This is a genomic window from Marisediminicola senii, assembly GCF_011057645.1.
GTDB lineage: Bacteria > Actinomycetota > Actinomycetes > Actinomycetales > Microbacteriaceae > Marisediminicola > Marisediminicola senii.
Map to the genome: position 1 here is coordinate 1 of NZ_JAALGE010000004.1, position 55,847 is coordinate 55,847.

Here is a 55,847-nt window from a genome sequence, read left to right on the forward strand (position 1 = left end):
CGTCCTACCTGCTCGCCTCCGACACCGTCGGCGCGTACGCCAAGGACCTCGGCTACGAGACGCCGGCCGACGCGGTCGCGGCGGTCGTCGCATCCATCCCCGGCCGCGACCTCGAGGGGGTCACCTACGACCGCCTCTGGGACTACTACGCCGACACCGAGGTCTGGGGCACCGAGAACGCCTGGCAGATCCTCGTCGCCGACTACGTCGCGACCGGCGAGGGCACCGGCATCGTGCACCAGGCACCCGCGTACGGCGAGGACGACCAGCTGGTCTGCGCCGCCGCCGGCATCCCGGTGATCATCTCCGTCGACGAGGGCGGCAAGTTCCTGCCGATCATCGCCGAGGTCGAGGGCCTGCAGGTCTTCGAGGCGAACAAGACGCTCGTGCAGCTGCTGCGGGCGAGTGGACGGATGCTGCGGCTCGCGAGCTACGAACACAGCTACCCGCACTGCTGGCGATGCCGCAACCCGCTGATCTACAAGGCGGTCTCGAGCTGGTTCGTGCGCGTCACCGAGTTCCGCGACCGGATGGGCGAGCTCAACGAAGACATCACCTGGGTTCCCGAGAACGTCAAGCACGGGCAGTTCGGCAAGTGGATCGGCGGCGCCCGCGACTGGTCGATCTCGCGCAACCGCTATTGGGGTTCGCCCATCCCGGTGTGGAAGAGCGACGACCCGACCTACCCGCGCATCGACGTGTACGGCTCGCTCGACGAGCTCGAGGCCGACTTCGGCGTGCGCCCGACCGACCTGCACCGCCCGTACATCGACGAGCTGACCCGCCCGAACCCCGACGACCCGACCGGAAAGTCCACGATGCGCCGCATCGAAGACGTGCTCGACGTCTGGTTCGACTCCGGGTCGATGCCGTTCGCGCAGGTGCACTACCCGTTCGAGAACCAGGACTGGTTCGAGAACCACAACCCGGCCGACTTCATCGTCGAGTACATCGGGCAGACCCGCGGCTGGTTCTACACGCTGCACACCCTGTCGACCGCGCTGTTCGACCGGCCGGCCTTCAGCAACGTGATCAGCCACGGCATCGTGCTCGGCTCCGACGGGCAGAAGATGTCGAAGAGCCTGCGCAACTACCCCGATGTCAGCGAGGTGTTCGACCGCGACGGTGCAGACGCCATGCGCTGGTTCCTGATGTCGTCGTCGGTGATCCGCGGCGGCAACCTCGTCGTCACCGAAGAGGGCATCCGCGAGGGCGTTCGCCAGTTCCTGCTTCCGCTGTGGAACACGTACTACTTCTTCACCCTGTACGCGAACGCCGCGACCGGCGCCGCCATCGATGGGGTGGATGCTGCGGCCGACGCCCCCTCCGGCACGGTACCTCGCGGCTACGAAGCGCGCTGGCGCACCGACTCGCCCGACGTGCTCGACCGCTACCTGCTCGCCAAGACCCACAGGCTGATCTGCGACGTCACCAGCGAGCTCGAGGCGCTCGACAGCCCGACCGCCGCGTCGCTGCTGCGCGACTTCGCCGACGTGCTCACCAACTGGTACGTGCGCCGCAGCCGCGCCCGCTTCTGGGAGGGCGACGCCGACGCGTTCGACACCCTCTACACCGTGCTCGAGACGGTCACCAGGGTCGCCGCCCCGCTCATCCCGCTCGTCGGCGAGGAGATCTGGCAGGGCCTCACCGGTGGCCGGAGCGTGCACCTCGAGAACTGGCCCGACAAGGACCTGTTCCCCGAGGATGACGGCCTGGTCGCCACCATGGACCGGGTGCGCGAGATCGCGTCATCCACCCTCGGCCTTCGCAAGTCCACCGGCAACCGGGTGCGTCTGCCGCTGGCCGAGCTCACCGTGGTCACGGCGACGACCGACGGGCTGGATGACTTCGCCGACATCCTGCGCGACGAACTCAACGTCAAGCGGCTCACGCTGCGCCCGCTGGGTGACGCGAGCCTCGAGCAGTTCGGTATCCGCCAGCGCCTGACGGTGAACGCCAGGGCGGCGGGACCCCGCATCGGCAAGGCCGTGCAGACGGTCATCCGCGCCGCGAAGTCCGGCGACTGGACGGCCGACGGCGACGGCGCGGTGGTCGGCGGCGTCGCCCTGCAGGCCGGCGAGTTCGAGCTCGAGCTGCAGGCGGCAGACGACGCGCAGGCGATCGCGTTCCTGCCGGGCGGCGGGTTCGTGATCCTCGACACGGCGATGACCCCCGAGCTGGTCGCGGAGGGCCTCGCGCGCGACCTCGTGCGGGCGGTGCAGGATGCCCGCAAGGCCGCGAAGCTCGACGTGAGCGACCGCATCGTCCTGTCGCTGTACTTCGCCTCGGAGGACGAGCACCGCGGGGTGCGCGAATTCGAGCGGGTCATCGCCGACGAGACCCTCGCGGTCAGCCTCACCTCCAGCTGGCACCCGCCGGCTGAACTGCAGACCGCCGTGGCCACCGCCGGGTCGGTCGGCGCACACCGGGCCACCATCCCGGCAGCGGCATACTCGAACCAGAGCGACATCGTCATCGAGATCTCGGTGCAGGGAAGGAGCGTCGATGTCTGACGCACGGAACGACGGCAACGACTACGACAACGACAACGACAACGGGTCGGGCGACGAGCCGGACCGCAACCCGTTCGCCGAACTGGGCACCGACCCGGAACTCGGCGGCGACCCGCTGTTCGCCGACGACCGCGAGGAGTACGCGAACGAGTCGCGGCTCACTGACGATCCCGAGCTCGGCGACGATGCGCTCTTCCAGGTGCAGGCCGACCGGGTGTACGGCGCACTTCTCTCGCGCGTGGGCGAATCGGCGCCCGAGCCGCGGCTCGCCGCGACCCGCCGCGTCGTCGAGCTGCTCGGCGACCCGCAGCGGTCGTACCCGATCATCCACATCACCGGCACCAACGGCAAGACCAGCACCAGCCGCATCGCCGAGAGCATCCTGCGCGCGTACGGACTGCGCACCGGCCTGATGACCAGCCCGCACCTCGTGCGCGTGAACGAGCGCATCGTGATCGACGGCGCCCCGATCAGCAACGAGGCGCTCGTCGCGAACTGGGATGACATCAGCCCCTACCTCGACCTCGTCGACGGCGAGCTCGACACGGCGGGGGAGCCGCGGCTCACCTACTTCGAGGCGCTCACCGCCCTGGCGTTCGCGAGCTTCGCGGATGCCCCGGTCGACGTCGCCGTGGTCGAGGTCGGCATGGGCGGCGAATGGGATTCCACCAACGTCGGCGATGGGCAGGTCGCGGTGTTCACCCCGATCTCGCTCGACCACACCGCGCGGCTCGGCAACACCGTCGTGGAGATCGCCAGGACCAAGTCCGGCATCATCAAGCCGCTCGCCAGCGTCGTGTCCGCCGCCCAGACCCCCGAGGTGCAGGCCGAGCTCACCAGGGCAGCCGGCATGACCGAATCCACCGTCGTCGCGCAGGACACCGACTTTCGCGTACTCGAGAACGTGGTGGCCGTCGGCGGCCAGATGCTCAGCGTGCAGGGGCTCGCCGGAACCTACAGCGACCTGTTCCTGCCGCTGTTCGGCGACCACCAGGCGCAGAACGCGGCCGTCGCGATCGCCGCCGTCGAGGCATTCCTCGGTGGCGGAAGCCAGATGCTCGTCGGCGACGTGCTCGCCGAGGGCCTCGCGACCGCGACGTCCCCCGGCCGCCTGCAGGTGGTGGGAACCGACCCGACCGTGCTCGTCGACGCCGCCCACAACCCGGACGGCGCGCGCGCCCTCACCGCCGCCCTGCGCAGCTACTTCACCTTCGACGAGGTCATGGTCGTCATCGGCGTGCTCGACGAGAAGGACGGCCGCGGCATCGTCGAGGCGATTGCCCCCATCGCGACCAGGTTCGCCGTCACCCGGTCGAGTTCACCGCGCTCGGTCGACGTCGACGCGCTGGCCGACGTGGTCGAGGAGGTCGCGGGCGACGGCATCACGACCCGCTTCGACGAATTGGTCGAGGCCGTGGCATCCGCCCGCGACTGGGCAGCGCAGGGCGAGAAGCGCGCCGTGCTCGTCACCGGCTCCATCACGCTGGTGGGCGACGTGATCGCCCTGGCCGACGCGGAGGGCTGGAAGGGATGAGCGGCAGGGGCCGTTCCGCCTCCCGGCCCGCACCACGGCGGCGGGGAGCCACCGAGTCGCTGCTGTCGGTGGTGCTCGTGCTCGAGTCGCTGCTCGTGTTCTTCGTCACCCTCGTGGTGTTCGCGCTCGACGTTCTCGAGCCCACCCCGGCATTCGTCGGCGGCGGGCTGTTCTTCGTCGCCACCCTCGTGCTCGCCCGCCTGCAGCGCTTCGAATGGGCGATCTGGCTGGGCTGGGTCGTGCAGGCGCTCCTCATCGCGAGCGGATTCCTCGTGCCGATGATGTTCTTCATCGGCGTCGGCTTCGCCGCCCTGTGGACCTACTGCTACATCACCGGGCGCCGCCTCGACATCCGCAACTCGGCCTTCCCGCCGGCAGACCCGCCAGCAGGCCCCACCGGCTGACCCTTCCATCCCGCAGTTCCACCGACGCACCATTCCACCCACGCACCACGTCACCTACGCACCATAAAGGAACCACCATGACCGACATCCAGGAGACCCTGGTCCTCATCAAGCCCGACGGCGTCGTGCGCGGACTCACCGGCGACATCATCAGCCGGCTGGAGGCGAAGGGGTACCGCATCGTCGACCTCAAGCTCGTGCAGGCGAGCCGAGTCCTGCTCGCCCAGCACTACGAGGAGCACGTCGGCAAGCCGTTCTACGAGCCCCTCGTCGAGTTCATGGAGAGCGGACCGGTCGTCGCCGTACGCCTCGCTGGCCACCGCGTGATCGAGGGCTTCCGATCCCTCGCAGGTGCCACCGACCCGACCGTCGCCGCTCCCGGCACCATCCGCGGAGACCTCGGGCGTGACTGGGGCACCGCCGTGCAGCAGAACCTCGTGCACGGCTCCGACTCGCCCGAGTCGGCCGAACGCGAACTGGCCCTCTGGTTCGACTGAGACCGGTGGATGCTGCGGCTCGCCCGATCGCGCCGACTACAGGTAGCTGATCACGTCGAGCCGCAGCTGCGCCACCACGGCGATGGCGAGGTAGCACGCCACGCTGATCAGCGGCACCCACCCGTACGCCGACGCCAGCACGCGGCGAGGGCCACGGGGAAGCCGCAGGTTGCCCGCCGACGCGTTGTACAGCGTCACCGCGAGGAACAGCGGAATGGTCACCGACCACACGACCATGCACCACGGGCACAGGGTGCCGAGCACGAAGATGCTCTGAGTCACCAGCCAGACGACGAACGCCAGCGCCCCGGCCAGCCCGATGTTGAACAACACCCAGAACCACGCGGCGAAGCGCCCGCCGGCGAGCACCGCCATGCCCACCACGATCACGGCCGCGAACCCCGCGATGCCGATCAGCGGGTTGGGAAAGCCGAACACCTCGCCCTGCGCCGACGTGAGGTTGCGGCCGCACTGCACCAGCAGGCTGAAGTCGCAGCCCAGCGCGGCCTGCGGGTCGGCCAGCAGCACGAACTTCTCCAGGGTCAGCGCGAACGCCGCCGTGAAGCCGATCGCCCCGGCGACGACCAGGAAGACGGCGAGCGCGACAGGTCGGCCGGGGGAGCGGGTGCTGGTCATGATCGGATTATCGCACCCGCCCAATGCGGGAATAATCCGCGGTCGTGCGATAATTTGGTGACGTCGACCGGGCCGCGCCCGATGCGACACCAAAGAACTCTCCGGGCACCGAGCCGGACCGCTCGTCACTTGAAGCGTCGGATAGCCAGTTCCGAGAACCACGACCGAAGACGATCGCGACCAGAGCCAACGAAACACGAGTGCCGCGCAATGCGCGCGACATCTCCACCACGGCCGGAAGCGCAACGTGAGAATTCGCGGAGGATCGCGACAGCGAGCCACCGCACGAGAGAGTACCCGGACGAGTAGCGCGGCTGGCCGTCACGGGCAAGGAGTGCACCAGTAATGGTGGATAACAACAACATGGAACAGGCGCCGCGCAGGCGCAAGAGCCTCTTCGGAGCCCGTAAGACCAAGGCAGTCGACGACCCGATCGATGGGGCGCCGCTGATGCCGTCCGGCAGCATCGACACCGGCGCCGGCCAGCCCGAGTCGTTCGAGGCACCGGCCGACGAGACCCCGCCCGACGCCGCGGGTGACGACACCACCGGTGGCGACACCGCCGGTACGGACACCACGGACGTCGACGGCGCCGTCGAGCAGGCCCCCGTCGAGCAGGCCACTGTCGACACCGCGTCACCGCCCGCCAGGGCCCTGCCGTCGACGTCCCTGATCTTCCAGGCCCCCGACCTGCCGGCATACGTGCCCCGCGAATCGTCGAGGGACGACCGCGGCGGCCGCGACGCCGGCCGCGGCGACGGTGGCAGGGGAGACAACCGCGATGGCGGCCGCGACAGCGGCAACCGCCGCGGCGGGGCGACCGACAGCTTCGGCCGCACCGACAGCGACCGCGACCGTGACCGCCAGGATCGCGACGACGACGAGTCGAGCACGGTCCGCCGCCGCTCACGCCGCCGCACCGGCGAAGAGGACCGCAACGCGCCCAACCCGCCCAACACCGTCATCAAGGTTCGCCCGCCCCGCCCGGAGCCCGAGCTCATCACCGAGCCGCAGCGCATCAAGGGCTCCACCCGCCTCGAGGCGAAGAAGCAGCGCCGCCGCGACGGCCGCGACGCCGGGCGCCGCCGCACCGTCATCACCGAGGCCGAGTTCCTCGCCCGCCGCGAGAGCGTCGACCGCACCATGGTGGTGCGCTCCAAGCTCGACCGTATCCAGATCGGCGTGCTCGAAGACGGCGTGCTCTCCGAGCACTACGTCGCCAAGGCGCAGGACGCCAGCCTGATCGGCAACGTCTACCTCGGTCGCGTGCAGAACGTGCTCCCGAGCATGGAAGCCGCGTTCGTCGACATCGGCCGCGGCCGCAACGCCGTGCTCTACTCCGGCGAGGTCGACTGGGATGCCGCGGCCGCCGACAGCGGCAACGGCAGCCAGGCCCGTCGCATCGAATTGGCGCTGAAGCCCGGCGACACCGTGCTCGTGCAGGTCACGAAGGACCCGATCGGCCACAAGGGCGCCCGGCTCACCAGCCAGGTGTCGCTGCCGGGCCGCTACCTCGTCTACGTGCCCAACGGGTCGATGAACGGCATCAGCCGCAAGCTGCCGGACACCGAGCGTGCGCGCCTCAAGAAGGTGCTGAAAGAGGTGCTGCCCGAGAACGTCGGCGTCATCGTGCGCACCGCGGCCGAGGGAGCCACCGACGAGCAGCTGACTCTCGACGTCAACCGGCTCACCGCGCAGTGGGCGCACATCAGCGAGACGGTCGAGAAGGCCCAGGCGCCTGCGCTGCTGCACAGCGAGCCCGACCTGCTGGTCAAGATCATCCGCGACGTCTTCAACGAAGACTTCCAGAAGCTCGTCATCGACGGGGACGACGCCGCGGAGACCATCTCCACCTACCTCGCGCAGATCGCCCCCGACCTCATCGACCGCATCGAGAAGTACGAGGGCGAGAAGGACTCGTTCGACGAGTACCGCATCTCCGAGCAGATCGAGAAGGCCCTCGACCGCAAGGTCTGGCTGCCCTCCGGCGGCTCGCTCGTCATCGACCGCACCGAGGCGATGACCGTCGTCGACGTCAACACGGGTAAGTTCGTCGGATCCGGCGGCAACCTCGAAGAGACCGTCACCAAGAACAACCTCGAAGCGGCAGAAGAGATCGTGCGCCAGATGCGGCTGCGCGACATCGGCGGCATCATCGTCGTCGACTTCATCGACATGGTGCTCGAGACCAACCGCGACCTCGTGCTGCGCCGCCTGGTGGAGTGCCTCGGGCGGGACCGCACCAAGCACCAGGTCGCCGAGGTCACCTCGCTCGGGCTCGTGCAGATGACCCGCAAGAAGCTCGGACTCGGCCTGCTCGAATCGTTCAGCGAGAACTGCGAGGCGTGCGCCGGCCGCGGCATCATCGTCAACCACGACCCGCTCGTCGCGCACCGCCAGTCGCCGCAGCCCGAGACCGGCCGCCGCGGCCGCAAGGGCGCGAACACCAACGGCGGAGGCGGCTCGTCCGCCCCGTCGACCTCGGCGCCCAAGTCGGGCGGTGGCACGCACGCCATCACCGACGACGTGCGCAGCGCGCTCGCCAAGATCGCGACCTCCACCATCACGCAGGCGGATGCGGCATCCGTTCCCCTCGATGCCATCGCCGATGCCGCGGTCGCCGCGGTCATCGACACCCCGGTCACCCCGGCGGCATCAGAGGCCGACGCGCCGCAGTCCGGCGGCTCGAACGGCCAGCAGTCGAACGGCCAGCAGTCCGGCAGCCAGCAGGGGTCCGGCCAGCAGGGTGGCAGCCAGCAGGGGTCCGGCCAGCAGTCCGGGCGCCAGTCTGGTCGTCGCGAGCCGCGCCGTCGCGCGTCGTCCTCGGGGTCCGCAGCCCCCGCGGCCATCACCCCGGTGACCACGGAGCAGGCGCCGGCAGCACCCGGCTCGACGCCGCCGCAGCCGATCGTGGTCCCCGCGGTCACGACCGATGCCGCTGGCGTCGTCACGGTCGCCGAGCCCGTCTCGTCTGCCCCGACGCTGATCGAGATCCCACAGAAGAAGGTCGTGCGCACGCCGCGCAAGATGTCGACGCACGACGCCGAGCAGATCCTCGACTCCGTGCTCGACGCCCTGCCGGAGCCCCGGCCGTCCGGCCAGGGTCGCAGCACCCGCACCTCGCGCCGTGCCTCGTCGTCCGGCACCGTCACGGCCGAGGCGCAGGGCGCGGCACCGACCAGCGCGCAGTCCGACGTGCCAGCCGACGCTGGCTCGTCCTCCGACGCGGTCGGCTCCGGCAGCTAGGGTCGATCGCATGCGAATGCATCGTGACCTGGGGAGAACGCGTGGGTAGCAGGGTCGTCGAACGGCCACCGCGACAGCTCAGCACTGCCACGGTGGCCGGCCTGCTCATCGGCGTGCTGGGGATCGCGGGGCTGTTCACGCTTCGTGCCCTCACCCCGGCGATGGGCGAGCTGAACCTCCCCAACGCCCTGCAGGACCTGCTCACGCTGAGCTACAGCGTCATCATCGAGTCGCTGCCGTTCGTCATCCTCGGCATCGTGCTGTCGATCCTCGTGCAGGTGTGGGTGCCAGACGCGTGGATCATCAGGGTGCTGCCGCAGAACCCGGTGCTCAGGCGCATGGCCATCTCGTTCCTCGGCATGTTCCTGCCGGTGTGCGAGTGCGGCAACGTGCCGCTCGCCAGGGGACTCGTCGCCAAGGGCTTCACGGTGTCCGAGTCGATGACCTTCCTCATCGCGGCCCCGATCCTCAACCCGATCACCATCATCACCACCCACCAGGCGTTCGGCTTCGACGACGGCATCCTCGTCGCCCGCCTGCTCGGCGGCTTCGCGATCGCCAACCTCATCGGCTGGATCTACAGCAGGCACCCCGACCAGGAGTCCCTGCTGACCTCGCGCTTCGCCGCGGAATGCCGGGTGGTGGATGCCGCTGCCGCACGTCGCTCGAACGGCCGCAAGAGTGTCGACCTCTTCGCCCGCGAGGCCGGCGTCATCATGCCGGCCCTGTTCATCGGCGCCATCATCGCAGGCATCGTGCAGGTCGCCGTTCCCCGCTCGGTGCTGGTCAGCCTCGGCAGCAACCCGCTGTGGTCGATCCTCGCGATGATGGTGCTCGCCTTCGTCATCTCGATCTGCTCCAACGTCGACGCGTTCTTCATCCTCCCGTTCGCCGGAATCTTCCTGCCGGGATCCATCGCGACGTTCCTCATCCTCGGGCCCATCATCGACATCAAGATGCTGGCGATGATGCGCACGACGTTCCGCACGAGCACCCTGGTGCAACTCACGGCGGTGGTCTCCCTGATGGCCGCCCTGATCGGATTGGTGGTCAATTTTGTGGCGTAACGTCATCCGCTGGAACGGCATCATCCTGGTAGCCGTAACCATCGTCTCCTCGCTCTGGCTCGCCGTCACCGGCCAGCTCGTGCTGTACATCCACCCGCGCTACGTCATCTTCACCGTGACCATGGCGATCATTGGGCTGGCGTTCGTGCTCGCGAGCTTCGCGATGCGCGCCGACCCCGGCGGAGACGACGACCACGACCACGACCACGACCACGGCGTGGGCTCCGACCCGCTGGCCGAGCTCGATCCCACCCTCACGGGCCAGGATGCCTCGTCTCCCGCGCGCCGCCGCGCCGCCCTGTTCGCCACCCTCGGCACAGCGCTCACCCTCGTCATCGCGTTCACCCTCATCGTGCTGCCGCCCGCCACCCTGTCGTCGGCGACGGCAGGGCAGCGCAGCATCAACAGCACCGGCGTCGGCTCGGAGATCCAGTCGGTCGACGACGCGGCCACCGCCACCGACGGTGCCTTCTCGGCGTTCACCGTGCTCGACTGGGCGTCGCTGCTGCGACAGACCACCGATACCTCGTTCTACGCCGAGAAGCCCGCGAGCATGGTCGGTTTCATCGCCGACCACCCCGACGACTCCGACAACATGTTCTACCTCACCCGGTTCGTCGTCACCTGTTGCGCGGTCGACGCGCAGCCGGTCGGCGTGCCCGTCTACCTCGAGAACTGGCGTGCCGAGTTCGCGATCGACGACTGGGTGCAGGTCGACGGCGAGTTCGGCACCAACCCGTCGCGTGCCAGCACCGAACCGATCGTGCTGACCGTCGACGACATGGTGCCGGTCGAGCAGCCGGCCGAGCCCTACCTGTGGTGACGTTCCCCCGGCTCTTCGGCACCATCGTCGGCGTTCTGGTGGTGCTCTGCGCCGTCTTCGTGTTCCTCACCTCGAGCCAGGGCCCGCGTCTCTCCGAGGTGTCGATCAGCAGCCGCCAGGTGGTCGAGCTTCCCAACCAGCAGCTGCGCTTCTTCGCCAACCAGCCCATCGCGCAGGTTGACGAAGAGCAGGTGACCATCACGCCGGAGGCCGACTTCTCGGTCGCCACCGACGGTGACATCATCTCGGTGCAGTTCGACGAGCGGCTGCGCTACGGCGCCGAGTACACCGTCACGATCGACGGGGTCACCAATACCTTCACCGACACGGCGACCACCTTCGAGCACCGCTTCGACACCGTCGACGCCGAGCTCTACTACCTCGACCGGGCAGACCCGGCGGTTGGCGGCGACGACGTGATCATGACCTCCGGCATCCGCGGCGGGTCGAGGTCCGTGGTGTACTCGGCTCCCGGCATCCAGGACTTCGAGGTCGTCGGCGGCCTGCTCGTGGTGGTCAGCCTCGAGGAGGATCGCACCAGCTCGATGCAGCTGGTCAGCATCGACGACCTCACGGTCGAGAACATCGTGCTGCCGGTACGCGGCACCATCGACCGGCTCGACGTCGCCGGCGACACCGGCCTGATGGGCTTCACCCTGACCAGCGCCATCGACGCCCCCGAGCCACGGGTCAACCAGTTGCTGTACTGGATGGACCTCACCGGCTCGCACACGGTCGAACCCGTGCTCGGCATCGACGGGCAGCCCATCGAGGTCATGGAATGGTTCTTCCTCCCCGACGGCAGCACCACCGCGGTCGTGCACGGAGACGACCTCGCGCTGTCGCTCATCGACCCCGCATCCGACACCCCCGGCATCCCCCTCGGGCAGTACGACGGGGTGGAGAGCGCCTCTCCCGACGGCACCACCCTCGTGGTGAGCGACATCTACAGCAGGCTCACGCTCTCGCTCGCCGACGGCACCGAGGAGCGCATCATCGCCGCTCCCGTTGAGGGGCAGGCACCGGCCGGTGGCGACGTGCAGCTACTCGGGGAGGGAGCGGAGCGCATCCAGCAGGTCGCCGTGCTCGACGAAGAGACCGGCCGGTTCCAGAGCTACATCGTCGCCGACGACGGCGACGCGGCGCGGGTGCTGTACACGAGCGACGACGGGCGGGCAAGCATCTACGGCTTCGCGGTCTCGCCCAACAGCCAGTACTTGTCGGTCGAGATCACACCGGACGCCGCCTCCAGCGTGTCGGACGGCTACGCCATGGACCCCGTCACGACGACCGTCACCACCGTGGTGATCGACATCGAGTCAGGGCAAGTCGTCTCGAGCTTCGACGGGTTCTCGCTCGTCTGGTGATGGATGCTGCGCCGCCGTCACCGGAGCGGCCGCGTCACGGCGCGCTGCGACGCTCCCGCTGCGTCACCCGCAGGCCGCTCGCCCGCAACCGCACCACGAGTTCCCGCACGGTCACCGGGATGGCGCCCGCGGCGACGAGCTCGGCATACCGGGCTTCCGGCACGTCGTAGTGGTCACGATCGAACGCCCGGCGGGGGATGCCCATGGCCTGGGCGAACGCGTGGAGCTCGGCCAGTGACGAATCGCTGACCAGATGCGCCCACAGGGTGTCGTGCGCCGGCCAGATAGGCTGGTCGATGAGCACGGGCATGGGCCGAGTCTATGGTCGTCTCGGACTCCGGCCCGCGGCCGAAACCGCCCACGACGCGCCGGGGCTCCGGTTTGACCGGAACACCGCCCATCGAGTATCGTGGCTCCTTGGTGTGCGCTGGGCTGAGTCCGCTTGACACGCCAGTCTTCTCTCTGAATCTTTCAGATCCGAATAGTTAGGGTTTCAACGTGGTTTACGCAGTTGTGCGCGCCGGTGGTCGGCAGGAAAAGGTCGAGGTCGGCACGATCGTCGTACTCGACCGCATCAAGGCCGACGAGAACGGCAACATCGCACTCGCGCCGGTGCTCCTCGTCGACGGTGAGACGATCACCCACGATGCAGACGCCCTGGCCAAGGTCACCGTGACCGCCGAAGTCATCACCGACCTCCGCGGCCCGAAGATCGTCATCCAGAAGTTCAAGAACAAGACCGGGTACAAGGTTCGCAAGGGTCACCGCTCCGAACTCACCCGCGTCAAGATCACCAGCATCAACTAACACCCACCACCACTCTTCAGGAGCTGAACACTCATGGCACATAAAAAGGGCGCAAGCTCCACCCGCAACGGTCGCGACTCGAACGCGCAGTACCTCGGCGTCAAGCGCTTCGGTGGCCAGGTCGTCAAGTCGGGCGAGATCATCGTCCGCCAGCGCGGCACGCACTTCCACCCCGGCGTGAACGTCGGACGCGGCAAGGACGACACCCTGTTCGCCCTCGCCCCCGGTGCGGTCGAATTCGGCGCGAAGGGCGGCCGCAAGGTCGTCAATATCGTCGCGTAGCTTTCTGCAGTATCCGTGACAGCGAGCTTCGGCTCGCTGTCACTGTTTAACCACCCGCATCACCCGGCCGGCGGCAGTCGCCGCCGGCCCCGCATCAACCGCCGCGACCGCGGCACGAAGGGAGCATGATGGCTACCTTCGTGGACCAGGTCACGCTGCACCTCAGGGCAGGGAACGGCGGCAACGGCTGCGTCTCGGTCAAACGGGAGAAGTTCAAGCCCCTCGCGGGCCCCGACGGCGGCAATGGCGGCGACGGCGCCGACATCGTTCTCGTCAGCGACACCCAGACCACCACCCTGCTCGGCTACCACCACTCGCCGCACCGCTCGTCGCAGAACGGCGGCCCCGGCATGGGGGACCACCGCAGCGGCTTCCAGGGCGAGGAGATGACGCTCATCGTGCCCGTCGGCACCGTCGTCAAGGACACCGATGGCAACGAACTCATCGACATGGTCGAGCCTGGCATGCGATTCGTCATCGCCCCCGGCGGCCAGGGCGGTCTCGGCAACGCCGCGCTCGCCTCCACCAAGCGCAAGGCTCCCGGCTTCGCCCTGCTCGGAACGCCGGGCTGGGAGGGCGACGCCGTCCTCGAGCTCAAAGTCGTCGCCGACGTCGCCCTCGTCGGCTACCCGTCGGCCGGCAAGTCGTCGCTCGTCGCCGCGATCTCGGCCGCCAAGCCCAAGATCGCCGACTACCCGTTCACCACCCTGCACCCCAACCTCGGCGTCGTCCAGGCCGGGGACAACCGCTACACCGTCGCCGACGTGCCCGGCCTCATCGAGGGCGCCAGCGAAGGCAAGGGACTCGGCCTCGAATTCCTGCGCCACGTCGAACGCTGCACAGCACTGCTGCACGTACTCGACTGCGCGACGCTCGACCCCGGTCGCGACCCGATCAGCGACCTCGACGTCATCCTTGGCGAACTCGCCGCATACCCGGTGCCGGAAGGCCAGCTCCCGCTGCTCGACCGCCCCCAGTTCATCGCCCTCAACAAGGTCGACGTCCCGGAGGGCAAGGACCTCGCCGACCTCGTGCGCCCCGAGCTCGAGGCGCGCGGCTACCGCGTGTTCGAGATCTCGACGGTGAGCCACGAGGGCCTCCGTAGCCTGTCGTACGCCCTCGGGGACATCGTCGCCGCGGGTCGCGCAGCCAAGGCATCCGACGCAGACAAGCCCCGCATCGTGCTGCGCCCCACCGCCGTCAACGACGGCGGCTTCACCGTCAAGGTCGAGGGCGGCTCCGGCGGCAACATCTACCGCGTCGTCGGCGCGAAGCCCGAACGCTGGGTTCACCAGACCGACTTCACCAACGAAGAGGCCATCGGCTACCTCGCCGACCGCCTCGCCAAGCTCGGCGTCGAGAACGAACTGTTCAAGTCGGGCGCCTCGGCCGGCTCCACGGTCGTCATCGGCAAGGGCGACGGCGTCATCTTCGACTGGGAGCCCACCCTCACTTCGACCGCGGAGCTCGCGACCGCGCCTCGCGGCACCGACCCGAGGCTGATCGACAACGCCCGTCCGACCCACGGCCGTCGCCGCGAGACGTACCTCGAGCGCATGGACGCCAAGACCGCCGCGCGAGAAGAGCTCCTCCGGGAGCGCAAGTCCGGCATGTGGACCGACGACGACGGCTTCGCCGTCGAACGCCCCGCAACCGCGCCGGTGGGCGCTGACGGCGACAGCGACAGCGACAGCACGGGGGAGTCCGGCCGCGAATGACCGGTACCTCCACCCGGCCCGACCTCGTCGACGGCCCCATCGCGTCGAGAGCGCTCATTCCGAGGGCGCGTCGCATCGTCGTGAAGGTCGGGTCATCCTCGATCAGTGGGCCGAACGCCGGCCAGATCGCGCCGCTCGTCGACGCGCTGGCGACCGCGCACGGGCGGGGCTCAGACGTGGTGCTCGTCTCCTCGGGGGCGATCGCCACCGGCATCCCGTACCTCAAGCTCGACGAGCGTCCCACCGATCTCGCCACCCAGCAGGCGGCAGCGGCGGTCGGGCAGAACGTGCTCATCTACCGTTACCAGGACAGCCTCGACCGCTATGAGATCGTCGCCGGCCAGGTGCTGCTCACCGCGGGCGACATCGAGAACGCCGTGCACCGCAGCAACGCCCAGCGCGCGATGGAGCGCCTGCTGGGGCTGCGCATCCTGCCCATCGTCAACGAGAACGACACCGTCGCCACCCACGAGATCCGCTTCGGCGACAACGACCGCCTCGCGTCGCTCGTCGCGGAGCTCATCGGGGCCGACCTGCTGCTGCTGCTCTCCGACGTCGACGCGCTCTACACGAAGCCACCGGCCGAGCAGGGCGCGAAGCGCATCGACAGCGTCGCCTTCGGCGAAGACCTCTCGGCCCTCACCTTCGGCTCACCCGGCGCGGCCGGCGTCGGAACCGGGGGAGCCGCAACCAAGGTCGCCGCCGCCACCTACGCCGCCGCGCACGGCACACCGGTGCTGCTCGCCGCCACCTCGCAGGTCGCCGCGGCGCTCGACGGCGCCCAGCTCGGCACCTGGTTCGAGGCCGCTCGCCGCTGACCCGGCCGGCCACCGCGCCGGCCCATCCCGCCGGTCCTAGACTTGCGGGATGCCTGACGCTCACTCGACCACGCTGTCACTGGCCGACATGCTCCTCGACGCCCGCACCGCGGCGCGCTCCCTCGCCACCGCCACCACCGCGAGCAAGGACGCCGCCCTGCACGCGATCGCCCGCGCCGTGACCGACGGCACGGACCGCATCGTCGCGGCGAACGCCCTCGACCTCGAGCGCGCCCGCGAGACGGGCCTCCCGGAGGGCATGCGGGACCGCCTCCGCCTCGACGCCGACCGCATCGCCGGGCTCGCCGCCGCGGTCACCCACGTCGCCTCCCTCACCGATCCGGTGGGCGAATCCATCCGGGGCAGCCGCCTCCCCAACGGCCTCACCGTCACCGAGGTGCGCGTGCCATTCGGAGTGGTCGGCGTCATCTACGAGGCCCGCCCCAACGTGACCGTCGACATTGCCGCCCTCGCCCTCAAGAGCGGCAACGCCGCGGTGCTCCGCGGCGGAAGCGCTGCGCAGCAGACCAACCGCGTGCTGGTCTCCCTCGTCCAGGGCGCCCTCGACTCGGTGGGCATCCCCGGCACCGCGGTGCAGACCATCGACGAGTTCGGTCGCGACGGTGCCCGCGAGCTCATGCGGGCCCGTGGCTTCATCGACGTGCTCATTCCCCGCGGCAGCGCGAACCTCATCGACACCGTGGTGCGCGAGTCGACCGTGCCCGTGATCGAGACCGGGGCCGGCGTCGTGCACGTGTTCCTCGACGAGAGCGCCGACCTGCGGTGGGCCACCGACATCGTGCAGAACTCCAAGGTGCAGCGCCCCAGCGTGTGCAACGCCCTCGAGACCCTGCTCGTGCACGAGGCAGCCGCCGAGCGCCTGCTCCCCACCGTGCTGGGCGAGCTGCGCGCCGCAGGCGTCACCGTGCACGCCGACCAGCGCACGCTCGGCATCTTCGCCGACGCCGTCCCCGCCACAGAAGAGGACTGGGCGACCGAGTACAACTCGCTTGACATCTCGGTCGCCGTGGTCGACGACCTCGATGCCGCACTGCGACACATCGACCGCTACTCCACCCACCACACCGAATCGATCGTGACCGAGAACGTGCGCAATGCCGAGCGCTTCCTCGCCGAGGTCGACTCGGCCGTCGTCATGGTCAACGCCTCGACGCGGTTCACGGATGGCGCGCAGTTCGGGTTCGGCGCAGAGGTCGGCATCTCGACCCAGAAGATGCACGCGCGCGGCCCGATGGGGCTCAGCGAACTGACCAGCACCAAGTGGGTCGTGCGCGGCTCCGGTCAGGTTCGCGGCTGACACACGGCGGGCACCCGGCAGGGTGCCCGAGGCCGGGCGTCGGCACCGGTACGCTAGAACGTGAGCCCTTGCGGCCCCGAACGGAGAATCCCATGTCATTGCTCGCAGTAGTCGCCGCCGCCATTCCCGAAGAGGGGGCGTCCGAGCTGTCGGTGTTCCTGTACCCGGCCATCTCCGCGATCGTCTTCACCGCCCTCGCGTTCGTTACCTGGAGCTTTCGCGACGTCGCGAACCGCCACAGCCACAAGACCCAGGGTTCTGCGGGCCACGGCGGCGACCACCACTAGGCCGGCGTCATGGTGACAGGGCAGAGCCCTGCCGCTCCCCGCATCGGGGTGATGGGTGGAACCTTCGATCCCATCCACCACGGCCACCTCGTGGCCGCGAGTGAGGTTGCCCAGTCGTTCGGCCTCGACGAGGTCATCTTCGTCCCCACCGGTCAGCCATACCAGAAGACCGACGTGACGCCGGGTGAGCATCGCTACCTGATGACCGTCATCGCCACGGCATCCAATCCCATGTTCACCGTCAGCCGGGTCGACATCGACCGTGAGGGTCCGACCTACACGATCGACACCCTGCGCGACCTGCGCGCCCAGCGACCCGACGCCGAACTGTTCTTCATCTCGGGTGCCGACGCCGTCGCGCAGATCATCGACTGGAAGGATGCCGCGGAACTCTTCTCCCTCGCCCACTTCGTGGCCGTCTCCCGCCCCGGCCACAAGCTCAGCGTTTCGGGATTACCGCAGCACGACGTAAGCTTGCTCGAAGTTCCCGCGCTGGCAATCTCGTCTACCGACTGCCGTGGCCGGGTGAACCGGGGATTCCCGGTGTGGTATTTGGTACCAGACGGTGTCGTTCAGTACATCTCCAAACACCATCTCTACCGGAGCAGCAAATGACCTTGAGTGATGAACAGACTCCGCGGCAGCATGAGGCGCCGCTCAGTCGGCGTCAGGTGCGCGACCTCGCGCGCGACAATGCGCCGGCGGCCGATGGCATCACCGACGAAGCGCGCCAGCGTCGCGAAGAGGCCGAGCCCCGCCGTGGCTCGGGTGGCCGCCGCGTGCGCTGGAACCCGTCACTCGGCGACGAAAGCGAAAACCCATGATCTCAGGCAGCGGCGAGACCGAGGAGTCGGCGGCAGACCGGGCGAACGAGACCCCCGCCGTGCTCCCGCCCCCCACCGTGGTGCCGTCGCACACGGTATCGATGGCCGTCGTCACCGCCCCCGACAGCTCTGCCGCGATCGAACGCGACGCCACCGGTTCGGGATCCCGCCGGGCCACCTTCTCCCCGCTGCCCGCCGGCGCGCAGGAGATCGCGTGGGAGGAGTCCTCGTCACAGGCCGACGCATCGACGCCCGCCGCCGACGCACCAGCATCCGCAGCCGACGGTGCAGCGGCACCGCAGACCCTCACCCGGCGCCAGCTGCGCGCCCTCCGCGCGCAGGCCGAGGCCGAGGGGCGCCCCGCGCCCGTCGTGCAGTCGCTCGCCACCGGCATCTTCAGCGTCATCCCGCCCGCCGAGGCCGACCAGGCAGCGCAGGCCGACCAGATCGCCCGCGCCGAGCGCGCCGCCGCAGCAGAGCAGGCCGCCGAAGCGGAATATGCCGCGTCCGGGGGTGTCGTCGACGCCGAGGTGGTCGACGCCGACCCCGCTACCGATGGTGCAGACGCTCGGACCGACTCTGCTGTGGAGGTCGAGGTGGTCGCCGTAGGGACCGGCCCCGACGCGGCGCATGACGACGTGATCGAGGCCGAGGTCGTCGACGAGACGCGCCCAGGTCGTCCGTCGCCGTTCCAGGCGCTGTTCTTTCCCCGCCGTCGCGGTGCTGCCGCAGCTGCGGCCGCCGCGGCGCCTGCCGCCGCTGCCCCCGGCGCGGCAGACGAGACGCCGGCAGACGAGGCACCGGCGAACAAGGCACCTGCAGACGAGGCACCCGCAGGCGAGGCGTCCACCGACACGGCACCGGCCAACGCCGTGGACGTGGCAGCCGCAGACTCGGCCAGCGGCACCGCAACCGACGGGCGCGACGACGTTGCAGCAGATGACACTGCGGCCGCGGCATCCACCGATGTCTCCACGACCGACACCGCCACCGACGACGGCTTCCTGTCCGACGAGGAGCAGGCCGACCACATCGAGCCCGCACCCCTCGACGCGATCGCCCCGTTCGGCGAGTGGCCGGCCCAGGATCCGCTGACCGCGCCAGAGTCGGCCGACGCGGCTACCGAGCTCCCCGTCACCACGGGGGCGATCACCACCAACGCCCTCGTGCTGCCCACCGTGCCGGCCGAGCAGGGCGACGCCGTCATCGCGCCGCTCACCAGCACCGGCGAAGTGCTGCTCACCGGGTCGATCGACCTGCCGCGCACCTTCGGCTCCACCGGTGCGCACCCCGTGCTGTTCGACCACCCCGACGTCGACGCGCTCATCGACGCGAACGACCGCGACGACGTGGTCTCCGACGCCGCCCCGGTGCGCGCCGTCAACGCGGTCAGCAGCGCCTCGTCGTCCGGCTCGGTCATCGAGTCGCCGATGCGGCCCGCCTCGCGCCTCCCGCTCGTCATCGGCCTCGCGGCCATCGCTGCGGTACTCATCACCATCGGTGTCGTCGTCGGCGTCGCCCTCGACATCCTCTAGTGCGCCGCTCGCCAGTGCACTTCCCATCACGCCCGCGGCCAGCCAGCCGGCAGGCAGCCCGGTCGGGGCGACCCGACCCGGCCCCCACGCATTCCACCCCGTCGCTCTTACCCGTCAGGACCCTATGACTGCTTCCGATCACGCCACCGACCTCCTCCAGCGCGCCGCCGTGGCCGCCGACTCGAAGGGCGCAGAAGACCTCGTCGCGCTCGACGTCTCCGGCCCGCTGCCCCTCACCGACGTGTTCCTCCTCGCGACCGGCCGCAACGAACGCAACGTCGTCGCGATCGCCAGCGAGATCGAGGACCGCCTGATCGGTGCCGGCTCCAAGCCGCTGCGCCGCGAGGGCCGCGCAGAGGGCCGCTGGATCCTGCTCGACTTCGGCGACCTCATCGTGCACGTCTTCCACGAGGAAGACCGCATGTTCTACTCGCTCGAGCGCCTGTGGAAGGACTGCCCGGTCATTCCGATCGACCTCCCGGCAGACCGCGGCGCCGACCGCGACACCGACACCGACACCGACCGCGCTACTGGCGCGAACCCCGACGCGTCCCCGTCTGCTGGGTAGTACCCGTCGGCACGTCGGTGGGCGCCAGCATTCCGGCTGAGGCACCACTGCCGCGCTGGCGACGTCGACCGGACGACGTCCCCGTCGCGGTCGCGTCTGTCGACGCCTGGGCCGGGGGTGCGGCCATGCGCGAGCTGGTGATCGAATTCGGTGGATGCATCGGCGAGCGTCACGGCGACGACCTCCTGCGCTACCTCGACGACGTCTCTGCCGAGCACTGGGACTTCCGTCGCGGCCGGGAACGCAACGAGTCCATGCGAGCCGACCTCACCGCGCGGCAACGCTCCGCGGTGGGCGACCTCGCGCCGCTGCTCGGACTCGCCGGCCTCGAGACACCGCCAGGGGCGCGCTACGACACCGTGCTGATGACCGGTGGCATGGTGCGCGCGGGCATCGTGAAGCCCCGGTTCGTGCGGCAGCTGCTCGATGGCGGCCTGGCCGCGCGTCACGTCGTCTTCCTCGGGGCGTTTCGGCCGTTCGGCGGTGACGAGCACGCCCTGGCAGCCGCACTCGGGGTGACCGCCGGGGGCCGCGCCGCCGACAACGAGGTCGATGCGATGGTGTGGGGCATGCAGCAGGCGTTCGACCTGCGCGAGCCTCCGGCAGAAGACGGTTCGGGCGACGTCGCTCCGGCCGCGGCGTGGCGCGAATACCGGTGGGAGCAGAACGGCGTGCGGCTGAGCGTCGTCGCCGCGGCATCCACCGACCCCGACAACCGCCGCGCGAACACCGTCGACACCTACCGGTTCTGGGCCGGGCGCACCAGGGCGGCCGACGAGCTGTCGACGCTGCTCGTGACGACCCCGGTGTACGTTCCGCACCAGCTCGCCGGTGCCATCGAGACCCTGGGAGTCGAGCACGACATCGCGGTCGACGCCGCGGGTGTCAGCGCCGCCGCCTCCGACCTCGGCGCCCTCACCCAGCGATTCACCGCCGGCCATCACCTGCAGGAGCTGCGGTCTGCCATCCGCAGCATGCGGTCGCTGCGGGCGGCGCTGGTGCGCGCCACCGGGTGATCGGCGAGCTGGCGGCTCTGTAACCGGTTACCGCGTCGCCGGTTACCGCGTAGCGCGGGTAGGGCGTCGCATCAGCCACGGTCGCAGCGCCCGCGTCACGAACGGCATCGCGAGGTAGGTCATGACCGGGGTGACCAGAACGACGGTGAGCAGCACCCGCAGCGGCAGCGGCCAGTCGCCGATGAGAGGCGACAGCAGCCAGTTCGCGCCGAGGCTCAGCGGGTAGAACACGATGAAGATGCTGATCATCTGCTTCCAGCGCGGGGGAGCGGATGCCGCGGTCGGAATGACCTCCACCGAGCGCGGTTCGTCGAACCACCCCTCGATGCCGGTGCGTTTCTCCGTGCGCGAATCCTCCACGAGCCCCATCGCGCTCGCGATCCACCAGGCCCGCTCGGGTGACTTCTCCCACGTCTCGAGGCTGGCCGCGTCGGCGAAGCGGAACAGCATGTGCCACTCCGGCGACAGCGGATCGGGCCGCACCCATCCGGAACCGAGGTAGCCGGGGGAGGCGCTGAGTAGGTCCTGCCCGGCGCGCGCCCACGCCGACACCTCCTTGACCCGGTCGGGCGAGACGGTTCGCGTGATCGAGATGGTGATCGGATCAGAAGTCATGGCACCAGTCTGCCCGCGTCGCGAGAGAGTCCAGAAGTGTAGTAACTTGGTCTAGTTGCCTTCTTGGAGCTTCTATCCAGGAGGGCGATATGGGTCCATGGCGCAGCCCGGTAGCGCACCTGCATGGCATGCAGGGGGTCAGGGGTTCGAATCCCCTTGGATCCACCCGAGTAACGAGCATCACCAGCTACACCAGCGAAAAGGCCGCCCCACGGGGCGGCCTTTTCTGTTGCTTCAGCTAGTGCGTTGTCACCGATGCAGCAGCGTCATGGCGGTGATCGACCCGACGACGAATGCCGTGCCGCCCCCGATCATCGCGAACGCTTCCATCTCGGTAACGGTGCCGACGGCGCTGCCCTGAAGGAACAGGGTCACCGCCACGAACATCAGTGCGACGATCCCCGTCGTCGCAGCCAATCCGAAAAACCACCCGATCACTCGTCGGGGCCCCCACCCAATGCTGTCCATAACTCGAATGATGCACCCGGCGCCCGACAGGGGCAAGGGACGCGCCGAAAAGACGCGTTCGCGTTACCGAAAGCGCGCCGTGCGGCGCATGGCACGTGCACCGCGCACCCCGCGTCAGCCGCGGGATGCCGCGACCGGTGCGCCGTCGCCCACCCAGACGTTGCCGGACATGGCGATGGGCGTCGTGCTCGGCGAGACGACCGCGCAGCCGCCGATCCTGGTGTCGCGGGCGAACGTGTTGCCCGTCACCGAGATGCCCCGCAGCGGTCCGTGTGATTTCTGGACCATGTTGATCGAGCACGCGCCGCCGCCGATCCAATTGCCCGCGATCGTGACGTTCGACACGGGGCCGCGATCCTGCGTGATCATCACGGCGGCATTCCTGGCACCGCTGATCGCGTTGCCCGTGATGCGCACGTTCGACCCGGTCTGGATCTGGATCGAGTCGTCGTGGCTCGCGCTTCCGCCCTGGAACGGGTCGCTCGCGAAGTGCAGGTTGTCGTGCAGCCACGAATCCTCGATCACGACGTTGCCCCCGGTGAGGTGCACGCTGTCGACGACGTGGTGCAGGTTCACCCTGGTGAGGGTGAAGTTGTAGCCGTAGACGCCCTGCATGGCGGGGGAGGGATCGGACGGCGCGATCTCGGTGTCGACGACGCGCAGGTTCGCGTGCCCGCCGAGGTTGTTGACCAGCGCCATCACGCCCGTCGACGGCGTGCCGCGCACGATCGAGTTGCGGATGGTCACGTTCGCCGCCTTGACGATCACGTCGCCGCGGATGTCGAGCGCCGAGATGACCGCTCCCGGAGTCGTCACGGTGAGCGTGCCGTTGTGCACGGTGAGGGGCGTGCCGGCCGGAACGCCGGTGGTCGCCGCATTCGGCTGCCCGGCGGGGCGCGCGGGCGTGGCGGGCGTCGCTGGTGCCGCTGGCCTGACCTGCGCGGGCGCCGCAGCCGGTGCCGGTGCCGGTGCCGGTGCGGGCATCGAGTAGCCGACGACGGTCGTGCGCATCTCGACGCTGGCCCGCTCGCTCGACATCGTCAGGCGACCGGCATACCCGCCGGGCACCGGGAGGGTCATCGTCGCCGTCGGACGCTGGTTCAGTCGCGCGGTCAGCACGCCCGTCCTGTCCCCCGACCCGAGCGTCGCGGTCACGGCGGTGTCGCGCCACGCGCCGCGCGCTTCGAAGCGCAGGGTGATGGATGCGGCGCCCGCCGGCACCCCGGCGATGGCGACCGATGCGCTGCCCCCGGTCGGCACCACGACGGTCGGCTGGCCGATGCTGACGGATACCGCGGCCGGCGCAGCTGCGGCGAACGCGCCCCCCGGCGGCGGAACGACGAGCACCGCGGTGAGGGCGACGGCCGCCCCCAGGGCGATCGATCGCGCGGTTCCCCGTCGCGCGGTTCCCCGTCGCGCGGTTCCCCGACGGCGAGACGATGTGGACAGGCGTGCTTCAGTGACGAATGTAGGAAAGATGACGTTGACCGATTCCGTGTGAACCGTTCGATCCCCCGAGAGAACGAGCGGAGCGGCCCCCGATGGCCACGTTGCGGATGATTGTGATACCCGCTGCAGACGTTCGTCAAACCGAGGAGAAATCCGTCGTCCATCATGGACCACTCCGCCGGGTGTGCCCCCAATGGGGGCCATTGCCCCCAACCTCATGCCCGGTCGTGTCGTCACGCCTCGTGACCTGCGTTTTTGACCGGCGCTGGATGCGGCGGCGCCACGTCTCGCCGCGGGATCGCCGACTCTCCACACCCGACCAAATCGGCATCAACCACTGGTTGAGGGTTCTGTACCCCGAGCGCACCCCTCATCCGGCCCGAACATGACTCTGCGCCGCACGGTCACACCGTGCGGCGCAGAGTCGGGTGACTGCTAGTCGAGGTAGCCGTTCGGGTTCAGCACGTACTTCGTCGCCGCTCCCGCGTCGAACTCCGCATAGCCGCGCGGGGCGTCGTCGAGCGAGATCGCCTTAGCGTTGACGTTCTTGCCGATCGATACCTTGTCGTGCAGGATCGCCATCATCAGCTGGCGGTTGTACTTCATCACGGGGCACTGCCCGGTATTGAACGACAGCGACTTCGCCCAGCCGGTGCCGAGGCTCAGCGACAGCGAGCCCTTCTGGGCGGCCTCGTCGACGCCGCCCGGGTCGCCGGTCACGTAGAGCCCGGGAATGCCGAGGGCGCCTCCGGCCGTCGTCACGTCCATCAGCGAGTTGAGCACCGTGGCCGGTGCCTCGCCCGCATCCTTGCCGTGCCCGCGCGCCTCGAAGCCCACGGCGTCGACGCCGCAGTCGACCTCCGGAACGCCGAGGATCTGCTCGATCTGGTCGGCGAGGTCACCCGCCGTGAGGTCGATCGTCTCGCAGCCGAAGCTGCGGGCCTGCGCGAGGCGGTCGGCGTTGAGGTCGCCGACGATCACGGCTGCCGCGCCGAGGAGCTGCGCGCCGGTCGCCGCGGCGAGCCCGACCGGACCGGCGCCGGCGATGTACACCGTGGAGCCGGGCCCGACGCCCGCGGTGACCGCACCGTGGAACCCGGTCGGGAAGATGTCCGACAGCATCGTCAGGTCCATGATCTTCTCGAGTGCCTGGTCGCGGTCCGGGAACTTCAGCGCGTTGAAGTCCGCGTACGGCACGAGCACGTACTCGGCCTGGCCGCCCACCCAGCCGCCCATGTCGACGTAGCCGTAGGCGGCTCCGGGGCGGGCGGGATTGACGTTGAGGCAGATGCCGGTCTTGCGTTCCTTGCAGTTGCGACACCGGCCACAGGCGATGTTGAACGGCACGGAGACGATGTCGCCGACCTTGATGAATTCGACGCCGGGCCCGACCTCGACGACCTCACCGGTGATCTCGTGGCCGAGCACGAGGTTCGCGGGTGCGGTGGTGCGACCGCGCACCATGTGCTGGTCGGATCCGCAGATGTTCGTGGCGACGGTCTTGATGATCGCGCCGTGCGGTAGCTTGCGCCCGATATTGGCCGGGTTCACCCCCGGCCCATCCTTCAGTTCGAACGTGGGGTAGTCGATGTCGATGACCTCGACGACCCCGGGGGACTTGTAGGCAACTGCTTTGTTCCCTGACATGTATAGCCTTCCTCGGTACTACTGCGGACCGGTCGGTGCGACCGCTCGTGCGACCGCAGTGCGGTGCCCGGTTGGTATGCCCATTCAAGTGACCCGCCCTGGGAATGACAAGCAGAAACATGAAAGAGAATAGGTTTATCGCTCGCTTGTGGCGTGGTCCGTCAACTGTTAGGCCTGAAGCATGAAGAGACACATCGCACGCCGTCGCGTGACCCGGCTCACCGTGGGGGAATCCCCGATCACGCGCGAGGACTACCTCGCCGCGGAAGAGCCCCTCGAGATCCGCGTCAACGGGTCGTCCCTCGTCATCACCATGCGCACGCCCGGCCACGACGTCGACCTCGCGGCGGGCTTCCTCGTGTCAGAGGGCGTCATCTCGAGCGGCGACGACTTCGCGATGGCCCGCTACTGCGCCGGCGCCACCGACGAGGGGGTCAACACCTACAACATCCTCGACGTGACGCTCGCCGCCGGTGTCGCAGCCCCCGACCCGAGCCTCGAGCGCAACTTCTACATGACCAGCTCCTGCGGGCTGTGCGGCAAGGCCAGCATCGACGCGGTGCGCACCCAGTCGCAGTGGAGCGTCGGCGACGACCGCATGACGATCGACCCCGCAGTGCTCGTCACCTTCCCCGACCTGCTGCGCGCCGAGCAGGCGGTCTTCGATCGCACCGGAGGGCTGCATGCGGCTGCCCTGTTCGATGCCACCACCGGCCGCCTGCTCGTGATGAGGGAAGACGTCGGGCGCCACAACGCCGTCGACAAGGTCGTCGGCTGGGCGGTCAAGGAGAACCTGCTGCCTCTGCGGAACACCGTGCTGATGGTCTCGGGCCGCGCGAGCTTCGAGCTCACGCAGAAGGCGCTCATGGCCGGCATCCCGATGCTCGCCGCCGTCTCCGCACCGTCCTCCCTCGCGGCAGAGCTCGCCACCGAGTTCGGCATGACGCTCGTCGGGTTCCTGCGTGGGCAGTCGATGGTGATCTACGCCGGGGCGGAGCGCATCGTCGCGCCGATACCGCAGCCCGACGCCGCCATCGCGCCGCTACCGCAGGCGGAAGCGGCCACCGAGCCCGAACGCCAGCCGACGGGTACCCCGGTCAGCGTGTGATGCGCGCCCGTGCCGTCACCACGGCACGGGCATGACCGGCACGGGGTCGCCGGCGCGCGCACCCGGCGGCGCGCAGACCAGCACTCCCGCCGCGTCGGCGAGTCCGCGCAGCATCCCGGATCCGCGCCACGCGGTCGGCACGGCCCGGCCGTCGACCAGGTGGTAGGGGAGCAGCCGAGTGCTGTCTCCCGCGGGGCTGATGTCGGTGGCGAGCACGACGCTGCCGCAGGTCGGCTCCGCGTCGCCGTGCATCGCGGCGAGGAGCGGGCGCACCAGGGTGAGCACGCCCATCATCGCCGCGAGCGGATTTCCGGGCAGGCCGACGACGAACTGGCCGCTGTCGAGACGCGCCAGGATCGAGGGTGACCCCGGCCGCATTGCGATGCCGTCGACCACGATGGTCGCGCCGAGCGCGACCAGGGTGTCGCGCAGGTGGTCGGCCGGGGAGTCGCCGGTGCCGCCGGTGGTGATCACCAGGTCGGTGCCGCGCAGCAGCTCGCGCACGGTCGCGATCGACAGGTCGAGGTCGTCGCCGATGCGGCGGGTCGCGGTCACGTCGGCGCGCAGCGCGGCGAGCACGGCGGGGAGCATGACCCCGAAGCTGTCGCGCACGATTCCGGGGGCGGGGATGCCGCTCTCGACGACCTCGTCGCCGGTGAGCAGCAGGCCGACGCGTGCGCGGCCGCGCACCGCGATGGCGTCGACGCCGGTGGATGCCGCGACCGCGAGGTGCACGGGGTTGAGCGTGGTGCCGGCCGGGATGACCACGTCGCCCGCGCGGTACTCCGAACCGCTGGGGCGGATGTCGGCGCCGGGCCCGAGCGGCTCCCGCCCGGTGTCGGTGCGCTCGGTCAGCACGCCGCCGTCGGTGAGGTGGCCGTGCTCGGTGCGCAGGATTCCCGTGGTGCCGGGCGGCACGAGGCCGCCGGTGACGATCGCCGCCGCGGCGCCGTCCGACAGCGGTGGTGCGCTGCCCACCGCGCGGGTGATCGTGGCGCCGCCGTCACGCAGGCTCCACGGGGCGTCGCCCGAGACGGCCCAGCCGTCCATGGCCGACGACGCGTAGTGCGGGATGTCGGTGAGGGAGGCGAGGTCGGCGGCGAGGGTGCGGCCGGCGGCGTCGGCGAGGGCTACCTCCGCCGGCGGGAGGGGTGACGCGACGTCCCAGGCCGACCGGTGTGCGGCGTCCCAGGCGACGGCGTCACGCTTCATCGGTGCCCGTCGCCTGCGGTGCTGCCCTGCACAGTCCGAGGGCCACGTCGATGGCGGCATCCATCGCCTGCTGGGGGTCTGCGGCACCCGCGGCGGCGAACCCGGCCGCATAGCCGGCGACGAAGGTCGTCAGCGGCGCCGCCGGACGGATGACGGAGTGCGCGGCCTCGCCGGCGAGGTCGAGCACGGCGTTGATGTCGACCGGCACGTCGGACATGTCGTAGGCGGCGGTCAGCTCGGCGGTCCAGTCGGTCAGGATGGTGTTCTTGTCGCGGGTGTCGGCCATGGTGTGCTCCGTGTCGTCGGTGTGGGTGGCGGTGCTGGTGTCGGTGTCGGTGTCGGGCGGCGTGGGTGCCGTGGGTGCTGCGGGTGTGGCGGCCGGCGGGGCGTCGATCCCGAACGCGGCGGCGTCGTGCCAGGTGTCGACGTCGTCGGTCGATCCGGCGGGCAGGTCGATGGGTGCGGGGGAGAGCTGCCCGACCAGGCCGAACACCGACAGCCCGTCGAGGGTGCCGGCGGCGCGGTGCCGGTCGGCGGCGGCGGTCAGGGCCGCGGTCGGGTAGACCGCGGCGAGGGGCTGCAGCCGACCCGCGACGTCGCGCCCGACGAGGCCGGTGCCGACCGTGCCGGAGCGCGCGGCCGCCATGAGGGCGGAGGCGGCATCCTGCACGCGTGGCATGTCGCAGGCGAGCACGAGGGTGACGTCGCTCGGCTCGGCGGTATGGCTCGGCTCGACGGTGTCCTGCGGGGTGTGGGGGGTGGATGCCGCGGCGGCGAGCAGCGCGAGGCCCGCGGCGATCCCGGCAGCGGGGCCGCCGAACGCGGGTTCCTCGCGGGTCACGGGTGCCCGCGGGGTGGTCACCGGGCCGACGACCACGACGCGGTCGGCATCAGCGACGGCATCGAGCGTGCGATCGAGCAGCGTCGAGCCCTCGAATTCGAGGAGCGCCTTCGCGGTGGTGCCGAGGCGGGACGACCGTCCGCCGGCGAGCACGATGGCATGGATGATCACATTCCAGAGTAACCGGCCCCGCGGAGGCGACCGGTCAGGGAGACAGTGGGTGAGGTTGAGGCAGCCGGGCGTGGGCGCCTCAGCCGACCAGTGGTGCGCTGAACCGGCCGTCGAGCGCGAGCGCCCTCGCCACGTGGTCGAGCGATGCGAACGACACCGATTCCCACGGCCGGGAGATGCGGGTGAGGACGAACCCGTCGGTGTCACGGGCGACGAAGCCGAGCACGCATTCGCTGCTGCCGGCCGGAAAGCGCCGGTCGGAGATGCGCCACTCGGTGGGGGAGAGCCGGTCGAAGCTGATGTCCGCCATCGCACGGTTCGCACAGGAACTGTTCGTCATGGTGGCCCCTTAGCTTCGGTGTCGTCGTCGACATGTCGATGCTACGGAGAAGCAACCTGTGAACGCACGGGGTTGCCAGATGGTGCATGAGCGGCTATCAGCTTGAAACGGCCGCCACGATCACCCCGGGAGCGCAGGGAACGAGCCACGACGCTCTGGGCGAGCCCCGGTGTTAGTCGGTGTCGAGGTTCTCGTCGAACTGGCCGGGGTCGAGCGGGCGCGACTCGGGTGCCAGGAGCCCCTCGACGTGCTTCTCGATGGCGGCGATCGCGTCGTCGTCGTCGAGTTCCTCGCGGTCCATGACCTCGGTCACCACCATGAGCTGGCTGGCCGGCCCGATCACGAGCTGGGCGCGGCCCTCCGTGCCGGCCGGGGTGACCACGGGGATGTCGATGGAGTCCGATGACTCGCGCATGGCCAGGGCGCGTGCGTAGGCGAGCACGGCGACTGCGGTGCGGTCACCGGTGACCACCGAACCGCTGGCGTAGAAGATTCGCTTCATGATCAGTGCCGGGCGTCAGCCGCCGGTCGATTCTCCCGTCGGGCGCAGTTCGTCGCTGAGCTGGAGGCCCTGGTTGCTGTTCGCCGAGGTCATCAGCGCTTCGACCCATTCGCGGTTCAGGCTTGGCATCTTTCCTCCGCTGTACTTGAAGTACAGCGGGATGGCGTCGCTCAGCCACACCGTGCTGCGGCCGTCGCCGATGTTGGGGTCGTCCTTCCAGGAGAAGTAGAACGATTCGCCGCGGCGCAGCTTGGCGCCGATGACGACCTGGAGGTGCGCGAGAACACGATCGTCGAAGCCGATCTCGACTCCGGATGCGCCATACAGGAGCTTTCCCATGATGACTCCTTCAAGGCTGGGGGTGAGCGGACGACGCAGGTGTAGCAGCGACGGCCGGATTGCACAATACCTGACAATTCTACGGGGCCAAAACGCACGCGCCGTGCCGTGGCACCCCCGTCACGACGGCCGGGAATCGGCGTGGGGCACCGCACCGCCACGGTCGCGGGGGCGATAATCGGGGGGCACCCGAATACGAGCATTGGACACGGCATGAACGAGAAAGACCTGATCGAGCACTGGACCACCGCGCGGCGCCACATCATCGCGGCACAACTCGGCCCGATCTTCCTCCTCACCTCGACGATCGCCCTGCTGCAGTTCGGGCTCGCCGACGCCGAACTCGTCGTGCGGCTCGCCGCCGCCGGCATCCTGCTCGCATCGGGACTGCTCGGGGCGGCATCCGAGATCGCCGCGGCTCGCGAGGGACGTGCCGTCGCCGCCGACCTCGCAGCGCTCGGGGCCACCACCAGCCTCGGCCGGTCGGTCGTAGCAGCGGCGCCATGGACCGTGCTCGTGAGCATCGTGGCGCCGGCGATCTTCGTCGCCATCTTCGTGTTCCTGCTCGCCGCGCTGTTCGTGCCCGGCCTCGCCTGAGCCGGTTCCCAGGCGGCGAGCCCGGCTACCAGGCTGCGGGCTTGTAGTCCTTCAGGAACACCCCGTAGATGTCCTCGCCCCGCTCGCCCATCACGATCGGGTCGTACACGCGCGCCGCGCCGTCGACCAGGTCGAGCGGGGCGTGGAAGCCCTCCTGCGCGAGGCGGATCTTGGTCGGGTGCGGGCGTTCGTCGGTGATCCAGCCGGTGTCGACGCTCGTCATCAGGATGCCGTCCGATTCGAACATCTCCTTCGCGCTCGTGCGGGTGAGCATGTTGAGCGCGGCCTTCGCCATGTTGGTGTGTGGATGCCCCGGTCCCTTGTACCCGCGCCCGAACTGCCCCTCCATCGCCGAGACATTGACGACGTAGGTGCGCCTGGCGCCTGAGGCACGCATGGCCCCCCGCAACCGGCTGACGAGCAGAAACGGCGCGGTGACGTTCGCCAGCTGCACCTCGAGCATCTCGAGCGGATCGACGTCGTCGACGACCTGGGTCCAGCTGTTGCTGTCGTGGTGGTCGGGCACCAGCCCGCCGGCGTCGATGGCGGTGCCGTCGGCGAGGCGGTCGAGCGACGACGATCCCGCGGCCATCGCGAGCGCCGACAACCGGTCGCCGTTCAGCCCGTCGGTGGCCAGTGCGTTCGCGGTCAGTCCGGCGGTCGCGAGCAGCGCCGGGTGCGCGGTGACCGACGCGGCCAGCGCCTGCGGGTGCGCGTCGCTGGTGTGCCCGAACGACAGCACCTCGGGCAGCGGGCCGTCGGGCGACGGCTGCGACTCGGCCGCGGTCAGCGGGGCGTACGACCCGGCGGAGCGGCGCACGGTCTGCGCGGCGTTGTTGATGAGGATGTCGAGCGGCCCGGCCGCGACCATCGCGTCGGTGAGGCCGATCACCTGCGCGGGGTCGCGCAGGTCGATGCCGACGATGCGCAGGCGGTGCAGCCAGTCGGCCGAGTCGGGCAGGCCCGTGAAGCGGCGCACGGCGTCGCGGGGAAAGCGCGTGGTGATGGTGAGGTGGGCACCGTCGCGCAGCAGCCGCAGCGCGATATGCATGCCGATCTTGGCCCGGCCGCCGGTGAGCAGCGCGCGGCGTCCGGTGAGGTCGGCGTGCGCGTCGCGCTTGCCGTGGCTCATCGCGGCGCAGTCCGGGCAGAGCTGGTGGTAGAACGAGTCGACCACCGTGTAGCGCTGCTTGCAGATATAGCAGGGGCGCGCCTTGTGGAACTCCCCGGCACCGGTGGCCGCCCCGCTGATCGCCAGGGTGACGCCGCGGGTCTCGTCGTCGACCCGGTCGGGGGCGCCGGTCGCGGTCGCGGCGACGACGGCACGGTCGGCGTCGGCGATCACGGCGCGCTTCTCCAGCCGGCGGGTCTTCTTGACCGACTTGAACATGCGCGCGGTCGCCCTGCGCAGCGCGATGACGTCGGGGTGATCCTCGCCGAAGCCGTCGACCTCGGCCATCACCCGCAGCGCCGTGGCGAGGTCGGTGGGGTCGATGGCCTCCCTGGCCGCACCGGGGCGGTCGGAGTCGGTTGGCGAAGCGGGGTGGTCGTTGTCGAGTGGCACACCGGAGTTTAACCGCTGTGCGCGGTGTGGCACGGTTGACCCATGCCCCCACTGCATTCGTCGACCCAGCACCAGCCACCCCTGCGCCTGCTGCTCGACTGCGACCCCGGACTCGACGACGCGCTCGCCCTGCTGCTCGCCCACGCCGACCCGGCACTGCAGCTCGTCGCCGTCACCACGGTGGGCGGCAACGTGTCTCTCGAGAACACGACACGCAACGCGTTGCAGCTGCGGCAGTACCTCGGGTTCGAGCGGGTCCCGGTCGCGGCCGGTGCGCCGGCGCCGCTCGCGCGGCCGGCCAGGTCCGCGGCGCATGTGCACGGGGAGGAGGGCCTCGGTGACGTGCGCCTGCCGGTGGCGGGCGCCGCGGCATCCACCGCCCATGCCGTCGACACCATCGTCGATACCCTCCGCGACAGCCCAGGCGACGTGCACCTCGTGGCGACTGGGCCGCTCACGAACATCGCCCTCGCGCTGCGGCGGGAGCCGCGCATCGTCGAATGGGCGGCGTCGTTCGTGATCATGGGCGGCTCGTACACTCGCGGCAACGCGACCCCCGCCGCGGAGTTCAACATCTACGCCGACCCGGAGGCCGCTGCCGAAGTGTTCGCCGCCAACTGGAACGTCGTGATGATCGGCCTCGACGCCACGCTGCAGGCCATCGCCACGCCGACGATCGTCGATCGGATGCGCGCGCTGGGCTCCCTCGGCACCGAATTCGCCGTGCCGCTGTCGACCTTCTGGACCGACCCAAACGACGCCGACTGGCCGGGGCAGGCCGTGCACGACGTGTGCGCGGTCGCCTACGTCGCCCGCCCCGACCTGTTCGTCTCGCGTCCTGCGCTCGTGCGCGTCGAGACAGAGGGGGAGTACACCTCTGGCATGACCGTGGTCGATTTCAACGCTGCCGACCCCGACGCTGCCGACCCCAACGCGACCGTGGTCACCACCGTCGATGTCGACGCCTTCTGGGATTACGTGCTCGGGGTGTGGGCACTTGTGGCACCGGAGATCGACGACCGTGCGGCGCACGCGGGGGAGCGCACCCGTGGCTGAACCTGGCACCGCACCGCACCCCGATCGGCTGCTCGACCGCATTCCCGACCAGTGGGACCCGGATGCCGCGTACACGGGGTTCGAGGAATGGGCGGAGGGCCGCGGGCTGCCCCTCTACCCCGCCCAGGCCGACGCGCTGATCGAGATCGTGTCGGGCGCCAACGTCATCCTCAGCACCCCGACCGGAACCGGCAAGTCGCTCGTCGCGATGGGGGCGCACTTCGCCGCGCTCGCCGAGGGCAAGCGCAGCTACTACACGGCGCCGATCAAGGCCCTCGTCTCGGAGAAGTTCTTCGCCCTCGTCGAGGTGTTCGGCGCAGCCAACGTCGGCATGGTCACCGGCGACTCGTCGGTGAACGCCGACGCCCCCATCATCTGCTGCACGGCCGAGATCCTCGCGAACGTCGCGCTGCGGCACGGCGCCGACTCCGACGTCGACCAGGTCGTCATGGACGAGTTCCACTTCTACGCCGACCCGGAGCGCGGCTGGGCGTGGCAGGTTCCGCTGCTCACCCTGCCCAGGGTGCAGTTCGTGCTCATGTCGGCGACCCTCGGCGACGTCGAATGGCTCGCCACCGACCTCAGCCGCCGCACCAGCCGCGAGACCGCGGTCATCACCGGCGTCGACCGCCCGGTGCCGCTGCACTACTTCTACGAGACCAGCCCCGTGCAGGAGACGGTCGAAGACCTGCTCTCCACCGCGCAGGCGCCCATCTACATCGTGCACTTCTCCCAGCTCGCCGCGATGGAGCGGGCGCAGGCGCTCACCAGCATCAACGTCGCCACCCGCGCGCAGCGCGACCACATCGCCGAGGTGATCGGTGGCTTCCGGTTCACCACCGCGTTCGGGCGCACCCTGTCGCGGCTGGTGCGCTCCGGCATCGGCGTGCACCACGCCGGCATGCTGCCCAAGTACCGCCGCCTCGTCGAGCAGCTCGCCCAGCAGGGCCTGCTGCGCGTCATTTGCGGCACCGACACGCTCGGCGTCGGCATCAACGTGCCGATCCGCACCGTGCTGCTCACGGCCCTCACGAAGTTCGATGGAACCCGGATGCGGCAGCTCACGGCCCGCGAATTCCACCAGGTCGCCGGACGCGCCGGTCGCGCCGGCTTCGACACCGCGGGAACCGTCGCCTGCCAGGCCCCGGAACACGAGGTCGAGAATGCCCGGCTGGTGGCGAAGGCCGGCGACGACGCGAAGAAGCTCAAGCGGGTGGTGCGCAAGCGCGCACCAGACGGGTTCGTGTCGTGGGGGGAACCGAGCTTCCAGCGGTTGATCGGCGCCGAGCCCGAGACCCTCACCTCGAGCATGCAGATCACCCACTCGATGCTGCTCAACATCATCGGGCGCGGTGGCGACTCGTTCCAGATCGCCCGCGATCTGATCTTCGACAATCACGAGCCGTACAAGAAGCAGCTGGCCCTCGCCAGGCAGGCGCTCGCGATCTACCGCACGTTGCGCACCGCAGAGATCGTCAGCCAGCAGGGCGGCGGCATCGGGGGAGAGGCCGTCATCAGGCTGACCGTCGACCTGCAGCCGAACTTCGCCCTGAACCAACCGCTGTCGCCGTTCGCGCTCGCCGTGTTCGAGCTGCTCGACCCGCCAGAGGCCGGCGATCCCGCGAGCACCGGGTATGCCCTCGACATGCTGTCGGTGCTCGAGGCCACCCTCGACGACCCGCGCCCCGTGCTGTCGCAGCAGCAGTTCATCGCGCGCGGCGAGGCGGTCGCCGCGATGAAGGCCGAGGGCATCGAATACGACCAGCGCATGGAGCTGCTCGAGTCGGTGACCCACCCCAAGCCGCTCGAGGAGCTGCTCGGCGAGGCATTCGACACCTACAGCGCGAGCCAGCCGTGGATCGGCGACTTCGAGCTGAGCCCCAAGTCGGTGGTGCGCGACCTCTACGAGCGCGCGATGACCTTCGTCGACTACGTCAACTTCTACAAGCTCTCCCGCTCGGAGGGGCTCGTGCTGCGCTACCTCTCCGACGCCTACCGCGCCGCCAGGCAGACCATCCCCGACGAGGCGAAGACCGAAGAGCTCACCGACATCATCGAGTGGCTCGGCGAGCTCGTGCGCCAGGTCGACTCGAGCCTGCTCGACGAGTGGGAAGAGCTCACCAACCCCACCGACGCCGTCGTCGGCACCGCGGCCGTCGTGCCACCGCAGCCGCGCGGGGTCTCCGGCAACGTGCGGGCGTTCCGAGTGCTGGTGCGCAACGAGATGTTCCGCAGGGTGCAGCTCGCCGCGCTCGAGAAGTGGGACGAGCTGGGCGAGCTCGATGCGGCCGCCGGGTTCGACGCGGATGCCTGGGCGGACGCCCTCGACCCCTACTGGGACGAGCACGATTCGATCGCGACCGACGCCGACGCCCGAAGCGCGGCCATGCTCGTCATCGACGAGCAACCGCGGGCGTGGACGGTGCGGCAGATCCTCGCCGACCCCGAGGGCGACCACGACTGGTCGATCAGCGCGACGGTCGATCTGGAAGAATCCGACGCCGCGGGCGTTGCAGTAGTGAGGGTGACGTCGGTCGGGATGCTCCGGTGACCGCGTCGTCGCCCCGAGAGGAGCGTTCCATGACCCGAGACGACGCCACATCCACCGCGCAACACACCCCGCAGCCCGACGCCGCGCCGCCAACCGCGCCGCCCGACACCGTGCTACCCGACACCGTGCTGCCCGACACCACCACCGGCGCATTCCACGTCGTCGACGACGGAACAGCCGTGCTGTCACCGGAGGAGTTCAAGGCCGCGTTCCGCAACCACCCGGCCGGCGTCGCCGTGATCACGGCCGACGCGGGCGACGGCCCCGTCGCGCTGACCGCGACGAGCGTGTTCTCGGTGAGTGCCGACCCGCCACTGCTGGTGTTCTCGCTGTCGAAGACATCCGGCAGCACTCCCACGCTGATGCGCGCACAGACCGTCGTGGTGCACCTGCTCACCGAACGCCAGCTCGACATCGCCGTGCTCGGCGCCACCAGCGGCGTCGACCGGTTCGCCGACACCTCGATCTGGGCCCGGCTGCCGACGGGGGAGCCCTACTTCACGGCCGCCCCGGTATGGATTCGCGGCAAGGTCGTCGACCGCATGCAGGCCGGCGGCTCGACCGTGCTCGCGGTGGAGGCGCTCGAGGCGCGCTCGCCGGAGCGCGGGAGCCCGGAGGCCGACGCCGGTAATTCCCGCCCGCTGGTGTACCACAACCGCACGTGGCACGCCCTCAGCGAGGCCTCCAAGCTCGGCTGAACGGCTGGCTACCGCGTCGGCGGGGTCGCTACGGTAGTCGTTCAGGCGGGTACCACACCGCCGAACCGCTCGGTCTTGATGTCTGCCGCGTCGTAGCCGGCGTCGACCAGCCAGTTCGCTACCGTCTCGACGAACGGCGTCGACCCGCACACGTAGACCGCGGCGCGTTCGGCCGGTGCGAAGACACTCGCCATCACGTGTTCCCGGTCGAGTCGCTCCGGCGGTGTCGGCCAGCCGGCGGGCGTGGCGCGGCTGAAGTTCCAGGTGACCTCGAGCGGCGCGTCCTCGGCAGCGCGGCGCACCAGCTCGTCACGGAACAGCGCACGCTCCGGGGTGCGCACCGAGTACAGCAACCGGAACGGCGCCGCACTGTGGGCGTCGCCGTGGCTGCGGATCATCGACATCAGCGGAACGATGCCGGAGCCGCCACCGATGAGCTGCACGGGGCGCATGTTCTCGCCGTCGCCGGCGCGCGCCCCGGCGTGCTGGCGCCAGATGAACCATCCACCTGCCGGCCCGCGAATCTCGACCATGTCGCCCACCTCGGCGACGTCGACGAGGTAAGGCGACACCTCACCGTCGGCCAGCTTGTCGACGGTGATCTCGAGGCGCTTCGACGTGCTCGACGACGCGATCGAATACGACCTCACCGCGGTGTAGCCGTCTTCCGCAGTGAGCCGAACATCGACGTGCTGGCCCGCGATGTGCCCTGGCCAGTGCGGGATGTCGATCACCAGGGAGCGGGTGCCAGGGGTCTCGGTCCAGGCCTCGGTGATGCGCCCGGGTGCCCAGGTCACCAATAGCGCTGCTCACGCCACGGGTCGCCGTACATGTGGTACCCGTTCTGCTCCCAGAACCCCGGCTCGTCGTTCTCCATCATGCGGATGCCCCGCACCCACTTGGCGCTCTTCCAGAAGTACAGGTGCGGCACGAGCAACCGGGCGGGCCCGCCGTGCTCTGGCTCGAGCGGCTTGCCGTCGAACTCGAACGCCACCCACGCCTTGCCGCCCATCAGGTCGGCGAGCGGAACGTTCGTCGTGTACCCGCCGTAGGAGTACGCCATCGTGAAGCCGGCGGAGGTCTCGATGCCGTCGAACAGGGTGTCGAGCGACACTCCCCGCCAGCCGGTTCCGAACTTCGACCAGCTCGTGACGCAGTGGATGTCGGTGGTCACGTCGGCGATCGGCAGCGCCATCAGCTCATCCCACGACCAGCGGTGCTGCAGGCCGTCCTCGGTCTCGATCGTGAACTGCCACTCCTCGTGGGTCACCCGCGGTGTCGGTCCAGCCGACAGCACCGGAAAGCTCTCGGTGAGGTATTGCCCCGGGGGCAGCCCCGGGGTGTCCGGCCGACGCCTGCCCGAGAAACCCGACGAAAACAGCCCCATGGCGGCGCTCCCTGATTGCGTGTGGATGAATAGCGACCAATGCTCGCTCAGCCTAACCACGCCCCCGGGGCTTGGCGAGGGTGCGCACAGCCTAGGGTTGGTGGATGCGACCCCTCGGCTCCCTGCACGGCGCGCGCCGCAGGGCCTCCGACCGGCTGCTCGCGGCCACCACGCGGCGATCGGGCGAGAAGTCCCGCCGCCGCATCGTCAGCCGCCGGTCGTACGACATGGTCGACCTCGCGGAGTTCACCGTCGCGACCCGACACTACGCGGGCCCCGTAGGCGCCGACTCCGCCACCGTGCCAGCCTTCGTGCTGGTGCACGGCATCGGCATGTCGTCGCGCTACTTCGACCAGCTCGCCGAGCGGCTCGCGCAGTACGGCAGTGTGCACCTGATCGACCTGCCGGGGTACGGACGATCCGCCACACCGCCACACGACACCACGATCAGCGACCACGCCCGTGTCGTCGGCCTCTTCGTGACGACCCTCGGCCACCGGCATCCCGTCATCGTCGGCCACTCGATGGGAACGCAGGTCGTCACCAGCCTGCTGGCGCAGCGGCCGGAGATCACCGACCGCCTCGTGCTCATCGCCCCCACCATCTACCCGGGGCGACGATCGAGCATGGCGCAGGCACTCTCTCTGCTGGCCGACATGCCCCGCGAGCCGTTCCGGGCCCAGTGGACGGTCACCACCGACTACCTGTTCCGCAGCGGCATTCCCTACTACCTGACCCAGTTGCCGCACCTGGTCGGCGACCAGATCGAGGGACGCCTCGCGTCGATCACCGCGAGAACGCTGGTGATCCGCGGCACCCGCGACCCGATCGTTCCGCTGCACTGGGCAGAGAACGTGACGTCGCTGCTGCCGGACGCGACCCTCGTCGAGGTCGACGGCCCGCACATCGTGATGGCGGCGTCTCCCGCGCGGGTGTGCGAGCTGATCGTGGCGCACGCGCGATGAGCGAGGTTCCATCGACGCTCGTGCGGCGGCTCTGGCTGCACTATGTCGACTGGGTATACGCGGCCTACTGGGAGGCCAGGCACGCCATCGCACCGCGGGCCACCCACGACTTCACGTCGGGGTCGCTCGTGCCGGTGCTGCTGCTGCCCGGCGTGTACGAGACCTGGCGCTTTCTCGAGCCGGTCGCAGCCCTCGCCAACGCACTCGGACACCCGGTGCACGTCGTGCCGAGCTTCGGGTACAACCGCGGGTCGATCCCGTCGATGGCCGAGCTCGCCCAGCGGTACCTCGACGACAACGACCTGCGCGACGTGATCATCATCGCCCACAGCAAGGGCGGCCTGATCGGCAAGCACATGATGGTGACCGACGACACCGACGGCCGCATTGCGCGCATCATCACCGTCAACACCCCGTTCGGCGGGTCGGTGTGGGCCAGGTATGCCCTGCGGCGCACGCTGCGCGAATTCTCGCCCAATGACGTGACCCTCGCCGCCCTCACCGGGCTCAGCGCTTCGAACGCGCGCATCACGTCGATCTACAGCGCAGACGACCCGATCATCCCCGGGGGCAGCGAGCTGGCCGGGGCCGTCAACATCACGCTCCCGCTCGTCGGCCACTTTCGGGTGCTCTCGTCGCCGCTGCTGCTGAGCACGATCCGTCATTTGCTGAGACCGCCGGCCGGGCCCTGACCGGGTCGTCGGCCGCCCGCATAATGGGGGAATGGAGCGACGACAGCGGCTGGTACTCGCCATCGCCGTGCTCGCGTCGTTCGTCGCATTCCTCGACGGGTCGGTCATCAACGTCGCGCTGCCCGCCATCACCGACGAACTCGGCGGCGGCCTCGCCCTGCAGCAGTGGGTCGTCGACGCCTACCTGATCACCCTCGGCTCGCTCATCCTGCTGGCGGGATCGCTCTCCGACGTATTCGGTCGCATCGTGGTGCTGCGCTTCGGCCTGGTCGGCTTCGGCATCGCGTCCGTGCTGTGCGCCATCGCCCCGACCGGCGAGTTCCTCATCGTCTCCCGTGCCCTTCAGGGCATCGCCGGGGCACTGCTCGTGCCCAGCTCGCTGGCCATCATCCTGTCGAACTTTCGCGATGCCGCCCAGGCGAAGGCGATCGGGCAGTGGACCGCGTGGACCGGCGGGGCGTTCATCGCCGGACCGCTGCTCGGCGGAATCTTCGTCGACCTGCTGTCGTGGCGGCTGGTCTTCGCCATCAACATCGTCCCCATCGTCATCACCCTGTGGCTGCTGTCGCGGCTCGGGCAGCGCGACGAGCGGCAGGTCGGTGTGCGTGTCGACTACCTGGGGGCGGTGCTCGGCGTGGTGGGCCTCGGCGCCCCGGTGTTCGCGCTCATCGAGCAGGGCAACCTGGGCTGGCGGGACCCGCTGATCTGGGGCACCATGCTCGTCGGCGTGCTCGCCTTCGTGGCCTTCATCGTGCGGCAGCGCCTCGCGACGAACCCCATCATGCCGCTCGGCCTGTTCTCGATCCGCAACTTCTCGGTGGGCAACGTCGCCACGGTCGCCTTCTACGCGGCCCTGTCCCTCGGCGGCTTCGTGGTGACGGTGTACCTGCAGCAGTCCGCCGGCTACACGGCGACCGCCGCGGGTGCTGCCTTTCTGCCCGTCACGCTGCTCAGCATCGCGCTGTCGTCGTTCTTCGGCGGACTCGCCGGTCGGTACGGCCCCCGCCTGTTCATGGCGGTGGGTCCGGTGCTCGCCGGCATCGGCTACCTGCTGATGCTGGGCATCGACACGGACGCCGCATACCTCACCGACGTGCTGCCTGGCGTGCTGGTGTTCGGCCTCGGGCTGTCGGTGACGGTCGCGCCGCTCACCGCCGCGATCCTCGGCTCGATCAGCGTGAGCCAGGCGGGCATCGGCTCGGCCGTCAACAACGCGATCTCGCGCATCGCTGGCCTGGTGGCGATCGCGCTGATCGGGGTCATCGTCGGTCCGTCGCTCGACGGCATGGGCTTCGAACGCGGGGTGCTGGTCACCGCGGCGCTGTTCTTCGCCGCCGCGATCGTCTCGGCAGTCGGCATCCGAAACCCGTCGACGGCGCGGGCGGCGAAACCCGTGCCGGTGCCCGCGACGACCATGCCGCTGCCCCGCCAGCAGTCGCAGTGCTGACCGGCTGCCCCCAGGCCGACTGACTGGTGGGCCCTAGCCGACGAGCCGCTCGCCTGAGGTCGCGAGCAGCGCGACGTTGAGCAGTGCCGAGACCATGATGAGGCGGAACAGCAGCCGCGACGGCTTGCGGCTCCACGACAGCCACACCCCGGCGATCGCGATGCCGATGGTCGCGATCAGGCCGATCGACTGGGCTTCTGCGGGCTGGCCGGACGGGCCGGCGAACGCGACGATGGATGCTGCCGCGAGCACGACCCAGGTGAGGATGCCGGTGAGCTTCGCGCCGATGCGGTGCGGGAGGCCGATCACGCCGGTCGCCCGGTCGTCGTCGAAGTCGGGCAGCACGTTCGCGAGGTGCGCGGCGACGCCGAGCAGGGCCCCCATCACCATCGCCCACCACGCGGCCACCGCCGGCTGGGGCATCGACAGGGTCACGATGGTGGGCAGCAGCCCGAAGCTCACGACGTAGGGCACGACTGAGAACACGGTGCTCTTGAGCCCGGCGTTGTACGACCACGCCGACGCGATGAACACCGCGTGTGCGAGGGCGGCCCACCAGCCAAGCGGAATGGTGAGCACGATCGAGAGCGCGGCGGAGGAGAAGGCCGCCGTGCGCACCGTCGACGCCTCGATGAGGCCCGCCGCGACCGGCTTGTCCTGCCGGCCAGCCTCGCGGTCGCGGTCGGCGTCGATCCAGTCGTTCGACAGGCCGACCGACGCCTGGTTGGCGATCACGGCGAGGCCGAGCAGCAGCAGGCGCCACGGCTCGAGGCCGATGCCGATGCCGAGCACGACGGCGACGATGGTGACCGTGACGGTGGGGCCGGGGTGGGTCGAGCCGAGCAGCGCACGCATGGCATCGCGCCGCGGGGTCTCCCGGCGGTCGAATTCGCTCATGGCACCAGCAGGAGCTTGCCGATGTGGTCGGAGCGCTCCATTCGCTCGTGTGCACGGCGGGCGTCGGCCAGCGGCATCCATTCGTCGACGACCGGCGAGACGGTGCCCGCCTCGATGAGTGGCCACACGGAATCGATCACGGCACGCACGATCTCGTTCTTCTCGGCGAGGGGTCGTGCGCGCAGGCTCGTGGCGTGCACGCTGCCCCAGGTGCCCATCAGCGCGCCGATGTTCAGTGTTCCGGCCTCGCCGCTCTGGTTTCCGATCAGCACGAGGCGCCCGTGGCGGTTCAGTGACTGGATGCTGCGCGCGACGTATTCGCCGCCGATCGGGTCGAGGATCACGTCGACGCCGGTGCCCCCGGTCTCGTCGGCGATGCGGGCGACGAAGTCATCGCTGCGGTAGTCGATGAGGATGCTCGCGCCCAGCGCGGCACAGGCGTCGAGCTTGCGCGCCGAGCCCGCCGTCACCGCGACCCGGCTGCCGAGGGCCGCCGCGATCTGGATGGCCATGGTGCCGACGCCGCTCGATCCGCCGTGCACGAGCAGGGTCTCACCCGGCTGCAGGCGCCCGACCATGAACACGTTGCTCCACACTGTGGCGACCGCCTCGGGCAGCGCCGCGGCGTCGACGAGGTCGACCCCGGCGGGAACGGGCATCAGCTGGCCGACGTTCGCGACGGCCTGGCTGGCATACCCGCCACCGCCGAGCAGTGCGCACACCCGGTCGCCGACGGCCCAGCCGGGGTAGGCGCCGGTCGCGCCGTCGCCGGCCGCGCGGCTGTCGGCCGCACGAGTAGCGACCCCGTCGCCGAGGGAGCGGATGGTGCCGGAGACCTCGAGTCCCGGCCAGTCGGGGGAGCCGGGAGGGGGCGGGTACCGGCCCTCGCGCTGCGAGATGTCTGCCCGGTTCACCCCGGCGGCGGCGACGTCGATGACGACCTGTCCCGGCCCCGCGACCGGGTCGGCGACCTCGCGTTCCCGCAACACACTGGCGTCACCCGGCGTGGTGATCTCGATGACCCTCATGGCTCCACCGTAGTTGTCGCGGGGCCCGTCGCCTCGCCGAGCGCGCGGGGTAGGCCGAGGGACGCGAGCACCGCGAACGGGCGCTCCACGTGGGCGAAATGGCCGCAGTCGGCGATGACGGTGCCGACGCTGTGCGGCAGCACTCCCCGCATCGCGTCGAGGTCGGCGTCGGTGACGAACACGTCGCGGTCGCCCTTGACCTGCGCGACGGGGCATCGCACACCCGACCACGCGGCACGGGCGTCGTACCCGCGCGCCACGCGGGCGGCTGCCGCGAACGACCGGGGCCGCAGTTCGTGAGCCGTCGCGATGGTCGTCGAGCGTGGCATCCACAGCCCGTGTCGGTACAGCGGTGCGAAGATGACGCGCATCAACCCGGTCGGCTCGAGCGCCGTGGCGATGCGTGCGGCCACGCTGCCGAACGGCGAGAGCAGCTGCATGATGCGCCACAGCATGGTGAACCCCGGCACGACGGAGAAGTTGCGCAGCGGGTGGTCGACCCCGGCGATGATCGAGAACGTGGTGGCCGAGACCATCGACACCGAGGTCACGCGGTCGGGCCAGATCGACGCCATGTGCATGCCGACGAAGCCGCCCAGCGAGTGCCCGACGAGATCCCACTCGGTGTAGCCGAGTTCGTCCATCGCCGCGGCGACGAGGCTGCCGATCGCCTCGACCGTGACGTCGGCGGTGTCGTGCGTCATGCGCGCGTCGCCCCACCCCGGCAGGTCGAGCAGCACCGGGTCGGCGAACGGGGTGCCTGCGGCGTCGGCGGCGCGCAGCAGCGGGGTCCAGGTGGTCCAGGATCCGGCGGCTCCGTGCAGGAAGACGGTGGCACGGGTGGATGCCCGTGCCGGCCGGTGGCGCGCGACGCAGGTGCCGAGCTCGTTGCTGACCTCGGTCGAGCGCAGCCCGAGCGACGCGGCATCCATGTCGAGCTCGAACGGGGCGTACCCGTCGGCCGCACGGGAGCGGCGGCTCCGGCTGCTGTCGTGGGGGCGGCTGCCCCGGCGGTGTTCCCGGTCAGGCATCGGGGGAGCCGACGAGTTCCTCGCGGATGCGGCGCAGGTCTTCGAGCAGGGCGCCGACGATGATCCAGTGCTCCGGGTCCGGCGCCATCACCACGAGCGGCGCGGTGAGCGCCGGCAGGTCGGCCGTGATCACGGGCACCTCGCGGCCGGGGCGCGCCGTCGTACCCCCGGTGCCGCGGGCGCCGCGGCTGCCGCGTCGGGCGGAGCGACCCGGCGTCGATTCGCTCGGTGGCTCGACGGTGCGGGCGAGCAGCCGCACGTCGTGGGCCGCCCGGCTCAGCTCGTGCCCGATCGCGGGCACCACCGGGTCGTCGAGCAGCGCCGGGTCGTAGCCGTCGCGCACCGCCCTTGTCATGCCGAGCGTGCGGGTGACCAGGATCGACAGCCTGGCCAGCGCATCGCGGTTGCGCTGGATCGCGTCGCGATACCTGCTCGCCCGCGGGTTGAAGGTCAGGCTCTCCTCGGCGGCGTCGATGGCGTCGGATGCGGCGGCCTGCAGCGGCCGCAGGCCCCGCGCCTGCGCCATCAGCTCGGCCAGCTCCGCACTGGTGCGCGGGGTGCTGAGCGCCCCGGCGAGGTTCTCCAGGGTCGACGCGAGCCCGACGGCGAGCCGCCCGACGGCCAGCCGGGCGGGGGAGAGCAGCACGGGGGGCACGATCAGCGCGTTCACGATCAGGCCGACCACGGCGCCAATGATGGTCTCGATGATGCGATCGACCGCGTAGGCGGGCGACTGGGTGCCGATCGCCAGCACGAGCATCGCGCTGATCGGGATCTGGTTGGACGACCCCGGCGTCAGCTTGAGCGCCCACGCGATGAGCAGCGACACGACGATGATGCCGAGCACCACCCAGCTCTCCCGGCCGAGCACCAGGCCGGCGGCGTAGGCGATCACCACGCCCACGATCACCCCGATGCTGCGCTCGACGCCCTTGGCGAGCGACTGGTTGACGCTGGGCTGCACGACGAGCAGCGCGGCGATGGCGGCGAAGATCGGTAGGGGCTGCGACAGCAGGGCGGCCGAGATGACCCAGGCGAGGATCGCGGCGACCGACGTCTTGAGCACCTGCAGCAGCGGGCTGCGTGCCGACGCGCGGATGGTCGCTATCGGCCTCATCAGTACAGGCTATCGCTGGCGCTATCGTGAGCAGATGAAGGCCGCCATGCTGCACGCCCCGTTCGACGTGCGGGTCGACGAGGTGCCGGAACCGCGCATCACCCGCGGCGACGAGGCCATCGTGCGCATCACCCACAGCGCCATCGGCGGCGACGACCTCGCCGCCTATCGCGGGGTGGGACCGGGAGCGCAGCGCCGGCTCGGCAGGGAGTGCATCGGCATCGTCGAGGCCACCGGCCCCGAGGTGCGGGGGGTCGCGGTCGGCGACCTCGTGGTGATGCCGCCGCTGTTCAGCGACAGCACCTGCCAGGAGTGCCTCGCCGGCCAGTCGAGTGGATGCCGCAGCGCCACGCACTGGGGGACGAGCGGCTAGGACGGCGCACAGGGCGACAAGGCGCGTGTGCCGTGGGCCGATGCCAACTGTGTCGTGGTGCCGGGCGACGGCATGACGGATTCGATGCTCACCGCACTCCTGCCGCTCTCCGGCGTGCTCGGCACCGGGCACCACGCCGCGGTCGGCGGGAGGGTGCGCCCCGGCAGCACGGTCGTCGTCGTGGGCGACGGCGCCGTCGGGCTGTGCGCGGTCGCGGCCAGCCGCCGCCTGGGCGCGAGCCGCATCATCCTGGCCAGCACCCGCGAGGCGCGGGCCGCGATCGGGCAGTCGTTCGGGGCCACCGACATCGTCACCGCGCGGGGCCCGCTCGCCGCCGAACGCATCCGCTGGCTCACCGACGACCTCGGGGCCGACAGCGTGCTGGAATGCGCGGGCACCGACGCCGCGTTCGCGCTGGCGCTCGCTGCGGTGCGGCACGGCGGCGACATCGGCCTCGCCGGCCACCCGCCAGCGCTCGCCGACCCGCAGCTGCGTCACACGCTCGACCACGGCATCGGCGTGAAGGGCGGCGCGGCCCCCATCGGGAGCACCCTGCGCCGCCTGCTACCCGACGTGCTCTCCGGGATGCTCGACGTCTCGGCGATCTTCGACCTCACGGTGTCGCTGCACGACGTGGCGGTCGGCTACCGCGCGATGCACGAGCGCACCGCGATCAAGGCGCTCATCCGCACCTGACGCGCGCCGCTCACCCCGCGCTGTTCACCGCGCGCTGCTCACCCAGTGCCATTCACCCCGCGCTGAGTGCCGCCGCGATCGCGTCCGCCGCGCGCACCAGGCTCAGGTGCGTGAGGGCCTGTGGGGTGTTGCCGGCCTGCTCGCCGCGTTCGACGTCGTATTCCTCGCTCATCAGGCCGACGTCATTCGCGAGACCCAGCATCCGGTCCATCAGGGCGACCGCGTCGTCGACCCGGCCACTGCGCGCGTACTGCTCGACCAGCCAGAACGAGCAGCAGAGGAATGGATGCTCCGCCCCCTCGAGCCCGTCGACACCGCCCTCGGTGCGGTACCGCAACAGCAGCCCCTCATGCATCAGGTCGGCCTCGATGGCCGCCACGGTGCCGAGCATGCGCGGATCGTCGGCCGCGAGGTAGCCCACCTGCGGCAGACGAAGCAGCGAGGCGTCGACCTCGGTGCCGCCGTAGTACTGCGTGTAGGTGCGCCGCCCGGCGTCCCAGCCATGTGCCTCGATGTCGTCGCGGATCTCGTCGCGAAGCGCCTCCCACCGCTCCACCGGTCCGCCCAGGCCGTGGTCGCGTACCGCGCGAACCGCCGAGTCGACCGCGGCCCACAGCATGACGCGGGTGTGGGTGAACTGCCGCTGGGGACCGCGCACCTCCCAGATGCCGTTGTCTGCGCGGCGCCAGTGCTGCTCGACGTGGTCCATCAGCGCGCGCTGCAGCGGCCAGGAGAACGGTGCCTCGTCGACACCGCACTGCCGCGCCTGCTCCAGCGCGACCATCACCTCACCGAACACGTCGCCCTGGTACTGCAGGTAGGCGTCGTTGCCGACCCTCACCGGCGCCGACCCGCGGTGCCCCGGCAGCGAATCGAGCTCGTACTCGTCGAGCCGGCGCTCCCCGGCGATGCCGTACATGATCTGCACGTCGGCCGGGTCGCCCGCGATCGCGCGCAGCAGCCACTGGCGCCAGCCCTCGGCCTCGCGGGTGAAGCCGTGCGCGAGCAGCGCCTGGAGGGTCAGCGCTGCGTCGCGCAGCCACACGTAGCGGTAGTCCCAGTTGCGCGAGCCGCCGAGCTGCTCCGGCAGGCTCGTGGTGACCGCGGCCACGATGCCGCCGGTGTCGCCGTGGGTCAGGGCGCGCAGCACGAGCAGCGACCGGCGTACCTGGGCGTCGTACCGGGGTGACGGCGATGCGGTCGACGCCCACGACTGCCACCACGCGACGGTGTCGGCGATGTTCGCGTCGACGTCGGGCATCGCGGGAGCCGCCCGGTGTGCCGGATACCAGGTGAGCACGAGGTCGACCGTCTCCCCGGCCGCGACGGTGAAGGTCGCCCGGTGGCGCCGCCCACGGTCGTGCAGCGTCGGGCCGCCCCGCACCACGACCGCGTCGGGCCCGGCGATGGCGACGAGGCCGGGCTGCCCCGTGCGGTCGGTGACCTTGCGCACCCACGGCACCGCGCCGGCGTAGTCGAACCTGATGACGAGTTCCTCGGTGAATTCCATCGACCCGTGGATGCCGCGCACGCGCCTCACCACGTCGGCCCGCCGGCCGCCGATCGGCATCAGATCGACCACCTCCGCCTCCCCGTCGTCGGTGACCCACCGCGTGACCAGCACGAACGTGTCGTCGACGTACCGCCTCGAGGTCTCCCGCACGGTTCCGGACGGCGCCACCAGCCAGCGCCCCGCGCCGTCATCGCCGAGCAGCGCCCCGAAGGTCGACGCGGAGTCGAACCGCGGAAGGCACAACCAGTCGATGCTGCCGTCGATCCCGACCAGCGCGGCGGTGAGCGTGTCGCCGATCATTGCGTAATCCCCGATGCGATGCGCCATCGCCTCAGTCAAGCAGTTAGCGTTGACGGATGACCGACTCCCCACGTTCCCTTGTCATTCTCGGAGCGGGCGGGGACCTGACGTCCCGGCTGCTGCTGCCCGGCGTCGGGCAGTTCCTCGCCAGCGACCGCAGCGTGCCCGTGCAGCTGATCGGCGTGGGCATGGATGCGATGAGCGACGCCGACTGGCGGGCCAGGGTGACCGCGTCATTCGACAAGGGCAAGGCCAGCGGGGAGCGGATCGACGCCCTCGTCGCCTCCACCGTCTACCTGCAGGCCGACGTCACCGATGCCGACGACCTCGCCCGCATCTTCGCCGCGTGCACCGGCGTGCCGGCGGTGTACTTCGCGCTGCCCCCGGCCGTCACGCAGGCTGCCTGCCGCGCGCTGACCGCCGACGCCATCCCCGATGGCACCGTGTTCGCGCTCGAGAAGCCGTTCGGCACCGACCTCGAGAGCGCCAGGCAGCTCAACCGCGAGCTGGCCGAACTGCTGCCGGAAGACCAGCTGTTTCGCGTCGACCACTTCCTCGGCAAGTCGACGGTCATCAACATGCTCGGGCTGCGGTTCGCCAATCGCATCTTCGACCCCACCTGGACCGCCGAGCACATCGAGGGCATCGAGATCGTGTTCGACGAGCCGCTCGGCCTCGAGGGCCGGGCCGGCTACTACGACACGGCAGGTGCCCTCGTCGATATGATCCAGAGCCACCTGCTGCTCGTGCTCGCCCTGGTCACGCTCGAGCCGCCGAGCAGCGTCGAATCCGACGACCTGCGGGGAGCGGTGAACACCGTGCTCGCGGCGACCCGCCTCGACGGAGACGGCCCCACCGCGTGGAGCAGGCGAGCGCGCTACACCGGCGGCACCATCGACGGACGGGACTTTCCGTCGTACGTCGATGAGCCCGGCGTGGTCCCATCCCGCAATACCGAGACGCTCGCCGAGCTCTCGGTCGCCATCGACAACGCCCGCTGGGCCGGGGTACCGATCCGGTTGCGCTCCGGCAAGGCCGTGGCGGGCCTGCGCAAGGAGGTCATCGTCACCTTCAAGGACGTGCGGCACCTTCCGAAGGGCCTCGAGGGAACGCAGGTGCCCAACCGGCTCGTCATCTCGCTCAGCCCGGACGAGCTCTCCCTCGACCTGAACATCAACGGCGAGGGTGACCCGTTCACGCTCGACCGGGTCACGCTGGCCTCGAGCTTCGCGCCGGGCGACTTCGGTCCGTACGGCGAGGTACTGGCGGGCATTCTCTCCGGCGACCCGATCCTCTCGGTGCGCGGCGACGTCGTGGAGGAGTGCTGGCGTATCGTGCAGCCCGTGCTCGACGCGTGGAGGGCGAACGAGGTGCCGCTCGAGGAGTACGCGACCGGATCGACCGGCCCCGCGGGCTGGCCGGTCTGAGCTCGACACTGAGCTGGCCTGCCTGGGCTGTGCCGGCCTGCGCGGCCGGCACAGGGCGCATCCGGCACAGGGCGCATCCGGCGTTGCGGCGTATCGTGACGGGCATGCGACGTGAGCAAGCGAAGAGAGACATCCCGGGGCCCGGGCAGGAATCGGTGTGGGACTACCCGCGACCGCCGCGGCTCGAACTCATGGCCGACCCGGTCACGATCACCCTCGGCGGGGAGGTCATCGCCTCGAGCACCCGTGCCTACCGGGTGCTGGAGACGAGTCATCCACCCACCGTGTATGTGCCCAAGGAAGACTTCCGCGACGGGGCCGTCATCCCGGCCGCCGGGCAGTCGTGGTGCGAGTTCAAGGGCCAGGCCAGGTACGTGAGCCTGCGCGGTGGTTCGGTCGTCGCTGAGCGCTCCGGCTGGTACTACCCGACGCCCACCCCCGCCTACGCCGACCTGGTCGACGCGATCGCGGTCTACCCGTCGGCCATGGACGCCTGCACCATCGCGGGCGAGACCGTACAGGCACAGGACGGCGACTTCTACGGCGGCTGGATCACGTCACGCGTCGTCGGGCCGTTCAAGGGCGCACCGGGCACCCTCGGCTGGTAGCGCCAGCGGGCGCACCGGGCACCCTCGGCTGGTAGCGCCAGCGGGCGCTACAGGCTGCCCGTGCGGTGGAGGTCCTCTGCCATGCCGGCGCCGTCGGGGGAGTACACCCACGGCACGCCGCTGGTTTTGCCACGCTCCTCGGACTTCGAGCGGCCACCCGCGAGCACTGCCTCACTCGTCGACAGCTGGCGGATGGCCACCGCGCGCACGTTGTCCGGGTGGTGCTCAACGAAGGTTCCGTAGGTGTCCTCGTCGTGCTGGCCGTCGTCGCCGATGAGCAGCCACTTGACGTCGGGAAACTCCAGGGCGAGGCGCTCGAGCGACGCCTTCTTGTGCTCCTTGCCGCTGCGGAACCAGCGGTCGTGCGTCGGCCCCCAGTCGGTCAACAGCAGGGCGCCCGACGGGTAAAGGTTGCGCGACAGAAAGCGCGAGAGGGTGGATGCCACGTTCCAGGCGCCCGTCGAGAGGTAGATGACCGGCGCACCGGGGTGATCGCGCGTGAGTCGCTCGTAGAGCACGGCCATGCCGGCTACCGGGCGCCGCGCGTGCTCATCGAGCACGAAGGTGTTCCACGCGGCGAGCATCGGGCGGGGAAGCGCGGTGACCATCACGGTGTCGTCGATGTCGGAGACGATGCCGAAGTCGACGGCGGAATCCACGATGAATACCGGTGCCTCGGCGACGGGCGACGCCTCGGTGCGGAGGGTGATCGTGTGCCAGCCGGGAGTCAGCGTCGCCTCGATGCGGGTGTCGACGACGCCGCCGCGGTCGGCACGCACGCTGTGCTCGACGCCGTCGACCGTGACGATGACCTCGACGTCGTCGATCGGCACGCTGGTGAAGCTGCGCCAGCCCCGGATGTTGCGGTAGCCGACCTCGTCGGGCGAACTGGGGCGGATGACGGAATCCGGCTTGATGAGCAGCACGCGGCACAGCACGCGCACCCAGCCGTCTCCTCCGTACCCGGTGAACGGGATGACCGTGGCGGTGAGTCCGCGCTTTCGGGCCCGCTTCTCGCGGAACTCATGAAAGGTGTCTTCCATGCGCGCCGCGAAGTGGATGATCGGCTCGGCTGCTGTCGCAGGGGATACCGCCTTGGATTTACGCGCCATGCCGGCAAGTCTTTCACGGCGGTAGGGGACAACCTGCGCGACCGCCGCATCGAGCAGAACTCCGGTTATCCACACGCCGACGTAAATCTGTGGGAGGGACCCAAAAAGACTATAATTCTCTTCGTGTTGACCCGCTGGAAAGGACAAACATGTCATCTCTCATTGACGGTGAATCGACCGGGGTGACGACCGTCCTTCGCAACGAACCCGTGCAGGCGAGAAGCGCTGCCCGACTGACGTCGCTCCTCGACGCTACCGCGAGCGTCGTCGCCGAAATCGGCTACGAACGCCTGACCACGGCCATGATCGCCGAGCGCGCCGGGTCGTCTATCGGCACCGTGTACCGCTATTTTCCCGACCGCCTCGCGGTGCTCAACGCGCTGACCGCGCGCTCGCTCGCCCGGTTCATGACCGAGGGCGTTCCCCGCATCGACTCGCCGGAGAACACCACCTGGCTCGACGCCATCGACGTGACGCTCGACTACTGGGTCGACGCATTCCTGTCCGAGCCCGGATTCGCATCGCTGCGGTTCGGCGACGTGCTCGACCTGCGGCCGCGACCGGAGGGGCAGACCAACAACGGCCTCGTCGCCTCGGCGGTCGTCTCGGTGCTGACCACCCGCCACGGCATGGAATCCGACGGCGACCTGCAGTTCCACATCGAGGTCGCCCTCGAGCTGTGCGACGCGGCAGTGGCCAGGGGTTTCGCGCTCGACCCCAAGGGCGACGACCGGTTCACGACCGCGGGCCTCACGACGGCGAAGAACTACCTGATCGACTTCTACGGAGACCCGCGGGTCACGAAGTAGGGCGGTCCGGCAGGTCTTCTGCCTGCTGTTGCTCGAGGAGCTCATCCTCGGCCCGCTGGTCGATGACGGGCACGGCGTCGGCGCGCTCGCGCATGTGGCGTGCCTCCACGCGGTGCAGCAGTTTCTTGGTGGCCAGAACGATCAGGGCGAACCCGACGATGATGCCCACGAAGACGTACCCGGCGCCGTGCAACTGGTCGGAGAGCTCCCGGTAGGTGCCCGCGGCCGCCGTGCCGACCGAGACATATGCGAACGCCCACAGGATGCAGGCGGGCGTCGTCCAGGCCATGAAGGTGCGGTAGCGCATCGCGCTCATGCCGACGGTCAGCGGAATGAGCGAGTGCAGCACCGGAAGGAACCGGCTCACGAACACCGCGATGCCGCCCCGGCGATCGAGGTAGTTCTCGGCGCGCACCCAGTTGCGTTCGCCCACCCGGGCGCCGAGGCGGCTGGCGCGGATCTTGGGCCCGAAGTACCGCCCGAGCGCGAAACCGATGCTCTCGCCGCACAGGGCACCGATGATGACCGCGACCACCAGCCCGAAGTACTCGACCGGGTTCTCGACACCGGTCGCCGCGACGATGACGATCGAGTCCCCCGGCACGACCAGCCCCACGAGCACCGACGTCTCGAGCAGGATGCCGACTCCCGCCAGGATCGTCCTCAGCACGGGATCGACGTCTTGTACGACGCCGAGGAGCCAGGAGAGTACGTCGTTCACGCGTCGAGGGTACCGATCGGTCGTGACAATCCGCCGAATCGCCTGCGCCACAGCGCCAGCCGCCCCGGCTCCTGCGCCACCAGCGGGCCATTCGCCCACGCGGTGACGATGCGAATGCCGTGCAGCGCGTTGAGCGCCCAGATCTCGAGTCCCTCGAGGTCGGCGGGGCGGGCGAGCTCCTCGCGCACCTCGACGCCGAGCGCCGAGGCGACGGTGGTGAGGGTCTTCGCGGTCACGCTGTCCACCCGCGGCAACGAGGGGTCGGGAACGCACAGGGCGTCGCCCCGCCACCACGCGAGTGCGCAGTAAGCGCCCTCGACCACGAGGCCGTCGGGTGAGAGCAGCACCGCGTCATCCATGCCGCGCTCCTGGGCCGCACGGCGCAGCACGCCCAGTCGCTCGAGGTCGGGACCCTTGACGGTGGGCGAGGAGCGCGGGTCCGGCCCGTCGTGGGTGACCAGCCGAATGGAGGTCGAACGCGGGGGCGCGGGGCGGAGGGTGAACCTGAGCGGGGAGTCGCCGGTGACCAGGTCGACCCGGGGAAACCAGTCGCCGGTGCGCGGGATCGCCGCGATGGCGGCGCTCCAGAACGCGTCTGTCTCGTCGGAGCCTGGCTGGGCGGTGCCTGACCAGGCAGCACCCGCGGCGGCGGCCTCGACCCCGGCCATGAACCGCGCTCGGTGCAGGTCGATGGCGAGCGTGGAGCCGTCGGAGACGAGCCAGGAGTCCGCGACGAGCACCTGTCCGGATCGCGCATCGCGCAGGTGCGGGGCGGCGTGCTCGACGAGTTCGCCGTCAACCCATCGATAGCCTTGCGACGTCGGGGGAGCGGCGGGACTCATATTCTTAGGGTATGCGCGAACGTGTACTGCGTCATCGCGTGGACGGGTGGCTGGATGCCGAGGCGGTGTTTACCGCCCTGTATGCCGGCGACGCCCGGGCGTTCTGGCTCGACAGCGGTATCGCGGCCATCACCGGCATGAGCTACCTGGGCAGCGCGACGGTCGCGGCGACGGCCGATGCGACGCGGGGCACCGTCACCGTGACGCCGGGCGGGCGGGTCGAGGTCGTGCCGATGCTGGAGTTCCTCGGCAGGGCCCCCCGGTTGCCCGTGGGAGAGGTGGGCGGCGCACTCGGCTGGGTCGGCTGGTTCGGGTACGGCATGCGGCGTCAGACCATGGCGGGACACCCTGGCGGGGAGGCGGATGGGCCAGGGGGTGGGCCCGGGGGTGTGCCGGTGGCTCGTGCTGGAAACGCAGAAGCCACGCAGCCCGACGCCGCGTTCCTCTGGGTCGACCGGCTCGTCGCCATCGACCATGCCAGAGGCACCGTGGAGCTGTGCGCGCTCGCCGCGGAGTGGACGCTGGAGCTGGTCGCGTGGCGCGATGACACGGTCGCCCGGCTCGATGCCGTGCGGCAGGCGGCATCCACTGGTCTGATGCCGGTCGGCGAGCCGGCACCCGCTCCGACCGCCCCCGCCGCCGCCCCCGTCGCCACCGCGACCTGGCACGACACCGACGAGGGCTATCTCGCGAGCATCGCGGCCTGCCAGCGCGCCATCCGCGACGGGGAGGCCTACCAGCTGTGCCTCACCACCGAGGTCACCGTCACCCCGGCCGCGGGCTCGCACCCCGACCCCGTCGCCAGCTACCTCGCGCTGCGTCGCGAGAGCCCGACCCACCACGGCGGCATGTTGCGCATCGACGACGTCACCCTGCTCAGCGCCTCGCCCGAGACCTTCCTCACGGTCAGCCGCGACGGCGTGGTCGAGACCCGCCCGATCAAGGGCACCCGCCCGCGCGGCGACACCCCGCACCGTGACACCGAGCTGCGCGCGGAGCTCGCGGGCGACGACAAGGAACGCGCCGAGAACCTGATGATCGTCGACCTGATGCGCAACGACCTCGGCCGGGTCGCCGAACTCGGGTCGGTCACCGTCCCGCAGCTGCTCGCGGTCGAGACGTACGCGCAGGTGCACCAGCTGGTGAGCACCGTGCGGGCCCGCCTCGCGCCGGGGTTGCGGGCGATGGATGCCGTCGCGGCATGCTTTCCCGCGGGGTCGATGACCGGTGCACCCAAGCTGCGCGCCACCGAGATCGTGGCGGAGCTCGAGGGCAGGGAGCGCGGACTCTACGCCGGCGCGTTCGGCTACCTCGGGGCCGACGGCAGCGCCGACCTCGCGATGACCATCCGCAGCATCGTGATCGACGCGCGCGGCATCACGGTCGGGGCGGGCGGGGGCATCACGGCGCTCAGCGTGCCGGCGCTGGAGCTCGCCGAGGTGAAGCTCAAGGCCGGGGCGCTGCTGCGCGTGCTCGGGGTCGCGGGGGAGCGCTAGGGCCTACCGGCCGCCGTTCTCACTGGGAGTCCTGCTTCTCCAGCAACTCGGCGAGTTCGTCGAGCCGGGAATTCCACCCCGACGCGTGCTCGTCGAGTTCTGCCGTCATCACCTCGTGGTCGGGGTAGGCATCGGCGAAACCGGTCTCGACCACCGACAGCTGCGTTCCGCCGCGCATCTCCTCGAGGGTGAACCGCACGAGCGTCGAATTCTGCGCGGTGACAGCCAGGTCGCTGGGTCCCCAACGAAACGCGAACACCGACGGCTCGTCGACCTCGTCGACGAGGATCGCACAGGTGCCGCGATCGTCCCAGGTGATCGAACCTCCGGCACCCGGCTCCAGCGCGTCGATGGTGGCGGAGTCGCCGAACCACTCGGCGATGAGATCTGGCTGGGTAATGGTCTCCCACACCCGGTCGACCGGGGCCAGGATGACGAGCGTACGGTCGATCGCCGCGGCGGCGTAGTCCACGACGGCGATGGTGGGGTCGGTGGTCATGAGGTACTCGATTCGGGTGGGGTACTGGCAGGGCAGATCGGTGCCACGGTGTCCTGGCGGCAACGCGGTGGGTGCGCATCCATGGTCGCACCGACACGAGGTCGGTGCATGTGACGGGGTGCGCAGCATCCACCCCCTCGCTCTTTAGTAGCCTTGACTGGGCTCACGCCGCCCACACCCTCCCCGCACCGAATGAGAACCCATGGCACACGAGCACGACCGCGCTGAGCGAGAGGAGTTCGACGTCGTCGCGCTCCAAGAGAAGTGGCTCGCCCGGTGGGACGAACTGAAGCCATTCGCCTCGAGCGACCCCGATGACAAGCGCCCGCGCAAGTACATCCTCGACATGTTCCCGTACCCCTCCGGCGACCTGCACATGGGCCACGCCGAGGCATACGCGCTCGGCGACGTGATCGCCAGGTACTGGCGCCAGCAGGGCTTCAACGTGCTGCACCCCATCGGCTGGGAC

The 55,847-nt window shown here is 70.2% G+C and carries 57 protein-coding genes and 1 tRNA gene (1 of these 58 running past the window's edge); 35 read left to right on the plus strand and 23 right to left on the minus strand.

From position 1 onward, the window contains the following. The 4 genes from G5S38_RS03350 to ndk all read left to right on the plus strand — a co-directional run. On the plus strand, positions 1-2,513 hold a 2,513-nt coding region (locus tag G5S38_RS03350; RefSeq protein ID WP_165064264.1), incomplete at its 5' end, for an isoleucine--tRNA ligase. After that, positions 2,506-4,047 (plus strand): bifunctional folylpolyglutamate synthase/dihydrofolate synthase, encoded by a 1,542-nt coding sequence (locus G5S38_RS03355; RefSeq protein ID WP_165064267.1) that lies wholly within the window; start codon positions 2,506-2,508, stop codon positions 4,045-4,047. The genes G5S38_RS03350 and G5S38_RS03355, both read left to right, overlap by 8 nt. Next, on the plus strand, positions 4,044-4,451 hold the full coding sequence (locus tag G5S38_RS03360) for a DUF4233 domain-containing protein (protein WP_165064270.1): 408 nt from the start codon (positions 4,044-4,046) through the stop codon (positions 4,449-4,451). Before G5S38_RS03355 ends, G5S38_RS03360 begins: the two co-directional genes overlap by 4 nt. Positions 4,452-4,528: 77 nt before the next feature. Next, a complete protein-coding gene (gene ndk, locus G5S38_RS03365; RefSeq protein WP_165064273.1) occupies positions 4,529-4,948 on the plus strand; it encodes a nucleoside-diphosphate kinase in 420 nt (139 codons plus the stop codon). 36 nt (positions 4,949-4,984) lie between these two features. On the opposite strand, the gene G5S38_RS03370 is transcribed toward ndk, so the two are convergent. Further along, on the minus strand, positions 4,985-5,584 hold the full coding sequence (locus G5S38_RS03370; protein ID WP_165064277.1) for a vitamin K epoxide reductase family protein: 600 nt from the start codon (positions 5,582-5,584) through the stop codon (positions 4,985-4,987). A gap of 345 nt (positions 5,585-5,929) precedes the next feature. Here G5S38_RS03370 and G5S38_RS03375 point away from each other — a divergent pair, with 345 nt between their 5' ends. Genes G5S38_RS03375 through G5S38_RS03390 form a run of 4 tightly spaced genes read left to right on the plus strand, consistent with a single transcriptional unit; the run spans position 5,930 to position 12,087 of the window. Beyond that, complete coding sequence (locus G5S38_RS03375) at positions 5,930-8,830, plus strand: Rne/Rng family ribonuclease (RefSeq protein WP_165064280.1); 2,901 nt, start codon at positions 5,930-5,932, stop codon at positions 8,828-8,830. A gap of 41 nt (positions 8,831-8,871) precedes the next feature. Next, complete coding sequence (locus G5S38_RS03380; protein WP_407943821.1) at positions 8,872-9,897, plus strand: permease; 1,026 nt, start codon at positions 8,872-8,874, stop codon at positions 9,895-9,897. Next, positions 9,887-10,720 (plus strand): TIGR03943 family putative permease subunit, encoded by an 834-nt coding sequence (locus G5S38_RS03385; RefSeq protein WP_165064283.1) that lies wholly within the window; start codon positions 9,887-9,889, stop codon positions 10,718-10,720. Before G5S38_RS03380 ends, G5S38_RS03385 begins: the two co-directional genes overlap by 11 nt. Beyond that, positions 10,714-12,087: a hypothetical protein gene (locus G5S38_RS03390; protein WP_165064286.1), complete on the plus strand. Its 1,374-nt coding sequence runs from the start codon at positions 10,714-10,716 to the stop codon at positions 12,085-12,087. The genes G5S38_RS03385 and G5S38_RS03390 overlap by 7 nt, the downstream gene beginning before the upstream one ends. A 34-nt stretch (positions 12,088-12,121) precedes the next feature. Here G5S38_RS03390 and G5S38_RS03395 read toward each other — a convergent pair whose 3' ends face one another. Then, positions 12,122-12,397 (minus strand): DUF4031 domain-containing protein, encoded by a 276-nt coding sequence (locus G5S38_RS03395; protein WP_165064289.1) that lies wholly within the window; start codon positions 12,395-12,397, stop codon positions 12,122-12,124. A gap of 188 nt (positions 12,398-12,585) precedes the next feature. On the opposite strand from G5S38_RS03395, the gene rplU reads away from it, so the two are divergent. The 11 genes from rplU to G5S38_RS03450 all read left to right on the plus strand — a co-directional run bounded on the left by rplU (position 12,586) and on the right by G5S38_RS03450 (position 21,260). Beyond that, positions 12,586-12,894, plus strand: a complete 309-nt coding sequence (gene rplU / locus G5S38_RS03400) for a 50S ribosomal protein L21 (protein ID WP_165064292.1) — start codon at positions 12,586-12,588, stop codon at positions 12,892-12,894. A 33-nt stretch (positions 12,895-12,927) separates the two neighbouring features. Then, positions 12,928-13,176, plus strand: a complete 249-nt coding sequence (rpmA, locus tag G5S38_RS03405; protein ID WP_165064295.1) for a 50S ribosomal protein L27 — start codon at positions 12,928-12,930, stop codon at positions 13,174-13,176. Positions 13,177-13,304: 128 nt separating this feature from the next. Beyond that, entirely contained in the window at positions 13,305-14,894 is a 1,590-nt protein-coding gene (obgE, locus tag G5S38_RS03410; protein ID WP_165064298.1) for a GTPase ObgE, read from the plus strand. Beyond that, the gene (gene proB, locus G5S38_RS03415) at positions 14,891-15,712 is read left to right on the plus strand and encodes a glutamate 5-kinase (protein ID WP_165064301.1); all 822 of its coding nucleotides are present in this window, start codon (positions 14,891-14,893) and stop codon (positions 15,710-15,712) included. Before obgE ends, proB begins: the two co-directional genes overlap by 4 nt. Positions 15,713-15,761: 49 nt before the next feature. Continuing rightward, entirely contained in the window at positions 15,762-17,030 is a 1,269-nt protein-coding gene (locus tag G5S38_RS03420; protein WP_165064304.1) for a glutamate-5-semialdehyde dehydrogenase, read from the plus strand. A gap of 92 nt (positions 17,031-17,122) precedes the next feature. Then, positions 17,123-17,317 carry a hypothetical protein gene (locus tag G5S38_RS03425; protein ID WP_165064307.1) on the plus strand — a complete coding sequence of 65 codons (195 nt, stop codon included), beginning with the start codon at positions 17,123-17,125 and terminating at the stop codon, positions 17,315-17,317. A gap of 9 nt (positions 17,318-17,326) precedes the next feature. Further along, complete coding sequence (gene nadD, locus G5S38_RS03430; RefSeq protein WP_201276565.1) at positions 17,327-17,932, plus strand: nicotinate-nucleotide adenylyltransferase; 606 nt, start codon at positions 17,327-17,329, stop codon at positions 17,930-17,932. Next, positions 17,929-18,141 (plus strand): hypothetical protein, encoded by a 213-nt coding sequence (locus G5S38_RS03435; RefSeq protein WP_165064310.1) that lies wholly within the window; start codon positions 17,929-17,931, stop codon positions 18,139-18,141. The genes nadD and G5S38_RS03435 overlap by 4 nt, the downstream gene beginning before the upstream one ends. After that, complete coding sequence (locus G5S38_RS03440; protein ID WP_165064313.1) at positions 18,138-19,676, plus strand: hypothetical protein; 1,539 nt, start codon at positions 18,138-18,140, stop codon at positions 19,674-19,676. Before G5S38_RS03435 ends, G5S38_RS03440 begins: the two co-directional genes overlap by 4 nt. Before the next feature lie 124 nt (positions 19,677-19,800). Further along, positions 19,801-20,244, plus strand: a complete 444-nt coding sequence (gene rsfS / locus G5S38_RS03445; RefSeq protein WP_165064317.1) for a ribosome silencing factor — start codon at positions 19,801-19,803, stop codon at positions 20,242-20,244. A gap of 125 nt (positions 20,245-20,369) precedes the next feature. Then, positions 20,370-21,260: a hypothetical protein gene (locus G5S38_RS03450; protein ID WP_165064320.1), complete on the plus strand. Its 891-nt coding sequence runs from the start codon at positions 20,370-20,372 to the stop codon at positions 21,258-21,260. Between the two features lie 42 nt (positions 21,261-21,302). Here G5S38_RS03450 and G5S38_RS03455 read toward each other — a convergent pair whose 3' ends face one another. Beyond that, positions 21,303-21,875, minus strand: coding sequence for an antibiotic biosynthesis monooxygenase (locus G5S38_RS03455; RefSeq protein ID WP_165064323.1), 573 nt, complete (start codon positions 21,873-21,875; stop codon positions 21,303-21,305). 91 nt (positions 21,876-21,966) lie between these two features. Between G5S38_RS03455 and G5S38_RS03460 the strand changes: the two genes are divergently transcribed. After that, positions 21,967-22,040 (plus strand) — tRNA-Ala (locus G5S38_RS03460). A gap of 84 nt (positions 22,041-22,124) precedes the next feature. On the opposite strand, the gene G5S38_RS03465 is transcribed toward G5S38_RS03460, so the two are convergent. The 3 genes from G5S38_RS03465 to fdhA form a co-directional block, all read right to left on the minus strand. After that, complete coding sequence (locus tag G5S38_RS03465) at positions 22,125-22,292, minus strand: hypothetical protein (protein ID WP_165064326.1); 168 nt, start codon at positions 22,290-22,292, stop codon at positions 22,125-22,127. A gap of 165 nt (positions 22,293-22,457) precedes the next feature. Next, on the minus strand, positions 22,458-23,690 hold the full coding sequence (locus G5S38_RS03470) for a right-handed parallel beta-helix repeat-containing protein (RefSeq protein WP_165064329.1): 1,233 nt from the start codon (positions 23,688-23,690) through the stop codon (positions 22,458-22,460). A 537-nt stretch (positions 23,691-24,227) separates the two neighbouring features. Then, entirely contained in the window at positions 24,228-25,439 is a 1,212-nt protein-coding gene (fdhA, locus tag G5S38_RS03475) for a formaldehyde dehydrogenase, glutathione-independent (RefSeq protein WP_165064332.1), read from the minus strand. Positions 25,440-25,620: 181 nt separating this feature from the next. On the opposite strand from fdhA, the gene fdhD reads away from it, so the two are divergent. After that, on the plus strand, positions 25,621-26,547 hold the full coding sequence (gene fdhD / locus G5S38_RS03480) for a formate dehydrogenase accessory sulfurtransferase FdhD (protein WP_165064335.1): 927 nt from the start codon (positions 25,621-25,623) through the stop codon (positions 26,545-26,547). A 15-nt stretch (positions 26,548-26,562) separates the two neighbouring features. Here fdhD and G5S38_RS03485 read toward each other — a convergent pair whose 3' ends face one another. From G5S38_RS03485 to G5S38_RS03505, 5 genes are all read right to left on the minus strand, one after another. Then, complete coding sequence (locus G5S38_RS03485; RefSeq protein ID WP_165064338.1) at positions 26,563-27,759, minus strand: molybdopterin molybdotransferase MoeA; 1,197 nt, start codon at positions 27,757-27,759, stop codon at positions 26,563-26,565. Continuing rightward, positions 27,749-28,771 (minus strand): NTP transferase domain-containing protein, encoded by a 1,023-nt coding sequence (locus G5S38_RS03490; protein WP_165064341.1) that lies wholly within the window; start codon positions 28,769-28,771, stop codon positions 27,749-27,751. Before G5S38_RS03490 ends, G5S38_RS03485 begins: the two co-directional genes overlap by 11 nt. A 79-nt stretch (positions 28,772-28,850) precedes the next feature. Continuing rightward, entirely contained in the window at positions 28,851-29,111 is a 261-nt protein-coding gene (locus tag G5S38_RS03495) for a hypothetical protein (protein ID WP_165064344.1), read from the minus strand. A gap of 172 nt (positions 29,112-29,283) precedes the next feature. Next, positions 29,284-29,613, minus strand: a complete 330-nt coding sequence (locus G5S38_RS03500; protein ID WP_165064347.1) for a hypothetical protein — start codon at positions 29,611-29,613, stop codon at positions 29,284-29,286. A 15-nt stretch (positions 29,614-29,628) separates the two neighbouring features. Continuing rightward, positions 29,629-29,952 carry a DUF7882 family protein gene (locus G5S38_RS03505; protein ID WP_165064350.1) on the minus strand — a complete coding sequence of 108 codons (324 nt, stop codon included), beginning with the start codon at positions 29,950-29,952 and terminating at the stop codon, positions 29,629-29,631. Between the two features lie 213 nt (positions 29,953-30,165). Between G5S38_RS03505 and G5S38_RS03510 the strand changes: the two genes are divergently transcribed. Then, on the plus strand, positions 30,166-30,549 hold the full coding sequence (locus G5S38_RS03510) for a hypothetical protein (protein WP_165064353.1): 384 nt from the start codon (positions 30,166-30,168) through the stop codon (positions 30,547-30,549). 25 nt (positions 30,550-30,574) lie between these two features. Here the strand turns inward: G5S38_RS03510 and G5S38_RS03515 are convergent, their stop codons facing one another. Continuing rightward, positions 30,575-32,170 (minus strand): SDR family NAD(P)-dependent oxidoreductase, encoded by a 1,596-nt coding sequence (locus G5S38_RS03515; RefSeq protein WP_165064356.1) that lies wholly within the window; start codon positions 32,168-32,170, stop codon positions 30,575-30,577. Between G5S38_RS03515 and G5S38_RS03520 the strand changes: the two genes are divergently transcribed. The 3 genes from G5S38_RS03520 to G5S38_RS03530 are packed head-to-tail and all read left to right on the plus strand — an operon-like array spanning position 32,156 to position 36,418. Further along, the gene (locus G5S38_RS03520) at positions 32,156-33,169 is read left to right on the plus strand and encodes a nucleoside hydrolase (RefSeq protein ID WP_165064359.1); all 1,014 of its coding nucleotides are present in this window, start codon (positions 32,156-32,158) and stop codon (positions 33,167-33,169) included. The genes G5S38_RS03515 and G5S38_RS03520 overlap by 15 nt on opposite strands. Positions 33,170-33,197: 28 nt before the next feature. Next, positions 33,198-35,720 (plus strand): DEAD/DEAH box helicase, encoded by a 2,523-nt coding sequence (locus G5S38_RS03525; protein ID WP_407943823.1) that lies wholly within the window; start codon positions 33,198-33,200, stop codon positions 35,718-35,720. A gap of 29 nt (positions 35,721-35,749) precedes the next feature. Then, positions 35,750-36,418 (plus strand): flavin reductase family protein, encoded by a 669-nt coding sequence (locus G5S38_RS03530; protein ID WP_165064365.1) that lies wholly within the window; start codon positions 35,750-35,752, stop codon positions 36,416-36,418. A 41-nt stretch (positions 36,419-36,459) separates the two neighbouring features. Here G5S38_RS03530 and G5S38_RS03535 read toward each other — a convergent pair whose 3' ends face one another. Further along, positions 36,460-37,215 carry an FAD-binding oxidoreductase gene (locus G5S38_RS03535; RefSeq protein ID WP_201276566.1) on the minus strand — a complete coding sequence of 252 codons (756 nt, stop codon included), beginning with the start codon at positions 37,213-37,215 and terminating at the stop codon, positions 36,460-36,462. Further along, complete coding sequence (locus G5S38_RS03540) at positions 37,212-37,805, minus strand: sulfite oxidase-like oxidoreductase (RefSeq protein ID WP_165064372.1); 594 nt, start codon at positions 37,803-37,805, stop codon at positions 37,212-37,214. The genes G5S38_RS03535 and G5S38_RS03540 overlap by 4 nt, the downstream gene beginning before the upstream one ends. A 104-nt stretch (positions 37,806-37,909) precedes the next feature. On the opposite strand from G5S38_RS03540, the gene G5S38_RS03545 reads away from it, so the two are divergent. The 3 genes from G5S38_RS03545 to G5S38_RS03555 are packed head-to-tail and all read left to right on the plus strand — an operon-like array spanning position 37,910 to position 40,909. Further along, positions 37,910-38,770, plus strand: a complete 861-nt coding sequence (locus G5S38_RS03545; RefSeq protein ID WP_165064375.1) for an alpha/beta fold hydrolase — start codon at positions 37,910-37,912, stop codon at positions 38,768-38,770. Next, a complete protein-coding gene (locus tag G5S38_RS03550) occupies positions 38,767-39,462 on the plus strand; it encodes a lipase family alpha/beta hydrolase (RefSeq protein ID WP_165064378.1) in 696 nt (231 codons plus the stop codon). The genes G5S38_RS03545 and G5S38_RS03550 overlap by 4 nt, the downstream gene beginning before the upstream one ends. Positions 39,463-39,493: 31 nt before the next feature. Continuing rightward, positions 39,494-40,909 carry an MFS transporter gene (locus G5S38_RS03555; RefSeq protein ID WP_165064381.1) on the plus strand — a complete coding sequence of 472 codons (1,416 nt, stop codon included), beginning with the start codon at positions 39,494-39,496 and terminating at the stop codon, positions 40,907-40,909. Positions 40,910-40,942: 33 nt separating this feature from the next. Here the strand turns inward: G5S38_RS03555 and G5S38_RS03560 are convergent, their stop codons facing one another. Genes G5S38_RS03560 through G5S38_RS03575 form a run of 4 tightly spaced genes read right to left on the minus strand, consistent with a single transcriptional unit; the run spans position 40,943 to position 44,982 of the window. Then, positions 40,943-41,806, minus strand: a complete 864-nt coding sequence (locus G5S38_RS03560; RefSeq protein ID WP_165064383.1) for a UbiA family prenyltransferase — start codon at positions 41,804-41,806, stop codon at positions 40,943-40,945. Beyond that, positions 41,803-42,834, minus strand: coding sequence for an NAD(P)H-quinone oxidoreductase (locus tag G5S38_RS03565; RefSeq protein ID WP_165064385.1), 1,032 nt, complete (start codon positions 42,832-42,834; stop codon positions 41,803-41,805). Before G5S38_RS03565 ends, G5S38_RS03560 begins: the two co-directional genes overlap by 4 nt. Continuing rightward, on the minus strand, positions 42,831-43,865 hold the full coding sequence (locus G5S38_RS03570) for an alpha/beta fold hydrolase (protein ID WP_165064387.1): 1,035 nt from the start codon (positions 43,863-43,865) through the stop codon (positions 42,831-42,833). Before G5S38_RS03570 ends, G5S38_RS03565 begins: the two co-directional genes overlap by 4 nt. Next, positions 43,858-44,982, minus strand: coding sequence for an FUSC family protein (locus G5S38_RS03575; RefSeq protein WP_165064389.1), 1,125 nt, complete (start codon positions 44,980-44,982; stop codon positions 43,858-43,860). The genes G5S38_RS03570 and G5S38_RS03575 overlap by 8 nt, the downstream gene beginning before the upstream one ends. A gap of 34 nt (positions 44,983-45,016) precedes the next feature. Here G5S38_RS03575 and G5S38_RS15485 point away from each other — a divergent pair, with 34 nt between their 5' ends. Together G5S38_RS15485 and G5S38_RS15490 are read left to right on the plus strand one after the other, a co-directional pair. Continuing rightward, positions 45,017-45,355, plus strand: a complete 339-nt coding sequence (locus G5S38_RS15485) for an alcohol dehydrogenase catalytic domain-containing protein (protein WP_201276567.1) — start codon at positions 45,017-45,019, stop codon at positions 45,353-45,355. Between the two features lie 27 nt (positions 45,356-45,382). Next, a complete protein-coding gene (locus G5S38_RS15490; protein WP_201276568.1) occupies positions 45,383-46,051 on the plus strand; it encodes a zinc-binding dehydrogenase in 669 nt (222 codons plus the stop codon). Between the two features lie 52 nt (positions 46,052-46,103). Here G5S38_RS15490 and G5S38_RS03585 read toward each other — a convergent pair whose 3' ends face one another. Then, positions 46,104-47,891, minus strand: a complete 1,788-nt coding sequence (locus G5S38_RS03585) for a glycoside hydrolase family 15 protein (protein WP_165064391.1) — start codon at positions 47,889-47,891, stop codon at positions 46,104-46,106. Positions 47,892-47,920: 29 nt separating this feature from the next. Here G5S38_RS03585 and G5S38_RS03590 point away from each other — a divergent pair, with 29 nt between their 5' ends. Next, positions 47,921-49,291 carry a glucose-6-phosphate dehydrogenase gene (locus G5S38_RS03590; protein WP_165064394.1) on the plus strand — a complete coding sequence of 457 codons (1,371 nt, stop codon included), beginning with the start codon at positions 47,921-47,923 and terminating at the stop codon, positions 49,289-49,291. A 104-nt stretch (positions 49,292-49,395) separates the two neighbouring features. Further along, the gene (locus tag G5S38_RS03595) at positions 49,396-49,899 is read left to right on the plus strand and encodes a DUF427 domain-containing protein (RefSeq protein ID WP_165064396.1); all 504 of its coding nucleotides are present in this window, start codon (positions 49,396-49,398) and stop codon (positions 49,897-49,899) included. 47 nt (positions 49,900-49,946) lie between these two features. Here G5S38_RS03595 and G5S38_RS03600 read toward each other — a convergent pair whose 3' ends face one another. After that, a complete protein-coding gene (locus G5S38_RS03600; protein ID WP_165064398.1) occupies positions 49,947-51,011 on the minus strand; it encodes an App1 family protein in 1,065 nt (354 codons plus the stop codon). Between the two features lie 149 nt (positions 51,012-51,160). On the opposite strand from G5S38_RS03600, the gene G5S38_RS03605 reads away from it, so the two are divergent. Next, complete coding sequence (locus tag G5S38_RS03605) at positions 51,161-51,820, plus strand: TetR/AcrR family transcriptional regulator (RefSeq protein ID WP_165064400.1); 660 nt, start codon at positions 51,161-51,163, stop codon at positions 51,818-51,820. Here the strand turns inward: G5S38_RS03605 and G5S38_RS03610 are convergent. Beyond that, positions 51,810-52,541, minus strand: coding sequence for a DedA family protein (locus tag G5S38_RS03610; protein ID WP_165064402.1), 732 nt, complete (start codon positions 52,539-52,541; stop codon positions 51,810-51,812). The two genes, G5S38_RS03605 and G5S38_RS03610, sit on opposite strands and share 11 nt — an antisense overlap. Continuing rightward, positions 52,538-53,383, minus strand: a complete 846-nt coding sequence (locus tag G5S38_RS03615; RefSeq protein ID WP_165064404.1) for an aminotransferase class IV — start codon at positions 53,381-53,383, stop codon at positions 52,538-52,540. The genes G5S38_RS03610 and G5S38_RS03615 overlap by 4 nt, the downstream gene beginning before the upstream one ends. An 11-nt stretch (positions 53,384-53,394) precedes the next feature. Here G5S38_RS03615 and G5S38_RS03620 point away from each other — a divergent pair, with 11 nt between their 5' ends. After that, entirely contained in the window at positions 53,395-54,879 is a 1,485-nt protein-coding gene (locus tag G5S38_RS03620; protein WP_165064406.1) for an anthranilate synthase component I family protein, read from the plus strand. A gap of 19 nt (positions 54,880-54,898) precedes the next feature. Here the strand turns inward: G5S38_RS03620 and G5S38_RS03625 are convergent, their stop codons facing one another. Next, entirely contained in the window at positions 54,899-55,378 is a 480-nt protein-coding gene (locus G5S38_RS03625) for an SRPBCC domain-containing protein (protein ID WP_165064408.1), read from the minus strand. A 202-nt stretch (positions 55,379-55,580) separates the two neighbouring features. Here G5S38_RS03625 and leuS point away from each other — a divergent pair, with 202 nt between their 5' ends. Beyond that, positions 55,581-55,847, plus strand: partial view of a leucine--tRNA ligase gene (gene leuS / locus G5S38_RS03630; RefSeq protein ID WP_165064410.1) — the beginning only. 2,304 nt of this gene lie beyond the right edge of the window; the window shows 267 of its 2,571 coding nt (coding positions 1-267); it begins with the start codon at positions 55,581-55,583; the stop codon falls past the right edge of the window.

Bases quoted from the DNA above. Each gene is read 5' to 3' on its own strand.
- G5S38_RS03355 (WP_165064267.1), top strand. From the start codon at position 2,506: ATGTCTGACGCACGGAACGACGGCAACGACTACGACAACGACAACGAC.
- G5S38_RS03360 (WP_165064270.1), top strand. From the start codon at position 4,044: ATGAGCGGCAGGGGCCGTTCCGCCTCCCGGCCCGCACCACGGCGGCGG.
- ndk (WP_165064273.1), top strand. From the start codon at position 4,529: ATGACCGACATCCAGGAGACCCTGGTCCTCATCAAGCCCGACGGCGTC.
- G5S38_RS03370 (WP_165064277.1), bottom strand. From the start codon at position 5,584: ATGACCAGCACCCGCTCCCCCGGCCGACCTGTCGCGCTCGCCGTCTTC.
- G5S38_RS03375 (WP_165064280.1), top strand. From the start codon at position 5,930: ATGGTGGATAACAACAACATGGAACAGGCGCCGCGCAGGCGCAAGAGC.
- G5S38_RS03395 (WP_165064289.1), bottom strand. From the start codon at position 12,397: ATGCCCGTGCTCATCGACCAGCCTATCTGGCCGGCGCACGACACCCTG.
- rpmA (WP_165064295.1), top strand. From the start codon at position 12,928: ATGGCACATAAAAAGGGCGCAAGCTCCACCCGCAACGGTCGCGACTCG.
- obgE (WP_165064298.1), top strand. From the start codon at position 13,305: ATGGCTACCTTCGTGGACCAGGTCACGCTGCACCTCAGGGCAGGGAAC.
- proB (WP_165064301.1), top strand. From the start codon at position 14,891: ATGACCGGTACCTCCACCCGGCCCGACCTCGTCGACGGCCCCATCGCG.
- G5S38_RS03420 (WP_165064304.1), top strand. From the start codon at position 15,762: ATGCCTGACGCTCACTCGACCACGCTGTCACTGGCCGACATGCTCCTC.
- G5S38_RS03425 (WP_165064307.1), top strand. From the start codon at position 17,123: ATGTCATTGCTCGCAGTAGTCGCCGCCGCCATTCCCGAAGAGGGGGCG.
- nadD (WP_201276565.1), top strand. From the start codon at position 17,327: ATGGTGACAGGGCAGAGCCCTGCCGCTCCCCGCATCGGGGTGATGGGT.
- G5S38_RS03435 (WP_165064310.1), top strand. From the start codon at position 17,929: ATGACCTTGAGTGATGAACAGACTCCGCGGCAGCATGAGGCGCCGCTC.
- G5S38_RS03440 (WP_165064313.1), top strand. From the start codon at position 18,138: ATGATCTCAGGCAGCGGCGAGACCGAGGAGTCGGCGGCAGACCGGGCG.
- rsfS (WP_165064317.1), top strand. From the start codon at position 19,801: ATGACTGCTTCCGATCACGCCACCGACCTCCTCCAGCGCGCCGCCGTG.
- G5S38_RS03450 (WP_165064320.1), top strand. From the start codon at position 20,370: ATGCGCGAGCTGGTGATCGAATTCGGTGGATGCATCGGCGAGCGTCAC.
- G5S38_RS03455 (WP_165064323.1), bottom strand. From the start codon at position 21,875: ATGACTTCTGATCCGATCACCATCTCGATCACGCGAACCGTCTCGCCC.
- fdhA (WP_165064332.1), bottom strand. From the start codon at position 25,439: ATGTCAGGGAACAAAGCAGTTGCCTACAAGTCCCCCGGGGTCGTCGAG.
- fdhD (WP_165064335.1), top strand. From the start codon at position 25,621: ATGAAGAGACACATCGCACGCCGTCGCGTGACCCGGCTCACCGTGGGG.
- G5S38_RS03485 (WP_165064338.1), bottom strand. From the start codon at position 27,759: ATGAAGCGTGACGCCGTCGCCTGGGACGCCGCACACCGGTCGGCCTGG.
- G5S38_RS03495 (WP_165064344.1), bottom strand. From the start codon at position 29,111: ATGACGAACAGTTCCTGTGCGAACCGTGCGATGGCGGACATCAGCTTC.
- G5S38_RS03500 (WP_165064347.1), bottom strand. From the start codon at position 29,613: ATGAAGCGAATCTTCTACGCCAGCGGTTCGGTGGTCACCGGTGACCGC.
- G5S38_RS03505 (WP_165064350.1), bottom strand. From the start codon at position 29,952: ATGGGAAAGCTCCTGTATGGCGCATCCGGAGTCGAGATCGGCTTCGAC.
- G5S38_RS03510 (WP_165064353.1), top strand. From the start codon at position 30,166: ATGAACGAGAAAGACCTGATCGAGCACTGGACCACCGCGCGGCGCCAC.
- G5S38_RS03520 (WP_165064359.1), top strand. From the start codon at position 32,156: ATGCCCCCACTGCATTCGTCGACCCAGCACCAGCCACCCCTGCGCCTG.
- G5S38_RS03515 (WP_165064356.1), bottom strand. From the start codon at position 32,170: ATGCAGTGGGGGCATGGGTCAACCGTGCCACACCGCGCACAGCGGTTA.
- G5S38_RS03530 (WP_165064365.1), top strand. From the start codon at position 35,750: ATGACCCGAGACGACGCCACATCCACCGCGCAACACACCCCGCAGCCC.
- G5S38_RS03540 (WP_165064372.1), bottom strand. From the start codon at position 37,805: ATGGGGCTGTTTTCGTCGGGTTTCTCGGGCAGGCGTCGGCCGGACACC.
- G5S38_RS03545 (WP_165064375.1), top strand. From the start codon at position 37,910: ATGCGACCCCTCGGCTCCCTGCACGGCGCGCGCCGCAGGGCCTCCGAC.
- G5S38_RS03550 (WP_165064378.1), top strand. From the start codon at position 38,767: ATGAGCGAGGTTCCATCGACGCTCGTGCGGCGGCTCTGGCTGCACTAT.
- G5S38_RS03555 (WP_165064381.1), top strand. From the start codon at position 39,494: ATGGAGCGACGACAGCGGCTGGTACTCGCCATCGCCGTGCTCGCGTCG.
- G5S38_RS03560 (WP_165064383.1), bottom strand. From the start codon at position 41,806: ATGAGCGAATTCGACCGCCGGGAGACCCCGCGGCGCGATGCCATGCGT.
- G5S38_RS03565 (WP_165064385.1), bottom strand. From the start codon at position 42,834: ATGAGGGTCATCGAGATCACCACGCCGGGTGACGCCAGTGTGTTGCGG.
- G5S38_RS03570 (WP_165064387.1), bottom strand. From the start codon at position 43,865: ATGCCTGACCGGGAACACCGCCGGGGCAGCCGCCCCCACGACAGCAGC.
- G5S38_RS03575 (WP_165064389.1), bottom strand. From the start codon at position 44,982: ATGAGGCCGATAGCGACCATCCGCGCGTCGGCACGCAGCCCGCTGCTG.
- G5S38_RS15485 (WP_201276567.1), top strand. From the start codon at position 45,017: ATGAAGGCCGCCATGCTGCACGCCCCGTTCGACGTGCGGGTCGACGAG.
- G5S38_RS03585 (WP_165064391.1), bottom strand. From the start codon at position 47,891: ATGGCGCATCGCATCGGGGATTACGCAATGATCGGCGACACGCTCACC.
- G5S38_RS03590 (WP_165064394.1), top strand. From the start codon at position 47,921: ATGACCGACTCCCCACGTTCCCTTGTCATTCTCGGAGCGGGCGGGGAC.
- G5S38_RS03595 (WP_165064396.1), top strand. From the start codon at position 49,396: ATGCGACGTGAGCAAGCGAAGAGAGACATCCCGGGGCCCGGGCAGGAA.
- G5S38_RS03600 (WP_165064398.1), bottom strand. From the start codon at position 51,011: ATGGCGCGTAAATCCAAGGCGGTATCCCCTGCGACAGCAGCCGAGCCG.
- G5S38_RS03605 (WP_165064400.1), top strand. From the start codon at position 51,161: ATGTCATCTCTCATTGACGGTGAATCGACCGGGGTGACGACCGTCCTT.
- G5S38_RS03615 (WP_165064404.1), bottom strand. From the start codon at position 53,383: ATGAGTCCCGCCGCTCCCCCGACGTCGCAAGGCTATCGATGGGTTGAC.
- G5S38_RS03620 (WP_165064406.1), top strand. From the start codon at position 53,395: ATGCGCGAACGTGTACTGCGTCATCGCGTGGACGGGTGGCTGGATGCC.
- G5S38_RS03625 (WP_165064408.1), bottom strand. From the start codon at position 55,378: ATGACCACCGACCCCACCATCGCCGTCGTGGACTACGCCGCCGCGGCG.